General features: G+C 68.9%; 40 protein-coding genes. 20 read left to right on the top strand and 20 right to left on the bottom strand.

Translation table 11 applies throughout. From position 1 onward, the window contains the following. Window positions 1–230 precede the first annotated feature (230 nt). The 3 genes from ACYJSS_RS29885 (at window position 231) to ypfJ (ending at window position 2,520) form a co-directional block, all read left to right on the top strand. Window positions 231–668 carry a DUF411 domain-containing protein gene (locus tag ACYJSS_RS29885; protein ID WP_111259668.1) on the top strand — a complete coding sequence of 146 codons (438 nt, stop codon included), beginning with the start codon at window positions 231–233 and terminating at the stop codon, window positions 666–668. A gap of 59 nt (window positions 669–727) precedes the next feature. Further along, on the top strand, window positions 728–1,582 hold the full coding sequence (locus ACYJSS_RS29880; protein ID WP_111259667.1) for a PhzF family phenazine biosynthesis protein: 855 nt from the start codon (window positions 728–730) through the stop codon (window positions 1,580–1,582). Window positions 1,583–1,650: 68 nt separating this feature from the next. Beyond that, on the top strand, window positions 1,651–2,520 hold the full coding sequence (gene ypfJ / locus ACYJSS_RS29875; RefSeq protein ID WP_111259666.1) for a KPN_02809 family neutral zinc metallopeptidase: 870 nt from the start codon (window positions 1,651–1,653) through the stop codon (window positions 2,518–2,520). Window positions 2,521–2,572: 52 nt separating this feature from the next. On the opposite strand, the gene ACYJSS_RS29870 is transcribed toward ypfJ, so the two are convergent. The 7 genes from ACYJSS_RS29870 to ACYJSS_RS29840 form a co-directional block, all read right to left on the bottom strand. Beyond that, window positions 2,573–3,163, bottom strand: a complete 591-nt coding sequence (locus tag ACYJSS_RS29870; protein WP_043247160.1) for an HAD family hydrolase — start codon at window positions 3,161–3,163, stop codon at window positions 2,573–2,575. Between the two features lie 55 nt (window positions 3,164–3,218). Beyond that, a complete protein-coding gene (locus tag ACYJSS_RS29865) occupies window positions 3,219–4,190 on the bottom strand; it encodes a Csu type fimbrial protein (RefSeq protein WP_043247162.1) in 972 nt (323 codons plus the stop codon). 23 nt (window positions 4,191–4,213) lie between these two features. After that, window positions 4,214–6,625 (bottom strand): fimbria/pilus outer membrane usher protein, encoded by a 2,412-nt coding sequence (locus ACYJSS_RS29860; RefSeq protein ID WP_111259665.1) that lies wholly within the window; start codon window positions 6,623–6,625, stop codon window positions 4,214–4,216. Window positions 6,626–6,650: 25 nt separating this feature from the next. Next, window positions 6,651–7,430, bottom strand: coding sequence for a fimbrial biogenesis chaperone (locus ACYJSS_RS29855; RefSeq protein ID WP_373875165.1), 780 nt, complete (start codon window positions 7,428–7,430; stop codon window positions 6,651–6,653). 41 nt (window positions 7,431–7,471) lie between these two features. After that, window positions 7,472–8,020 carry a Csu type fimbrial protein gene (locus ACYJSS_RS29850; protein WP_043245051.1) on the bottom strand — a complete coding sequence of 183 codons (549 nt, stop codon included), beginning with the start codon at window positions 8,018–8,020 and terminating at the stop codon, window positions 7,472–7,474. After that, window positions 8,020–8,505: a Csu type fimbrial protein gene (locus tag ACYJSS_RS29845; RefSeq protein ID WP_043245056.1), complete on the bottom strand. Its 486-nt coding sequence runs from the start codon at window positions 8,503–8,505 to the stop codon at window positions 8,020–8,022. The genes ACYJSS_RS29850 and ACYJSS_RS29845 overlap by 1 nt, the downstream gene beginning before the upstream one ends. 118 nt (window positions 8,506–8,623) lie before the next feature. Continuing rightward, window positions 8,624–9,163, bottom strand: coding sequence for a Csu type fimbrial protein (locus tag ACYJSS_RS29840; protein ID WP_043245050.1), 540 nt, complete (start codon window positions 9,161–9,163; stop codon window positions 8,624–8,626). Between the two features lie 712 nt (window positions 9,164–9,875). Here ACYJSS_RS29840 and ACYJSS_RS29835 point away from each other — a divergent pair. Further along, complete coding sequence (locus ACYJSS_RS29835) at window positions 9,876–10,358, top strand: BRO-N domain-containing protein (protein WP_111259663.1); 483 nt, start codon at window positions 9,876–9,878, stop codon at window positions 10,356–10,358. Between the two features lie 338 nt (window positions 10,359–10,696). Here the strand turns inward: ACYJSS_RS29835 and tesB are convergent, their stop codons facing one another. Together tesB and ACYJSS_RS29825 are read right to left on the bottom strand one after the other, a co-directional pair. Then, window positions 10,697–11,566: an acyl-CoA thioesterase II gene (gene tesB / locus ACYJSS_RS29830; RefSeq protein ID WP_043245046.1), complete on the bottom strand. Its 870-nt coding sequence runs from the start codon at window positions 11,564–11,566 to the stop codon at window positions 10,697–10,699. Window positions 11,567–11,812: 246 nt separating this feature from the next. After that, the gene (locus ACYJSS_RS29825) at window positions 11,813–12,370 is read right to left on the bottom strand and encodes a GNAT family N-acetyltransferase (RefSeq protein WP_111259662.1); all 558 of its coding nucleotides are present in this window, start codon (window positions 12,368–12,370) and stop codon (window positions 11,813–11,815) included. A gap of 92 nt (window positions 12,371–12,462) precedes the next feature. On the opposite strand from ACYJSS_RS29825, the gene ACYJSS_RS29820 reads away from it, so the two are divergent. The 3 genes from ACYJSS_RS29820 to ACYJSS_RS29810 all read left to right on the top strand — a co-directional run bounded on the left by ACYJSS_RS29820 (window position 12,463) and on the right by ACYJSS_RS29810 (window position 15,451). Continuing rightward, the gene (locus ACYJSS_RS29820; protein ID WP_043245055.1) at window positions 12,463–13,383 is read left to right on the top strand and encodes a histone deacetylase family protein; all 921 of its coding nucleotides are present in this window, start codon (window positions 12,463–12,465) and stop codon (window positions 13,381–13,383) included. 233 nt (window positions 13,384–13,616) lie between these two features. Further along, window positions 13,617–14,129 (top strand): NINE protein, encoded by a 513-nt coding sequence (locus ACYJSS_RS29815; protein WP_111264533.1) that lies wholly within the window; start codon window positions 13,617–13,619, stop codon window positions 14,127–14,129. Between the two features lie 89 nt (window positions 14,130–14,218). Further along, the gene (locus ACYJSS_RS29810; RefSeq protein WP_111264532.1) at window positions 14,219–15,451 is read left to right on the top strand and encodes a TIGR03862 family flavoprotein; all 1,233 of its coding nucleotides are present in this window, start codon (window positions 14,219–14,221) and stop codon (window positions 15,449–15,451) included. Window position 15,452: 1 nt separating this feature from the next. On the opposite strand, the gene ACYJSS_RS29805 is transcribed toward ACYJSS_RS29810, so the two are convergent. Genes ACYJSS_RS29805 through ACYJSS_RS29795 form a run of 3 tightly spaced genes read right to left on the bottom strand, consistent with a single transcriptional unit; the run spans window position 15,453 to window position 19,071 of the window. Next, entirely contained in the window at window positions 15,453–16,364 is a 912-nt protein-coding gene (locus ACYJSS_RS29805; RefSeq protein WP_111264531.1) for a LysR substrate-binding domain-containing protein, read from the bottom strand. Window positions 16,365–16,396: 32 nt separating this feature from the next. Continuing rightward, window positions 16,397–18,607, bottom strand: coding sequence for a xanthine dehydrogenase family protein molybdopterin-binding subunit (locus ACYJSS_RS29800; protein ID WP_236206527.1), 2,211 nt, complete (start codon window positions 18,605–18,607; stop codon window positions 16,397–16,399). After that, the gene (locus ACYJSS_RS29795) at window positions 18,604–19,071 is read right to left on the bottom strand and encodes a (2Fe-2S)-binding protein (protein WP_111264529.1); all 468 of its coding nucleotides are present in this window, start codon (window positions 19,069–19,071) and stop codon (window positions 18,604–18,606) included. Before ACYJSS_RS29795 ends, ACYJSS_RS29800 begins: the two co-directional genes overlap by 4 nt. 122 nt (window positions 19,072–19,193) lie before the next feature. Here ACYJSS_RS29795 and ACYJSS_RS29790 point away from each other — a divergent pair, with 122 nt between their 5' ends. From ACYJSS_RS29790 to ACYJSS_RS29735, 12 genes are all read left to right on the top strand, one after another. Continuing rightward, entirely contained in the window at window positions 19,194–20,093 is a 900-nt protein-coding gene (locus tag ACYJSS_RS29790) for a LysR substrate-binding domain-containing protein (protein WP_111264528.1), read from the top strand. A 544-nt stretch (window positions 20,094–20,637) separates the two neighbouring features. Continuing rightward, on the top strand, window positions 20,638–21,567 hold the full coding sequence (locus ACYJSS_RS29785; RefSeq protein WP_111264527.1) for an amidohydrolase family protein: 930 nt from the start codon (window positions 20,638–20,640) through the stop codon (window positions 21,565–21,567). Between the two features lie 4 nt (window positions 21,568–21,571). Further along, on the top strand, window positions 21,572–22,477 hold the full coding sequence (locus ACYJSS_RS29780; protein WP_021217539.1) for an amidohydrolase family protein: 906 nt from the start codon (window positions 21,572–21,574) through the stop codon (window positions 22,475–22,477). A gap of 121 nt (window positions 22,478–22,598) precedes the next feature. After that, window positions 22,599–23,996, top strand: a complete 1,398-nt coding sequence (locus ACYJSS_RS29775) for a UbiD family decarboxylase (RefSeq protein ID WP_236206526.1) — start codon at window positions 22,599–22,601, stop codon at window positions 23,994–23,996. Continuing rightward, window positions 23,993–24,616: a UbiX family flavin prenyltransferase gene (locus tag ACYJSS_RS29770; RefSeq protein ID WP_236206525.1), complete on the top strand. Its 624-nt coding sequence runs from the start codon at window positions 23,993–23,995 to the stop codon at window positions 24,614–24,616. Before ACYJSS_RS29775 ends, ACYJSS_RS29770 begins: the two co-directional genes overlap by 4 nt. Further along, complete coding sequence (locus tag ACYJSS_RS29765) at window positions 24,613–25,659, top strand: CobW family GTP-binding protein (RefSeq protein ID WP_236206524.1); 1,047 nt, start codon at window positions 24,613–24,615, stop codon at window positions 25,657–25,659. The genes ACYJSS_RS29770 and ACYJSS_RS29765 overlap by 4 nt, the downstream gene beginning before the upstream one ends. Window positions 25,660–25,762: 103 nt before the next feature. Then, window positions 25,763–27,103: a nucleobase:cation symporter-2 family protein gene (locus ACYJSS_RS29760; protein ID WP_111264522.1), complete on the top strand. Its 1,341-nt coding sequence runs from the start codon at window positions 25,763–25,765 to the stop codon at window positions 27,101–27,103. A gap of 21 nt (window positions 27,104–27,124) precedes the next feature. Next, window positions 27,125–28,501, top strand: coding sequence for an amidohydrolase family protein (locus tag ACYJSS_RS29755; RefSeq protein ID WP_236206523.1), 1,377 nt, complete (start codon window positions 27,125–27,127; stop codon window positions 28,499–28,501). A gap of 120 nt (window positions 28,502–28,621) precedes the next feature. Continuing rightward, entirely contained in the window at window positions 28,622–29,224 is a 603-nt protein-coding gene (locus tag ACYJSS_RS29750; protein WP_236206522.1) for a GNAT family N-acetyltransferase, read from the top strand. Between the two features lie 285 nt (window positions 29,225–29,509). After that, entirely contained in the window at window positions 29,510–29,875 is a 366-nt protein-coding gene (locus tag ACYJSS_RS29745; RefSeq protein WP_111261459.1) for a VOC family protein, read from the top strand. A gap of 87 nt (window positions 29,876–29,962) precedes the next feature. Continuing rightward, the gene (locus ACYJSS_RS29740) at window positions 29,963–30,970 is read left to right on the top strand and encodes a response regulator (protein ID WP_111261460.1); all 1,008 of its coding nucleotides are present in this window, start codon (window positions 29,963–29,965) and stop codon (window positions 30,968–30,970) included. A 3-nt stretch (window positions 30,971–30,973) separates the two neighbouring features. After that, complete coding sequence (locus ACYJSS_RS29735) at window positions 30,974–31,441, top strand: PAS domain-containing protein (RefSeq protein WP_111261461.1); 468 nt, start codon at window positions 30,974–30,976, stop codon at window positions 31,439–31,441. Between the two features lie 280 nt (window positions 31,442–31,721). Here ACYJSS_RS29735 and ACYJSS_RS29730 read toward each other — a convergent pair whose 3' ends face one another. The 8 genes from ACYJSS_RS29730 to yedA form a co-directional block, all read right to left on the bottom strand. After that, window positions 31,722–33,191 carry an aldehyde dehydrogenase family protein gene (locus tag ACYJSS_RS29730; RefSeq protein WP_236206521.1) on the bottom strand — a complete coding sequence of 490 codons (1,470 nt, stop codon included), beginning with the start codon at window positions 33,189–33,191 and terminating at the stop codon, window positions 31,722–31,724. A gap of 18 nt (window positions 33,192–33,209) precedes the next feature. Beyond that, entirely contained in the window at window positions 33,210–34,022 is an 813-nt protein-coding gene (locus tag ACYJSS_RS29725; protein ID WP_236206520.1) for an ABC transporter permease, read from the bottom strand. A 1-nt stretch (window position 34,023) separates the two neighbouring features. After that, the gene (locus tag ACYJSS_RS29720; RefSeq protein WP_021217527.1) at window positions 34,024–34,935 is read right to left on the bottom strand and encodes an ABC transporter permease; all 912 of its coding nucleotides are present in this window, start codon (window positions 34,933–34,935) and stop codon (window positions 34,024–34,026) included. Window positions 34,936–35,040: 105 nt separating this feature from the next. Further along, window positions 35,041–36,180 carry an ABC transporter substrate-binding protein gene (locus ACYJSS_RS29715; protein ID WP_111261465.1) on the bottom strand — a complete coding sequence of 380 codons (1,140 nt, stop codon included), beginning with the start codon at window positions 36,178–36,180 and terminating at the stop codon, window positions 35,041–35,043. An 86-nt stretch (window positions 36,181–36,266) separates the two neighbouring features. Next, window positions 36,267–37,385 (bottom strand): ABC transporter ATP-binding protein, encoded by a 1,119-nt coding sequence (locus tag ACYJSS_RS29710; RefSeq protein WP_236206518.1) that lies wholly within the window; start codon window positions 37,383–37,385, stop codon window positions 36,267–36,269. Window positions 37,386–38,046: 661 nt separating this feature from the next. Further along, entirely contained in the window at window positions 38,047–38,877 is an 831-nt protein-coding gene (locus tag ACYJSS_RS29705) for a response regulator transcription factor (protein ID WP_236206530.1), read from the bottom strand. Between the two features lie 208 nt (window positions 38,878–39,085). Beyond that, a complete protein-coding gene (locus ACYJSS_RS29700) occupies window positions 39,086–40,411 on the bottom strand; it encodes a DEAD/DEAH box helicase (protein WP_111261467.1) in 1,326 nt (441 codons plus the stop codon). Window positions 40,412–40,500: 89 nt separating this feature from the next. Then, complete coding sequence (gene yedA, locus ACYJSS_RS29695; RefSeq protein WP_111261468.1) at window positions 40,501–41,406, bottom strand: drug/metabolite exporter YedA; 906 nt, start codon at window positions 41,404–41,406, stop codon at window positions 40,501–40,503. 159 nt (window positions 41,407–41,565) lie between these two features. On the opposite strand from yedA, the gene ACYJSS_RS29690 reads away from it, so the two are divergent. Further along, window positions 41,566–42,039, top strand: a complete 474-nt coding sequence (locus ACYJSS_RS29690; RefSeq protein ID WP_111261469.1) for an Lrp/AsnC family transcriptional regulator — start codon at window positions 41,566–41,568, stop codon at window positions 42,037–42,039. Window positions 42,040–42,421: the final 382 nt, after the last annotated feature.

The following is a 42,421-nucleotide window of genomic DNA, read 5'->3' as shown; positions in this document are numbered from 1 at the left end:
GGTCGCTTTTCACCTCCACCAGGCGGAGTCACGGGCGGCACGCCGGCATCCCTGGTACGCCCCATCGATGGGTTTCGCTCCGCTCTACCCATCCTACGAGGGCGACGCGCGCGCCGGCCTCGAAAAAAACCGCCCCCGGTCTACCGGCGTACATCCCGTAACAGCCGCAGCGCGCAGCGCAGCGGCGACAGGCATAAGCTGTCGCCCATTTCACGTTCAGGAGTTTTCCCATGCGCCGCGTTCTTCTCGCCTCCCTGTTCTTCGCCCCGCTGTTCGCCCAGGCGGCGGAGACCGTTTCCATGGACGTCTACCGCGACCCCAACTGCGGCTGCTGCAAGGCCTGGATCAGCCACCTGCGTGACAACGGCATCCAGGTCAACGACCACGTCGAGAACGACATGGCCTCGGTCAAGGCCCGCCTCGGCGTGCCCCACCGCCTGGGCTCGTGCCACACCGGCGTGATCGACGGCAAGTTCGTCGAGGGCCACGTGCCGGCCAGGGACGTGCTGGCACTGCGCGCGCGCCAGGACCTGGTCGGCGCCGCCGTGCCGGGCATGCCCATGGGCTCGCCGGGCATGGAGATGGACGGCATGCAGGACGCCTACCAGGTGATCGGCGTCTCGGCCCAGGGCGGCGAGAGCGTGCTGGCCGAATATCCGGCACACTGAGCGCCCCTTTCCCAGCGCGGTCGCCCCAGGGCGGCCGCGTGCATTTCACGGAGCCGAACATGGATTACTGGCAGGTCGATGTATTCGCCGAACGCGTACTGGCAGGCAATGGCCTGGCGGTCTTCCCCGATGCCCGCGGCCTTTCGGGCACGGCCATGCAGGGCCTGACCCGCGAGCTGCGCCAGTTCGAGTCGATCTTCCTGGAGCCGGGCACCGGGCCCGGCGAGTTCGCCGCGCGGGTGTTCACCGTGGAAGAGGAGCTGCCCTTCGCCGGCCACCCCATCCTCGGTGCCGCCGCCCTGCTGCACCACCTGCACGCCCCCGGCGAGCATGCCGAATGGGCGCTGCAACTGCCCGAGAAGCGCGTCACCCTGGCCACCCGCCGCCAGGGCGAGGGCTTCTACGCCGAGATGAACCAGGGCGTCGCCGCCTTCGGTGCCGAGCTCGACGCGCAGGCTGCCGAGGCCTTCGCCGCCGCCTTCGCCAGCGAGTGGGACCGACGCCATGCGCCCCGGGTCGTCAGCACCGGGCTGCCCTACCTGCTGCTGCCGGTGACCGCCGCCGGCCTGGCCCGCGCGCGCCAGCAGCGCGAGCTGGAAGCCGAACTCGCGGCCATCGGCGCCGCCTTCGTCTTCCTCCTCGACGTCGACGCCCGCGAAGGCCGCACCTGGGACCCCCTCGGCGTGGTCGAGGACATCGCCACCGGCAGCGCCGCCGGCCCGGTCGCCGCCTGGCTGGTGGACAAGGGCCTGGAGCCGCGCGGCCCGGGCTTCGCCCTCAACCAGGGCCGCTTCCTCGACCGCCCCAGCCGGCTCGACGTGCGCGTGGACGACAGCGGCCAGGTGCATGTCGGCGGGGCCGTGCAGCTGCTGGCCCAGGCCCGCCTGCTGGTGGCTCCCGCCCGGCTCGCCTGACGACCGGGCTGGCGCCTCCTGCCGCCAGCTACGACACTCAATGCCTCGACAAGAACAAGGATCGGCACATGCGCTGGCAACGGGCGAGACGCAGCGACAACGTGGTGGATGCACGCGGCAGTGGCGGCGGCATGCGCCTGGGCGGAGGCAAGAGCATCGGGCTCGGCGGCATCGCCCTGGTCGTGGTGATCGGCCTGCTGATGGGCGAGGACCCGCTGACCATCCTCGGCCAGCTCGCCGGCCAGGCCGGGCTGTCCACCGCGCCCCCGCACAGCGGTGCAGCGCCGGGCGACGACCAGGAAGTGGAGTTCGTCCGCGCCGTGCTCGGCGACACCGAGGACACCTGGCAGGCCCTCTTCCAGCAGGGCGGCCGCCAGTACCAGGAACCGAAGCTGGTGCTGTTCAACGGCGGCGTGCAGTCGGCCTGCGGCTTCGCCTCCTCGGCGGTCGGCCCCTTCTACTGCCCCGGCGACCGCCAGGTGTACCTGGACCTCGACTTCTTCCGCGAGATGTCCCAGCGCTTCTCCGCCGCCGGCGACTTCGCCCAGGCCTACGTGATCGCCCACGAGGTCGGCCACCACGTGCAGACCCTGCTCGGTGTCTCGGCCAAGGTGAACGCCGCGCGCCAGCGGGGCGAGAAGATGGAAGGCGCCGGCGGCCTGCTGGTGCGCCAGGAGCTCCAGGCCGACTGCCTGGCCGGCGTCTGGGCCTTCCACGCGCAGAAACGCCTGGACTGGCTGGAACCCGGCGACCTGGAAGAAGCCCTCAACGCCGCCAATGCCATCGGCGACGACCGCCTGCAGAAGCAGGCACGCGGCCAGGTGGTGCCCGACTCCTTCACCCACGGCACCTCGGCGCAGCGGATGCGCTGGTTCAAGACCGGCTTCGAGCGCGGCGACATCAACCGTTGCGACACCTTCACCGCACGGGACCTGTAGAACCGTGCAGGGCCCTTGATGGGTTTCGCACGGCACGAAGTCTCTCCCCCAACTACCGCGCCAACAGCAGCAGCTGCGCGCAATCCTCGGCGTACCAGTCGGTGAGCTCCGGCCAGGGGTTCTCCGGCAGGTTGACCAGCACCGTGGCGGTCCCGGCGGCGCGGCCGCAATCGAGGTCGAAGCGGTAGTCGCCCACCATCACCATCTCGCTCGCCGCCACGCGCCAGCGCGTGGCCAGGTGCTGCAGCCCGCCCGGGTGCGGCTTGGGTGGCGCCTCGTCGCGGCCGAGGATGTCGGCGGCGGCGAAGCAGTCGTCCAGGCCGATGGCGGCCAGCGTCAACAGCGCCAGCTCGCGGGCGTTGCGGGTGAGGATGCCGAGGCGCACACCGCGCTCGTGCAGCGTGCGCACCAGCTCGACGGCGCCGGCCGCCGGACGGGCGTTCACCGCCAGTTCGCGCTCGTGCTCCAGCAGCCAGGCGTGCTTGGCGCGTGCCTCCTCGGCGGGCAGCGCGGCGAGGTGATGGAGGATGTCGTCCTCCGGGGGGATCGCCAGCTCGCGGCGGATCGCGGCGAAATCGTGGACGGCGACGGTGAGGGTGCCGTCCATGTCGAACACCCAGTGGCGGAACTGCGCCAGGCCCATGTCTCTACTCCGTCGGGTTCGGGAACAGCGCGCAAGGTTACACCGTCCCCGCCCGTCAGTAGTTGATGATCAGGGTCACGTTGTCGATGTAGGTGCCCACCGGCACGTTGGCCTGCGTGGGGTCGACGGTCACCTGGAAGTTCACCGTCTGCTGCAGCCCCGTGCCCTTCTGCGACAGGTTCTGCGTGGTGTTCCACACGGTCGTGGTGTTGGGGAAGTAGATGTTGTAGCCCAGGCGGTTGGCTCCGCTGGCCATGCGTCGCCAGGGCGCCTGGTAGTTCTGGCCGTTGTCGAAGCTGACCAGGTAGCCCTCGTCGCTGGTGCAGGTCAGGGTGATGGCCCGGGTCACCGAGGTGAACTGGCTGACCAGCGCCTGGCTGCCGAGGTCGACGTTCTGGTAGCTGTTCAGGGCGCAGGCCTTGGTGACCACGATGGTCACGGTGCTGGTGGCGGTCACCCCCGTGCCCCAGTTGGTCGGCGCACCGCACAGGCCCGCCGGGCAGTTCTGGGTGACGCCCGGGCTGCGTTGCCAGTTGCACAGGCTGAGCACGCCGGACTCGCAGATCGCATAGCGCCAGGTGAACACCACCGAGGCGCTGTAGGTGCCGGCGGGCACGTTGGCGGCCTGGGCCTGGAAGTACAGGTTGATGCCGGTGGTGGCGTTGGTCAGCAGCGCCAGCACCGCCAGGCTGCTCAGCTGCACCGTCGAGCCCGGGGTGATCTCGGCGCCGCCGTTGCTGACGAACACCTTCAGCGGAATGCTGTTGCCATTGCCGTCGCTGAGCACCGGCGCGGCGGACTGCAGGGTGACCTGCACGTAGTTGGCCGCCAGCAGGGCGAGGAACGATGCGCAGGTCAGCCCCGCACCGCCCAGGTTGCCCTGCGCGGAAGCGTTCAGGGTGAAGGAGCTCACGCTGCCCAGGCTCACCGCCGGGTTGACCGTGGTGCACACCGCCCAGGCGCGGCCCGCCCCCAGCCAGAGCGCCAGCAGCAACAGCAGGGGGACGATCGTGCGCTTCGCATCCATGGTTCGGTCCTCGTTCGGACGGATCAGCGGCAGGTCAGCGGGCCGACCTGCGAGAGCTCCTCGTCCAGCGTCTTCAGTTCCACCGTCACCGCGCAGTGGCTGCCATCGGGCAACTCCACGCGCAGCGCGTTGCGTTGTTCCAGCCCCTCGAAATACACCAGCCCGTCCCAGCCCACGTAGGCCTCCAGGCCTCGCCCCTCGACCCGCGCCAGGCTGCCGCGCGGCAGCACCTGGCCGCGCACGTCGATGAGCAGGATGCTGGCCGCCACCACGCGCTCCATGGGGAACTCCAGCAGCGCGCCGCTGCCCTGGTGCACGGCGATCTCCTGGGAAACCTCGGCGATGCGCACGTTGCCCGGCAGCCCCAGCGGGTCGATCTCGTAGTTGGCGCGGTAATAGGACGGCACCCAGGGCACCAGCAGGTGGCCACGGCTGTCGGTGCGGCCCAGCAACTGGTGCTCGAAGTTCACCGGCACGTCGGCGTAGCCCGAGGTGCTGACCAGGACGAAGGCGTCGTTGATGCGGTTGCTGGGGAACACCCCGCCGTCCATCCACACCAGCGAGCCGCTGACATCGCCCCACTGGGTGCGCTCGCCGTCGTTGTCGTACAGGCCCACCTGCAGCTGGGTGTAGGGCGTGCGCCAGGTCAGGTCGGCCTGCTTGTAGCGGCCACCGCCGGCGGCGTAGCTGAGGTTGTAGCCGACGCCCCCCTGGCTGGGCGCGGTGCGCCCGTAGCGGACGCGCTCGCGGTACTGGCCGCCGGTGTCGCGCTCCACGCTGGCGCTGAAGGTGGAGAGCACGTCGAACGGCATGATCAGCTGCACCAGGGCCGAGTAGCCCGAGGTGCCCAGCTCGCGGTTCATCGACACGTACAGGCTGCTGTTGGCCCACAGGCTGCGCGACCAGGACAGGTTGACCACGCGGGTGCGCTCGCCGCTGCGGGCCTCGCTGGCGAAGTAGCCGATGCCCAGGCTGCCGACCGGCTCCGGGCTCACCGAGAAGGTCACCTGGTCGGTACGCCGCGCCAGGCCGAGCTCCTCGCGCCCCAGCTCCAGGGCGCTGACCTGGCTGACGTCGACGAAGCCCGAGCTGCGCTGCACGCGCTGGAAGGCGAAGCCGAACCACGGCGAGTAGTAGCTGTAGCCGAGGCTGGCCTGGCGGCCGCGCAGGCCGTCGTAGGCGCTCTCGGACACCGAGGTGCCGAGGGTGCCCCAGTTGCCCAGCCCGAAGGTGCCGCCGAGCCCGCCCAGGCGCAGCGCCTCGCCCAGCTCGGCGTGGGTCTCCAGGGTGAAGGCATCGCTGATGCCGTAGCGGAAGGTGCCGGTGCCCACGCTGCTGCCGTAGGAGAAGCTCTCCAGCCCGTAGTCCTCGCGCAGCTTGCCCGCCCCCAGGGAATAGTCGTAGAGGCCCTTCTGCAGCAGCGTGTTGGTAACGTAGAAGGGCACGTCGGTGGAGACCTGCCGGCCGAGGGCATCGGTGGTGACCACCGTGGCGGTGCCCGCACCGCTGATGTACGGCACGTTGCTGACGGTGAAGGGCCCGGGCTGCAGGTCGTCACTGCTGACCCGCGCATTGTTGATGAACAGGTCCACCGTGCTCGGCACCGCGGCGTCGCCGCTGAAGCGTGGCAGCGGGTAGGTGACCAGGTCCGGACGCAGGGCGAAGTTGCGCGAGACCTGCACGCCACCGACCCGCACCGCGCTGTTCCAGGTCAGCGCGCCGGTGACCAGGTCGCCCACCTGCACGCTGCGCAGGCTGTCCTGGTCGTTGAAGGTCCACAGCGTGTCGTAGCGCACGTAGCCGTCGCCCTCGCCTTCGCTGTCACCGAAGCTCTTGCGGTACACACCGGTGTTGCCCAGGGTGCCGAAGCCGCCGAACAGGCGCTGCTCCAGCCAGGTACTGGCGTAGCGCTCCCCGGCATCGCTGTCGGTGTAGTAGAGGTCGTAGTTGAACAGCGCCCCGAAGTCGGCACGGGCCGGCGTGCGCGCATACACGCTGGTGTCGCCCACCTCCTGGCGCGGCAGCCACTCGCTGGGCAGCGTCAGCTTCAGGCGTTGCAGCTCCTGGTCGTACTCGCTGCCCAGGCCCTCGATGGCATCCAGGGCCTGCGGCCCGCTGGCGCCCTCGGGCAGCCGCACGCCGACGCCGCGCAGGTCCTCGGCATCGACGAAATAGCGGCCATCGCGGACGCTCACCGGCACCACCTTGTCGGTGGCCATCTCGTTCACCAGCAGCTCCAGATAGAGGCTGTACTCACCGGGCATGGCGCCCGCTTCCGGCGCCGTGGCGTCGGCGCCCGGGACGGCCGCCGCGCCGCCGCCCGGCGACTCGGCCGCCCAGGGCGCGCTGCCGAGCAGCACGGCGAGGGCGAGCCCGCCCCACGGGTGCCAGGCCCGCGTGCCCCCGTTGCGCCCGAGCCCCCCGTTGCGCGCCATCCCCCGACGACCGGCCTGCTGCGGATCACTGCAACGGGATCGGCTGGGGCTCGGCCTGTTCGTTGATCCGCGCCTCCAGCACGAAATTGCCGCCGGGCACCCCGTCCGGCAGCTGCCAGCGCATCTGCGCGCCGGGCAGCACATAGCCCAGCAGGCCGTCGGCGATCAGCGTGCGGGCGCTCCCCTGGCGCACCGAGACCTTGGACAGCCGCGCATGGGCCGCCCCCTGGTTGCTCAGGAACAGGTAGTGCCGCCCGCCTTCCTGGCGCACCTGGTAGCTGAGCTTCGGCTGCAGCACCTGCACGCCCTCCCGGGGCTTGGCCCCCGGCACCGGCACCGGCACCGGCACCGGCGCCGGCGCCACGCCCGTGCCGAAGACGAACAGCGGCACCGAATAGCGCATCTGGAACTTGACCCCCAGCTGCGGATCGGCCACCGCGTCGGGCTGCAGCATCTCGTCCACCAGCACCCGGTAGGCCTGCTCGGTGCCGGCCGGCGCAGGCTGGGTGGCGATCAGGCGGATCATCTGCCGCTTGCCCGGCGCGATGGTCACCACCGGCGGGCTGCCGATCACACTGCGTTGCGCATCGAGCCGGTCGTCGAAATCGCCCTGGCGCCAGGCCATCACCCGCACCTGCAGGCCCACCGGCTGCTGGCCACGGTTCTCCAGCCACAGCGCGGCGGCCTTCTGCTCGGCCTCGATGGTCGGGTTGATCGGCCAGATCAGCACCGAGCTGGCCGCATGGGCATCGCCTGCCGCCGTCAGGGCGAGTCCCAGCAGGGCGGCGCGGGCGCCGGTGCGCAGGCCATGTCCACGGGCGGTTCGCTGCATGGGTGTTCCCCCCTTCAATAGCTGACGGTGACCGTCACCGTGTCGTTGTAGATGCCGGCGCTGGGCATGCTGCCCACGGCGAACAGCCGCGCGTAGATCGGGTAGGACTGGGTGCCGCTGGTGGCGCTGTAGCTCACGCTCAGGGCCGTGGCGCCGTTGCTGCCATCCCCCCACACCGCGCTGTAGCCGGCGTCCTTGTACAGCTGGTAGCGCAGGGTCTCGGCGCCCTTGATCATGTAGCGCCCGCCGCTGACGCTGGCGGTGTTGAGCCCGGCATTGATGGCAATGGTCAGTGCCGTGCCGGGCGTGCATTGCAGCTGGATCGAACCGTTGCCCACGGTGCTCACCCGGGTCACGTCGCTGGGCAGGGTGCTGACCTGGCCGAAGTTGATGCTGCCGTAGGTGGTCACGTCGCTGCTGCCACTGCCCAGCACGCAGCCGGCGGTGACCGCGGCCTTGATCTCGAACAGCTGGGTGATCTGCAACTCGTTGGTGCCCGTGTCCGCGAGGCACGGCAGGCCCGGCAGCAGCGCCAGGCAGGCGAACGCCGGCAGGCGCCCCATCACCAGCTCACCGTGACGGTGACCGTGTCGGTGTAGGTGCCCGACAGCGGCGTGGCCTGCACCGGCACGCGGCCGTACACCGGCAGCAGCTGGTCCTGCCCGTTGCCGGTGCCGGTGACGCCGATGCTGTTGTCCCAGACGGTCGCGTAGGTGGCGGAGGTGTAGAGGTTGTAGCTGACCTGGGCGGCGGCGGGCCCGGTCATGCGGCGGGCATTGACGTTGCCACTGCCGCCGGCGCTGATCAGCACGCGATAGGGCGTGCTGGCCAGGCAGTTGACCCGCAGCGCGCCGGCCCCAGCCGTGCCGACCACGGTGACCTGCGCGGCGAGGTCGAGGTGGGTGCCGAAATCCAGGGTGCCGAACTGGCCGAGGGTCGCGGGGACGGTGCTTCCGGCACTGCAGGCCGGCAACACTTCGGCGGTGATCCCTACGGTGGCGCTCTTGCTGGCGGCATGGATCGACGGGCTGGCCGCCGTCGAAACCATCAGCACCAGCCATATCCACTTGCTGTCGCGACGGCAGACCATGGCGGTTCCTGGGGGTGATTCGTACTTCCGTGTCGCAATGATCATCGGCGGCGGGGCAACGGCCCCGGCGCGCCCGCTACCAGGTGATGGTCACCTGGACGGTGTCGGTATAGGTGCCGGTGGCGGGTGTCGTCTGCGGCGGCACGCGGCCGTAGACGACCAGTTCCTGGTTGGCGCCGGTGCCGGTGCCGGCCAGGGCGGTGCCGCCGTTGCTGCCGTTGCCCCAGAGGGTCGTGCGCCCGGCCTCCTTGTAGAGGTTGTAGGCGATCACGTCGGTGGCACCGGCGCTCATGTTGCGCTGGTTGCCGGTGGCGTGCAGGCCCGAATCCAGGGCCACCGAATAGTTGGTGCCGATGTTGCAGGTCACCCCGAACGAACTGCCCGCCGAGGAGCCCACGGACTGCGCCTCGATGATGCTGTTCAAGCTGGGATAGGTGCCGAAGGCGATGCTGCCGAATGTGTTCGCGCTGCCGTTGTTGCTGCCGTTGTTCACGGTGCAGCCGGCGCCGATGACGAGTTGCACACCCAACTGCCCCTGGACCGTCCCCGCAGCCTCCAGAGACGACGACAGAGGCAGAAGCACCAGGGACGAAATCAAAAACTGAGCGCGATTCATTTATGAAAACTCCTACAACACCCAAGACTCCATGAGTACTTGTGTACCAATGAAAGGGACCGTAGTAGAAATTCTGCGGCGATCAAAAACCCGGAAATGCCAGCTGTCCGGCACACCCTGCCATCCTCCTGGCGCCAATCACGCAAGCCACTGAATTCAGTGGATTTTCTGCGTTTTGTAAGAAATACGCCCAATTGAATAATGGCGATTTTCTTACGAAATAAAGAGCAAATAGCCAGCATGCATCCTTATGCCCGGCGCGCCCTGAAGTCCCTCTGGAAATTTCAATTGGCGATAAGTCGCTTCACCGTTTCCTACAGCCTGTTTGCCAGGCCTCTGCGGATTGCCTATCGGGCTGAGGGAATTCCTACAAGGCAACTGCATTGCCGTCCTACAAAACCTCTGAGTAGCTTCTTGCCCCGTCGTGGCCTTGGTCATGACCGGGATTAGAGCCCCCGTGTTACAAAATACGCACAACACGCCATAGCAGAGATCAGCCCTCACGGGCCGGGTCTTCTGGCCGTCTATGGCGGACCGTGCGGGACGGGCATCAGCCCATCCGGTTTGCGTATTTGCCGGGGTCTCTAGCCTCGCACGGTCCGCCACCCTCATGCCGGTGGCGGCTCCTCTTCCAGAAAGGAGTCCTGGGATATGAGAGCCATCCAGTCGCAACACCCCGTCATCCACCGCACCGCCCGCCCGGAGGTGCGCCATGACTGACTACCGCACCGCCACCCGCTTCGTCCGCTTCCGCCGCCCCCTCCACGTCGTGCTGATCGACGGCCTGCCCTGGTTCTGCTGCCGCGACCTCGCCCGCCTCACCAACAGCCGCCTCGACATGCGCATCACCGCCAAGCTGGACGCCGACCAGTGGCGCCTGGAAACCCTGCGTCACGAGGCCGGGCAATTCACCGAAGAGCTGCTGGTGAACGAAAGCGGGCTGCACGCCCTGCTGCTGGTCAACTTCTACCACCCGGAAAACAGCAGCCTGCGCCAGTGGATAACCCAGGAAGTGCTCCCCGCCCTGCGCGACCAGCAACGCGCGCCCGACCACCAGCCCCGCCGCCGCCTGCTGAAATGGCAGGGCCACCACCAGATCAACCTCATGGAATGGCAGGGCCAGTGGTGGATTCGCTACGACGACATGCCCCGCGTGCTCGGCCAGGGCGATGCGTTGAAGCAGCAGTTGTCCTGAGGTCGGCCTTGGGGACGCCTGGGATACCGAGGTGATGGGTTTCGCACGGCTCTACCCATCCTACGAAGCACCTGCAAGGCACACGTAGGATGGGTAGAGCGCAGCGAAACCCATGCGGTGCAAAACTCGCCCAGGGTGCAGGCCGGGCACACCGGTTGGTGGATGAAAAGAGCGTCATCCACCCTACGCGAGCCCGCTCGTCGTGGGGCACCGGGGCATTCCGGGCGTAGGGTGGACATCGCTTTTCATGTCCACCAACGGAGTCGGGCCATACGCCGTGGCCCACTCGGCGGAGCGCTTCGCGAGCAGAGCTCGCTCCTACGGCGCGGCGCGGGGAGTTACTTCCAGTCTTCGCGCACGCGGGTCAGCCCTTCCTGGGCCACCGAGGCCACCAGCTGGCCGGCGCGGTTGAAGATGCTGCCGCGAGAGAAGCCGCGGGCGTTACCGGACCAGGGGCTGTCCATGGAGTACAGCAGCCAGTCGTCCGCGCGCAGGTCACGGTGGAACCACAGCGAATGGTCGAGGCTGGCCACCTGCATGAACTTCTGCCACACCGAAACCCCGTGGGGCAGCATCGAGGTGGTCAGCAGGCCGAAGTCCGAGGCATAGGCCAGCACGTACTTGTGGATGGCGCGGATGTCCGGGAGGTTGCCGTCGGCGCGGAACCAGACGTGCTTCACCGGCTCGCCCGGCTTCGGGTCGTAGGGGTTGTTGGCGGTGACCGGGCGGATCTCGATCGGCTTGTCGCAGAGGAACTTGTCGCGCATGCGCTCGGAGATCAGGTGGGCGTTCTGCCGGGTGATCTCCAGTTCCGAAGGCAGGTTCTCCGGGCCGGGCACCTCGGGCATGGCGATCTGGTGCTCGAAGCCCCCCTCGTCGGACTGAAACGACGCGCTGCAGGTGAAGATCGGCTGGCCCTTCTGGATCGCCGTCACCCGCCGGGTGCTGAAGCTGCCGCCATCGCGCACCCGGTCCACGGTGTAGACCACCGGCAGGGATGCATCGCCCGGGCGCAGGAAGTAGCCGTGCAGGGAGTGCACATGGCGCTCGTCCTCCACCGTCTGGCTGGCCGCCGACAGCGACTGGCCGAGCACCTGGCCACCGAACAGCTGGCGGAATCCCAGGTCCTGGCTGACGCCACGGAAGAGGTTCTCCTCGATGGATTCGAGGCTCAGCAAGGCGACCAGATCGTCCAGCACCTGGGTCATGGGGGTTATCTCCTCTGCAAGGCGGCTGCCCCGTTCAGGGTCGGGGTCGAGTTCATTCAGGATAGGCCGGTGCCGTCGTCAGGCGCTCGTCCCGACGGGCGCGGCCAGGGGTGGAATGGTAAAGATTTTGCCAGCGGCTGTCGGCAGCTCATGCACCGCTTCGTCGAAATGACAGCCGATGCGGGGCATCGCCCTCCCGCTCGCCGGGCGATGCCTGGCGTGCGTGGCCGGCGCGGAGCCCGTCGCTCATGGCCGCTGCAGCCAGTCCTGGCGGTGGATGCGGTAGAGAATGTGCTGGCGCAGCGGGTGGCCGACCGCGACCTTCGGGTGCTCGAAATCACCGGTCTCGTCACGGCTCATGCCGATGCGCTCCATCACCGCGCTGGAATTTTTGTTGGCGGGCACGGTGAAGGCCACGACCTGGGCCAGTTGCAGGGTGTCGAAGGCGCAGGCCAGGGCCGCGCGCGCCGCCTCGCTGGCGTAACCCTGGCCCCAGTGCGCGCGGGCCAGGCGCCAGCCGATCTCGGTGGCCGGGGTGAAGGGCGCCTCGAAGCCGACCTTGCCCAGCCCGGTGAAGCCGATGAACTCGCCGTTGTCCCGGCGCTCCAGGGCCCAGAGGCCGAAGCCGTGTTCGGCGGCATGGGCGCGGGCGCGCTGGATCAGCGCGGCGGCCTCCTCGCGGCTCTGGGTGCCGGGGAAGTAGCGCATCACTTCGGGGTCGGCGCAGAGCGCGGCCAAGGGGTCGAGGTCGTCGTCGCGCCAGGCGCGCAACAGCAGGCGCGGGGTCTGCAGTTCGAGGGGCATTGCCGGTTCCTCCCAAGAGTGGCGGTGCTTACGAGATGGACAGCCGCCGCGTTACTCTCTGCGACCCGGCCGACGAAAAACAACTCCGCATTATGCCTTTGCCGCTGGTCTACCACGACGACTACAGCCCGCCCTTCCCCGACGGGCACCGCTTCCCCATGGAGAAGTTCCGCCTGCTGCGCGACCACCTGGTGGCCAGCGGGCTGACCCGTGACGAGCAGCTGCGGCGCCCCGAGCTGTGCCCGCCGGAGGTGCTCGCCCTCGCCCATTGCCCCGACTACATCGCCCGCTACCAGCAGGGCGAGCTCTCCCGCGAGGACCAGCGCCGCCTCGGCCTGCCCTGGAGCGAGGCCCTGGCACGGCGCACCGTGCGTGCGGTGGGCGGCTCGCTGCTGGCCGCCGAGCTCGCCCTGGAACACGGCCTCGCCTGCCACCTGGCCGGCGGCACCCACCACGCCCACTACGACTTCCCGGCGGGCTTCTGCATCTTCAACGACCTGGCGGTGATCAGCCGCTACCTGCTGGCGGCCGGCCGGGTCGGGCGCGTGCTGATCTTCGACTGCGACGTGCACCAGGGCGACGGCACGGCGCGCATCCTCGCCGACACGCCCGAGGCCATCACCGTGTCGCTGCACTGCGAGAAGAACTTCCCCGCACGCAAGGCCGAGAGCGACTGGGACATCCCCCTGCCGATGGGCATGGGCGATGCCGACTACCTCAAGGTGGTGGACGACGCCCTGAACTACCTGCTGCCGCTCTACCAGCCCGACCTGGTGCTCTACGACGCCGGCGTGGACGTGCACCAGGACGACGCCCTGGGCTACCTGCAACTCACCGATGCCGGCGTCGCCGCCCGCGACGAAGCCGTGATGCGCCATTGCCTGGGCCGCGACATTCCCGTGGTCGGCCTGATCGGCGGCGGCTACAGCAAGGACCGCCAAGCCCTCGCCCGCCGCCACGGCATCCTCCACCACAGCGCCGCCCGCGTCTGGCACAGCCAGGGCCTCACCTGACCCGCCAAGGATCGGAGTGGATACGGCGCAGGGCGGGCCGGGCGGCGTTCCGCTTCAGCCCACCGAATACACCTAATCCCAACACCCTCTCGCAACGCCTCCCCCCCCTCACCATTCCCGCAAACACCCCACAACCCCCAATCCCCGCCGCCTCCACAGAAACATGGCCACCTGCTAGCAGTCGTTTCGAGGCACTGCTAGAGTCGCCGCTTTCCCCTCACAAGGATGTCTCCATGGAAGTCCATGCCTACCAGGCGCCCAACGCCAACCTCGAAGCGGAAAGCGTGTTCTGCCGCAACTGCGGTTCCTCCATCACCCCGACCGCACAGGCCTGCCCGCGCTGCGGCGCCGACCAGAACCTGAACCCCAAAAACAAGATCGTCGCGGGCTTTCTCGCGCTGTTCCTCGGCGGCCTCGGCTTCCACCGTTTCTACCTGGGCCAGTGGTGGGGGCTGTTCTACCTGCTGTTCATCGGCACCGGCATTCCCAGCCTGGTCTCGCTGATCGAGGCCATCGTGTTCTTCTGCACCAGTGACCAGAAGTGGAACGCCAAGTACGGCCGCACCAAGGGCAGCGCCTGGGTGGCCGGCCTCATCGGCGGCATCGCACTGATCTTCGTGATCGGCATGCTCGCCTCCATCGCCATCCCCGCCTACCAGGAATACGTGAAACGGGCCAAGGCCCGCGCCGAACTGCAGCACCAGCAACAGCCGCAAGCCGAGCCGCAACTGCGCCAGCAGCAGTGAGCCCGCCGGGCGCCGCCCCGCGCGGCGCCCATGCCCCCCGGCGAGGCCTGCGCTAGAATGCGCGCCAGCCCAACCTCGCCAAGCCCGCCATGACCCAGAATTCCCTCCCCGTCGCCATCATCGGTGGCGGCCCCGCCGGCCTGATGGCCGCCGAAACGCTGGCGCTCGCCGGCGTGCGGGTCGACCTCTACGACGCCATGCCCTCGGTGGGCCGCAAGTTCCTCCTGGCCGGTGTCGGCGGGATGAACATCACCCACTCCGAGCCCAGCGACGCCTTCCTCTCCCGCTATGCCGAACGCCGCGACGATGTCGCCGCGCTGCTGCACGGCTTCGGCGCCGAGGAGCTGCGCGCGTGGATCCACGGCCTGGGCATCGACACCTTCGTCGGCACCTCCGGCCGCGTGTTCCCCACCGACATGAAGGCCGCGCCGCTGCTGCGCGCCTGGCTCAAGCGCCTGCGCGAGGCGGGCGTGGCCCTCCACACCCGCCACCGCTGGCTGGGCTGGGACGCACAGGGCGACCTGCGCATCGCCACGGCGGAGGGCGAACGCAGCGTCGCAGCCCGCGCCACCCTGCTCGCCCTGGGCGGCGGCAGCTGGGCGCGCCTGGGTTCCGACGGCGCCTGGGTGCCGCTGCTGGAAGGCCGTGGCGTCGCCATCGCCCCGCTGCAACCGGCCAACTGCGGCTTCGAGGTGGAAGGCTGGAGCCAACTGCTCAAGGACAAGTTCGCCGGTGCGCCGCTGAAGACCGTGGCCCTGCGCCTGGGCGACGAGCCGGCCCGCCCGGGCGAGTTCGTGCTCACCGCCAGCGGCATCGAGGGCAGCCTGGTCTATGCGCTGTCCGCCCGCATCCGCCAGGGCATCGCCCGCGACGGCCGCGCCACGGTGCACCTGGACCTACTGCCCAACCACCCGCTGGAGAAGGTCATCAAGGCCCTGGCCAGGCCACGCGGCGCGCGCTCCATGGCCAAGCACCTGCACGGCCAGCTGGGCATCGACGGGGCCAAGGCCGGGCTGCTGCGCGAGCTGACCCCGGCCGAAGTGTTCACCGACCCGGCGCGTCTCGCCGCCGCCATCAAGGCACTGCCCATCACCCTGGTGCGCCCGCGCCCGCTGGACGAGGCCATCAGCTCCGCCGGCGGCGTGCCCTTCGAGGCGCTCGACGAAAACCTCATGCTCAAGGCCCTGCCCGGCCTGTTCTGCGCCGGCGAAATGCTCGACTGGGAAGCCCCTACCGGCGGCTACCTGCTCACCGCCTGCTTCGCCAGCGGCCGCCGCGCCGGGCTGGGCATGCTGGCGTGGCTGGCCGCCGCAGGCCGCTGATTCAGGCCGGCAACGGCGGGGCCATGCCGCGCTCGGCGGCGCTCTGCTCGCGCAGTGTTTCGAGAAAGCGCTGCAGCACCGCCGAGTCGTCGCCCGCGCGGTAGATGGCGTACAGCGGCACCTCCGGCAGCGCCGGCTGCAGGCGGCGGAACACCACACCGGCCGGCGCCAGCTGTTCCAGCGACGCCGGCAGCAGCGCCACGCCGAACCCCGCCTGGACCAGCCCGAGCAGCGTCTGCACCTCGATCACCTGCTGGCGGATCAGCGGGCTGAAACCCACCTGCACGCAGCACTGCACGAGGAAGTTGGCGAAGCTCGACTGGTTCAGCTCCAGGGTGACGAAGAATTCGCCGGCCAGATCGACCGGCGCCAGCGACGCCTGCTGGGCCAGCGGATGCTCCGCCGGCAGCACGGCGCGCAGGGGCTCGTAGAGCAGCAGTTCGTTGCGCAGGCCGGGGTCGTCATGGCCGACGCGGAACACGCAGACGTCGATGCGGTGCTCCTTCAGCGCCATCAGCTGCGCCGCCGGGGTCATCTCGTGCAGGCGCCAGCGCACGTCCGGGTAGTGGACGCGGAAGCGGTTCAGGGCCCGGGGCAGTACGCCGACCATCACCGAGCTGATCATGCCGATCTCCAGCTCGCCCAACTGGCCGCGCGCGGTCTGGCGGGTGAGGTCGAGCGCGCGGTTGAGTTGCTCGAACACCAGCGGCACCTGCTGCTTGAGGGTGCGGCCGGCCTCGGTGAGTTCCACCCGGTGGTGGCTGCGCTCGAACAGCCGCGTGCCCAGGGCCTCTTCCAGCAGGCGTATCTGCTGGCTCAGGGGCGGCTGCGACATGTGCAGCCGGGTGGCCGCACGACCGAAGTGCAGCTCATCGGCGAGCACCGAGAAATAACGCAGCAGTCGTAAGTCCATGCAGCCTCCGCAGCCCGTTCAGATCACCCCGTTCAGCCCAGCGCATCCAGCACCAGCGGCGTATCACGCAGGCGCTTGCCGGTGAGCCGGAACACCGCGTTGGCGATGGCCGGCGCCACCGCCGGGCTGGCCAGTTCGCCGACGCCGCCGGGCTTGTCCCGCGCGCCTTCGAGCACCTGGATGTCCAGCGCCGGCATGTCCGACATGCGCGCCACCCGGTAGTCATGGAAGTTGCTTTGCACCACCTGGCCCTGGCGGATGTCGAGGCGGTCGAACAGCGCATGGCCGAGCCCCCACATCAGCCCGCCCTGGAGCTGTTCCTCCACCCCGCCGGGGGACACCGCCAGCCCGCAATCCACCACGCAGGTGAGGCGCTCCACCTGCACCGTGCCGTTGCGCCGGGCCACCTGGGCGATCACCGCGATGAAGCTGCCGTAGCCCTGGTTGGTGGCAATGCCCAGGGCCGAGTCGGGCCCGGGCGCAGTGCCCCAGCCGGCGCGCCGGGCCGCGGTGCGCAGCACCTCCACGTGGCGCGGGCGCTCGTGCATGTGCGCCAGGCGGAAGTCCAGCGGGTCACGGCCGGCGGCCTGGGCCAGCTCGTCCATGAAGCTCTCCACCGCGAAGACGTTGGGGATGAAGCTCACCGAGCGGTACCAGCCGCTGGGCACGCCGCTTTCGTGGCGCAGCCAGGCCAGGTCCAGGTGCGGCGCGCGGTAGGCGAAGTCGAACGCGCTGATGGCCTCGGTGGTGCTGTAGTCCATGCGGTCCGGGCGCTCGAAGTAGCCCGGCTCCCACATCTCCGGCGAGGCCGGTGCCACCGCGCGCAGCCGCAGCGCCTGCAATCCGCCCTCGCCGTCCAGGGCCCCTTCCAGGCGGTGCAGGGTGGCCGGGTGGCCGTAGAGGGCGCGCATCTCGTCCTCGCGGCTGTTCATCAGCTTCACCGGCACCCTGGCCTGGGCGGCCAGGTAGGCCACCTCGAACAGCCAGTACTTGGCCTCCCGCGCGCCGAAGCTGCCGCCGGAGACCATTTCGTCGATATGCACCTTTTCCGGCGGCAGGCCGCAGACCACCTCGGCCGCCTCCATGGCGAAGGACGGCACCTGCACGCCGCCCTTGAAGGTGATCCCGCCCGCATCCAGCCAGGCGATGACGCACACCGGCTCCAGGGGGTTCTGCATCTTGGCGGGCATGCGGTAATCGGCCTTGATCACCCGCCCGGCGCCGCCCAGGGCCGCAGCGGCATCGCCGGCCTGCAGCGTCGGCACCGGCGCGGCGTCGACGGCTTCCAGCGCCTTGGCCTGGACCCCGGCCAGCTGCGCGCTGTCGAAATCCGCCAGGCCGCCCTGCCACTCCACCACCAGCGCGGCGCGCCCCAGCTTGGCGGCCCAGTAGTCGTCGGCGAGCACCGCCACGCCTTCCTGGTTGCCGCCGAGCACCTTGTCCTGCGCGGGGATGCGCATCACCCGGTGCACGCCGGGCACCTTCAGCGCCGCCGCATCGTCGATGCGCGCCACCCGGCCGTTGACCACCGGGCTGCGCTGCACCACCGCCACCCACATGCCCGGCACGCGGGCATCGATGCCGTACTCGAAGCGCCCGCTGACCTTATCCGCCGCATGCCGCTTGTGGCGCAGCTTGCCGATGTACCTGAACTGCTCCGGGTCCTTGAGCTTCACCGCCCTGGGCGCCGGCAGCTGCGCGGCGGCGTCGGCCAGCTCGCCATACCCCGCGCTGCGCCCGCTGGCGCCGTGCAGCACCTGCCCGCCGCCGGTGCTGCAATCACCCGGCGCCACACCCCAGCGCAGCGCCGCGGCCTCCACCAGCAGGGTGCGCGCGGTGGCGCCGGCCTCGCGCAGGCGCCCGTACTCCAGGGAGACGCTGGTGCTGCCGCCGGTGGAAAACACTTTCCACAGCGGGTGCCGGTAGGCCTCGAAGAAGGGGTTCTCGGGGGTGATGACCTGCACCTCCAGCGGGTCCAGGTCCAGTTCCTCGGCGACGCAGGCGGCCAGCGCGGTGTGGGTGCCGGTGCCGGAGTCGTGCTTGTGCACCACGATCCTCACCGTGCCGTCGGCCAGCACCCGCACCCAGGCGTTGGGCTCGAAGGGCGCCGTGGCCCCGGCGGCCGTGCCGAGTTCGCGCCCGGCCTGGGCGCCGCCCAGGTGGAAGCCGATGGCCAGGCCCGAGGCCAGGGTCGCCGAATGCTTGAGGAAGGTGCGCCGCGCCAGCGGCCGGGCCAGGCTCATGACGCCTCCCCGCGCTCGGCGGCGGCACGCTTGATGGCCTTGGCGATGCGCGGATAGGTGCCGCAGCGGCAAAGGTTGCCGGCCATGGCCGAGCGGATGGCGTCGTCGTCGATGGAGCTGCCGGAGGCCAGAAGCGCCGCCGCCGACATCAACTGGCCGGACTGGCAGTAGCCGCACTGCGGCACGTCCTCCTCGACCCAGGCACGTTGCAGCGGGTGGTCGCCCTCGGCGGACAGCCCTTCGATGGTGGTGATCGCATGCCCCGCCGCAGCCGCCAGGGGGAACTGGCAGGAGCGGATCGGCGTGCCGTCCAGGTGCACCGTGCAGGCGCCGCAGAAACCACCGCCGCAACCGAACTTGGTGCCGGTCAGGTACAGGCGGTCGCGCAGTACCCAGAGCAAAGGCGTGGACGCCAGCGTCCCTTCCAACTGATGGCGCGTGCCATTCACCACGATCTCGATCATGCCGGGCGCTCCTTGAACTGAGGCGAGAATTCGCGTGTAGTCGTGCCGCCCCATAGTGGGTGGGAGCTGTGGCGCCAGCCAGCGACGATTTCCGCCAACCCGTGTAAGCAGGACTAACAGCCATGTACAAGCGATACCCGTCGCTGCAGTCGATGAGCGCGTTCCTCCAGGCGGCCCGCACCGGCAGCTTCTCCCAGGCCGCCCGCGACCTGGACCTCAGCCACAGCGCCGTGAGCCAGCAGATCCGCACGCTGGAGGAATTCGTCGGGCAGCCGCTGTTTCTCCGCGAGAAGGGCCGCAGCAGCCTCACCGACGCCGGCCAGCTGTTCGCCGGGATGCTCGCCGACGGCCTGATGCAGATCGACAAGGCGCTGTCCTCGGTGAGCAACCGCGAGCTGCCCCGGCGCATGACCCTGGATGTCGACGCCGAGCTGGCGCAGAGCTGGCTGAACGCACGGTTGCCGACGCTGCTGGCGCTGTTCCCCGGCCGCGAGATCCTCTTCCTGTCCATGCCGCGCCTGGAGCGCCAGGCGTTCGAGCGCGTCGACCTCAGCCTGCGCTACGGCTACGGCGAGTGGCAGGACTGCGAGTTCGCCCCCCTCTGCGACGACCGCGTCACCCCGGTCGCCTCCCCCGCGCTGCTGCAACGCCACGGCCTGGTCGCGCCCATCGAGCCGGCCGAGGTGCTGAAACTCCCGCTGCTGGGCTACTCGCGCCGATCGTGGATTCCCTGGCTGGATGCCGCCGGGCTGGAACCGATGGAGCCCCAGGCGACCATGGTCTTCGACAACGTCGCCAACCTGCTGGCCGCCGCCGAGGCCGGCACCGGCGTGGGGCTGGTGCGCGGCCTGCTCTCCGCCGACGCCCTGCGCGAAGGCCGCCTGGTGCGCCTGACCCGCACCAGCATTCCCGCGCACTACAACCTCTACGCCCTCTGGCCCCACGGCGGCGCCGAGAAGGTCGCGCCCATGGTCGATGCGATCCGCGAGATGGCGGCGAAAACGTTCGAAGGGATCGGGTGAGCACCTGGAAGCCCGATCGCGACCCATCCTACGGCGGGCAATGCACTCGCAGGATGGGTAGAGCGAAGCGAAACCCATGCTGGCGGAGCGAGCACCGAGCCACGGGAAAAGCGGCGGCGCTGCACGGACATGACCGCTGTGTAGGGTGGAGGTCGCTTTTTTCATCCACCAGGCGGAGTCGGACCGGGCACGCCGTTATGCCTGAGGCGCCGCATTGATGGGTTTCGCGTAGCTCTACCCATCCTACGGAAGCCACTAGCGCGGTGAATTCGTGCCCAACGCGGGCATGGCGCTGTGGATAACCCCTTGCAAATCATCCTCTTGCGGGGCCGATATCCAGCGCATATCAACCCAGCGGCCAAATAGTATTGGTCGCGCTCCGAAGCCCCTCCCGATACTGCGGACCAAGCGACAGCTCAGGTCCTGTGCGCCCTGCAACGAGGCGCGGGAAGGTGCTGCGAGGCACCTAGCAATGGCCATTGCACAGGTCGATCTGTTGCGAACCGGAAGGTCTTCCTTCCCCGCACTATCAGGAGATCGAACTGTGATCATCGATATCAGTTGCTACCCCACCGATCGGGTGGACCTCGCCTGGAGGCACGACGGTGACCCCTTCACCGGCGAGCGCCTGCTGGAGATGATGGATGGCCCCTATCTGGTCAACGGCAAGCCGCGCCGCATCGACAAGGCCTTCATCCAGCCGCCCCAGGGCAACACCATCTACACCTGGACCGACGGCGAGCTGTCGGGCCGCGAATCCATCGACGCCTACATGGCCTACACCCTGAAGATGGTCCAGACCTACCCGGACCGCTTCATCGGCTGCTTCGTCTACAACCCCCGCTGCGGCGTGCAGAACGGCGTCGAGGCCATCGAACGCTACGTCACCGAGCACGGTTTCAAGATGGTCCAGATGCAGGCCAACATGCATGCCTACCGCCCGGACCGCGCCCTGGACTGGGTACGCCCGGCCTTCGAGAAATGCGCCGAGCTGGGCGTGCCGGTGAAGCTGCACACCGGTGACGGCCCCTACAGCATCCCCTCCGAGTGGGTGCCGATGATCAAGGAGTTCCCCAACGTCGACTTCATCATGGCGCACTTCGGCGTGCAGACCGGTGGCGTCTACGTGTTCGAGCCCATGCAGTGGGCCATGGAGCTGCCCAACGTCTATTGCGAATCCGGCTGGTGCCTGCAATCGCGCATCGTCGAGTTCGCCAAGGTCCTGCCGACCCACAAGATCCTCTTCGGCACCGACACCCCGCCCAACGAGCCGGGCATGTGGCTGCGCCTGCTGGAGGTGCTGTGCATGGAGCCGCCCCAGGGGCTGGACCTGGACGAGGACACCCTCGAGGACTACCTCGGCAACAACACCGCCCGGATGATCGGCCTGGAGCCGACCCCGCCGCCGCGCAGCCTCGCCGAGGCCGAGGCGCTGCTGAAGAGCCCCGTCACCACGCAACTGGCCAGGAGCTGATGCGATGATCATCGACACCCACCTGCACCCCACCAACCTGGTCGACGAGGCCTGGCGCCACACCGGCACGCCCTTCACCGGCGAGCGCATGCTCAAGCTGATGGACGGCCCCTACATGATCAACGGCAAGCCGCGCCGCATCGACATGGGCTTCATCCAGCCGCCGCCGGGCAACACCGGCTACCGCGACGGCAACCGCCGCGGCCGCGAGGGCGTGCGCGACTACATGTCCTACATCGCCGAGCTGTGCGTGAAGTACCCCGACCGCTTCATCGGCAACTTCACCTTCAACCCGCGCTGGGGCCCGGAGAACGGTGCGGCGGAGCTGGAATTCCACGTCAAGGAATACGGTTTCAAGATGCTCAAGCTGCACGCCAACATGCACGGCTACCGCCCCGACCGCGCCCTGGACTGGCTGCGCCCGGCGATGAAGGTCTGCGCCAAGTACAACATCGTGGTGCTGATCCACACCGGTGACGGGCCCTACACCATCCCGACCATGTTCTACCCGATCATCCGCGAGTTCCCGATGGTGAACTTCATCATCGGCCACTTCGGCATCCAGACCGGCGGCAACTACTCCTTCGAGGCCTTCTGGATGGCGATGGACACGCCCAACGTGTACTGCGAGTCGGGCTGGTGCTTCCAGTCGCGCATCGTCGAGTTCGCCAAGGAGCTGCCGCGCCACAAGATCGTCTTCGGCACCGATTCGCCGCCGAACGAGCCGGGCATGTGGCTGCGCGAGCTGGAGGTGCTCTGCTCCCCCGCGCCGCAAGGGCTGGGCATCGACGAGGACCACCTCGAGGACTACCTGGGCAACAACATCGCCCGCCTGGTGGGCATCGACCCGACGCCGCCGCCCAAGGACCTGGCGGAGGCGGAGATCCGCCTGACCACCACCTACCTCTAGGGTTTCCACTGCGGTACTTACAGGCGTCCCGGGGACCGCGCGCGGTCGGCCATCGGCCGGCCGCGTGCAGGGACTCGGACACCCCGCGCCCCGGGACCGCCTGCTTTTCGAGAGGTGCACCATGACCCTGCCGAGCTTTGCCACGACCCAGGATTTCCACGCGTTCATCGAGGCCTACCGCGAGCGCTTCGCCGACGACGTGCTGACCATCAAGGAACCCCTTTCCGCCGACCAGGACGTCACCGCCCTGGTCGACGCCCTGGCCGCCCGGGGCCAGCACCCGCTGCTGATCTGCGAGCGGGTGGGCAGCCTCGGCGTGCCGGTGGTGACCAACCTGTTCGCCTCGCGAACCCGCATCGCCCGGCTCTTCGGCACCACCCCGGCGAAGCTCCACGAGGCGTTCCAGGCCCGCGCCAACGCCCCCGTTCCGCCGGTCTACCTGGCCACCGGCCCGGTGCTCGACGAGGTGCTCGAAGGCGAGGCGCTGGACCTGGCGCTGCTGCCGATGCTCAAGCATTTCGACAGCGACCGCGGGCCCTACATCACCAACGCCATCATCGTCGCCCAGGACCCGGTCACGGGCGTGGCCAACATGAGCTACCACCGCTCCATGCGCCATGCCCGCCAGGCCCTGGCCACCAGCCTGCATTCGCGCGGCCACCTGTGGCGCATGCTGCAGGCCGCCCGCGAGCGCGGCGAGGAGCTGCCGGTGGCCATGGTGGTCGGCGCCCACCCGCTGTTCATGCTGGCCGCCGCCGCGCGCCTGCCCTATGGCGCCGACGAGCGCGCCGTGGCCGGCGGCCTGTTCGGCGCGCCCCTGGAGCTGGTGAAGACGCCGCGCTACGGCATCGGCGTGCCGGCCCACTCGGAGTTCGTGCTGGAGGGCGCCATCGACCCCACCGCCTATGCCGAGGAAGGCCCCTTCGGCGAGTTCAGCGGCTACTCCTCCGACCGCTCCACCAACAACGTGCTGCGCGTCGACACCCTGCTGCGCCGCCGCGATGCCTGGCTGGTGGACGTGGTGGGCGGCCGCTACGCCGAGCACCTGACCCTGGCGCGCCTGCCCCGCGAGGCGGAGATGAGCGAGAAGCTCAAGGCGCGTTTCCCGGCGGTGACCGCCGTGCACTACCCCAACTCCGGCACCCACTTCCATTGCTACGTGGCGCTGGACCAGAGCCGCGACGGCGAGGCGCGGCAGATCATGCTCGCCCTGCTCGGCTGGGACCCGTACCTGAAGACGGTGATCGCGGTGGACAGCGACATCGACATCAGCGACGACAGCCAGGTGCTTTGGGCGCTGGCCACGCACTTCCAGCCACACCAGGACCTGTTCACCATCGACGGCCTGCCGGGCAGCCCGCTGGACCCGTCCTCCTCGGCCAACGGCACTACCTCGCGCATGGGCCTGGACGCCACCCGCAGCAGCGGCTTCGACGGCATCCGCGCGCAGCTCGACCTGCGCATCCAGGGGCGCATGCGCCAACTGCTGAAGGGCTACCTGCCGGGGAGCGCGTCATGACGGCCCCCCGTCGCCTGGTGGTGGGCATCAGCGGCGCCTCGGGCTTCGTCTATGGCGTGCGCCTGCTGGAGCTGCTGGAACAGCTGGGGATCGAGAGCCACCTGGTGCTGAGCCGCGCGGCGCAGCTGACCATGGCCCACGAGACCGACTACAAGCTGGCCGACGTCATCGCCCGCGCCAGCCACCACCACCGCGCCGACGACGTCGCCGCCGGCATCGCCAGCGGCTCGTTCCGTTGCCTGGGCATGGTGGTGGCGCCCTGCTCCATGCGCACCCTGGCGGAGATCGCCAGCGGCGCGTCCTCGAGCCTGCTGACCCGCGCCGCCGACGTCACCCTCAAGGAACGCCGGCCGCTGGTGCTGATGGCGCGGGAAACGCCGCTGACCCTGGCGCACCTGCGCAACATGACGGCGGTCACCGAGATGGGCGGGATCATCGCCCCGCCGGTGCCGGCCTTCTACGCCCGCCCGCAATCGCTTTCACAGATGGTCGACCACAGCCTAGGCCGGGTGCTCGACCTGTTCGGCCTCGACGCCGGCACCGCGCTGCGCTGGGGCGAACCCGCCCCGGACGCCAACGCCGACGGCGGCCATTCCGCAACCCCGAAGGAGCTCGCATGAACACTGCATTCAACGCCCCGACGCCCAACCGCAAGATCCCGGTGACCATCCTCACCGGCTTCCTCGGGGCCGGCAAAACCACCCTGCTCAACTACATCCTCAAGGAGAACCACGGTCACAGGATCGCCGTGATCGAGAACGAGTTCGGCGAAGTCGGCATCGACGGCGACCTGGTGCTCAGTTCCGAGAGCGAGGAGATCTACGAGATGGTCAACGGCTGCGTGTGCTGCACCGCCGAGGTCCGCGAGGACCTGGTGCGCATCATCCGCGAGCTGGTGAAGCGCCCGGTGCGCCTGGACCGCATCCTCATCGAGACCAGCGGCCTGGCCGACCCCTACCCGGTGGCGCAGAGCTTCTTCATCGACGACCCGATCGCCGAGGAGGTGGAGCTGGACGCCATCGTCACCCTGGTGGACGCCAGGCACGTCGCCCAGCACCTGGAGGACCTGCAGCTGGACGGCGTGGACAACCAGGCGGTGGACCAGATCGTCTGCGCCGACCGCATCATCATCAACAAGGTGGACCTGGTGAACGGCGAGGAACTGGCCGACCTGCAAGGCAAGGTGCGCAGCCTCAACGCCACCGCCGAGATGGTGACCTCCAGCTACGCGCGCATCGACCTGGACGGCATCCTCGGCGTCGGCGCCTTCGAGGCCACCCGCAAGCTGATGGAGATCGGCGCCGAGCACCATGACCATGACCATGATCACCACGAGCCTGCTGCGGACACCGACCACGAGCACGACCCCAGCGTCAGCTCGGTGGGCATCGCCGTGACCCAGGCCATCGACCTGATGGCCTTCCACCGCTGGATCAGCGACCTGCGCCAGCGCCACGCCGACACCCTCTACCGCATGAAGGGCGTGCTCGCCGTCGAGGGCGAGGACCAGCGCTACGTGCTGCAGGGCGTGCACAGCCTGGTGGAGTTCCGCGCCTCCACGCCCTGGGGCAACGAGGTGCGCACCAGCAAGATCGTGTTCATCGGCCGCGACCTCGACCGCGCCGCCCTCAACCAGGGGTTCGCCGCCTGCCTCGCAGGCTGACCACGCTCCGGGCTGCCGCTACGCCCGTGAGCCGGGCGACGGCCCTGGGCACACTGAACGGGTTCCCTCAGCAACAAGAACAATTCGCCAGAGGACTTACACCATGAATTCAGCCGTGCACCCGGTAGACCAGGTTCTGCCGCTCCGTCAGATGCTCACCCTCGGCCTGCAACACATGGCCGTCTCGTACATCGGCGCCATCGCCGTCCCCCTGATCGTCGCCAGCGCCCTGAAGATGTCCCAGCCGGACACGGTGCTGCTGATCAGCACCACGCTGTTCTGCTGCGGCATCGCCACCCTGATGCAGACCCTGGGCTTCTGGAAGTTCGGCGTGCGCCTGCCGATCCTCCAGGGCGCGGCCTTCAGCAGCGTGGGGCCGGTGATCGCCATCGGCAGCAACCCCGATGTCGGCGTCGCCGGCATCTGCGGCGCGGTGATCGGCGCCGGGGTCTTCACCATGCTGGTGGCGCCCTGGGTGGGGCGCCTGCGACGGCTGTTCCCGCCGGTGGTCACCGGCTGCATCGTCACGGTGATCGGCCTGCAGCTGTTCCCCATCGCCTACGAATGGGCCGGCGGCGGGCGCAACCACAGCGACTTCGGCGCCCCCGGCTTCCTGCTGGTGACGCTGGTGGTGCTGGCGGTGATCCTGCTGGTGACCCGCTACGGCAGCCCGCTGCTGCGCAACATGTCGGTGCTGATCGGCATGCTGGTGGGCGGCGGCCTGGCCTACGCGCTGGGCATGGGCAACTTCCATGGCGTGGAGGAGGCGCCCTGGCTGACGGTGCCGGTGCCCTTCCACTTCGGCGTGCCCACCTTCGCGCTGATCCCCATCGCCACCCTGGTGGTGGTGATGATCGTGCAGATGGTCGAATCCATGGGCCTGTTCGTGGCCATCGGCGACATCGTCGAGCGCCCGGTGGAAGACCGCCAGGTGGTCGCCGGGCTGCGTGCCAACGGCCTGTCCAGCGCCATCGCCGGGATGTTCGCCGCCTTCCCCTTCATCGCCTTCATGGAGAACGTCGGCCTGGTGATCCTCACCGGCGTGCGCAGCCGCTGGGTGGTGGCCGTCAGCGGGCTGATGATGTGCACCGTGGCGCTGATCCCCAAGGCCGGCGCCATCATCGCCTCGATGCCCACGGCGGCCCTGGGCGGCGCTGCCGTGGCCATGTTCGGCGTGGTCGCCGCCGCCGGCATCCAGACCCTGGCCAAGGTCGACTACGAGCGCAACCGCTACAACGTGCTGATCGTCGGCTTCACCATCGCCGCCGCCCTGGTGCCGGTGCTCTCCCCGGCCCTGTTCCATCAACTGCCCGAGTGGAGCCAGCCCTTCCTGCACAGCAGCGTGGTGATCGCCTGCCTGGTGTCGGTGGGCCTCAACGCCGCCCTCAACGGCATCGGCGTGCCGGAAGCCGCCAGCGGCAAGACCCTCCACGACGTGCTCTGAACCCGACCACAGGAGCTCTTCATGAACGACATCCTGATCAAGAATCCCCAGGCGGTGATGACCGGCCTGCGCGGCGACCGCGCCCGCGCCGGTGACGTCGACATCCGCATCCGCGACGGGCGCATCGCCGAGATGGCCAAGGACCTGCAGCCCGGTGCCGGCGAGCGGGTGATCGACGCGCGCCACTGCCTGGTCTACCCGGGCTGGATCAACACCCACCACCACCTGGCGCAGAACCTGCTCAAGGCCGTGCCCGCCGGCCTCAACCAGGACCTGCAGGGCTGGCTGGCCAGCGTGCCCTACCCGCGCCTGTCGCGCTTCACCACCGAGCTGGTGCGCATCGCCGCGCGCCTGGGCATGGCCGAGCTGCTGCTGTCGGGCGTCACCACCTGCGCCGACCACCATTACCTCTACCACGCCCATGGCAGCACCGAGAGCGGCGACGCGCTGTTCGACATCGCCGAAGAATTCGGCATGCGCTTCGTGCTCTGCCGGGGCGGCGCGCTGGAGTCGGCCAACGCCCACCCGGGCTTCTCGAAGACCGCGCTGCAGCCGGAAAGCCTGGAACAGATGCTCGGCGACATCGAGCGGCTCAAGGCGCGCTACCACCAGGACACCCCGGACGCCCTGCGCCGGGTGGTGGTGGCGCCCACCACGCCGACCTTCTCGCTGCCGCCGACGCTGCTCCGCGAGCTGGCGCAGAGCGCCCGGCGCATGGGCCTGCGCCTGCACACGCACCTGTCGGAGACGCAGAACTACGTGAACTTCTGCCGCGAGAAGTACAACTGCCTGCCGGTGGAGTTCGTCGCCGAGCACGAGTGGCTGGGGCCGGACGTGTGGTTCGCCCATATGGTCCACGCCCAGCCCTCGGAGATCCGCCTGCTGGCGCAGACCGGCAGCGGCATCTCCCACTGCCCGGTGAGCAACGCGCGCCTGGGCAGCGGCATCGCCCCGGTGCCGCAGATGGCGGCGGCCGGCGTGCCCATCTCCCTGGGGGTGGACGGCGTCGCCTCCAACGAGTCCGGGAGCATGGTCGGCGAGGCCAATACCGCCTGGCTGATCCACCGCGCCAACCAGGGCGCCTCGGCCACCCTGGCCGAGGACGTCATCCACTGGGGCACGGCCGGCGGCGCCAGGGTGCTGGGCCTGGGCGCGGTGGGCACCCTGGAAGTGGGCCAGGCCGCCGACCTGGTGCTCTACGGCCTGGACCACCCGCGCTTCTTCGGCTTCCACGACCCGGCCCTCGCCCCGGTGCTGGCCGGCGAGCCGATGGCGGTGCGCTACAGCCTGGTGGGCGGGCGCCTGGTGGTGGATGACGGGGTGATCCCGGGGCTCGATGTCGAGCGCCTGCGCCGCGAGGCCCTCGACGGCGTGCAGCAGCTGCTGCAGGGCGACTGAAGCCGGAAAACCGCGCTGCCCGGGGCTCAGGGCGGCGCGGTGGGCGGCTCGGCGGGGCACTCGCGAAACGTGGCACGAAAGTGCTAATTTCGCCTTCCCCTGCCCTTCCGAGCCTCCGCCATGGCCCTGACCTTCCGCCCCGCGACCCCGGCCGACGCCCCGGCCATCGCCCCGCTGGTGTATCGCTCCGGCCCCGCCGCCTTCGACCATGCCTTCGCCCGCAACGGCCGCAGCGCGGTGGACTTCCTGCGCTGGACCCTGGCCCGGGAAGCCGGCGAGTTCGGCTATCGCCTGCACTGGGTGGGCGAGCAGGACGGCCGCATCGTCGCCACCGGCACCGCCTTCAGCGGCGAGGCCAACCTGCGCCACAGCCTCGCGGCGCTGGGGCAGATCATCGCCTTCTACGGCCTCGGCGCCGCGTCGGTGATCCGCCGAGGCCTGCAACTGGAGCGCATCATCCAGCCGCCACCGGCCGCCACCTGCTACCTCGCCCACCTGGGCGTGGCGGACGGCCTCACCGGCCAGGGCATCGGCCGGCAACTGATCGACCACCTCCTGCAACAGGGCCGCCACGCCGGCCTGCAGCGCGCCGCCCTCGACGTCTCCGCCGCCAATCCCCGTGCCCAGGCGCTCTACGAACGCCTGGGCTTCGTGGTCGAGCACGAGCGCCCCTCCACTATCCCCGGCATCGCCGCCCATCGGTTCATGACCCGGGGGATTTGAGGGGGGTCGCGGACCGTAGGATGGCGTAGAGCGAAGCGAAACCCATGCTGTGCCGTGCATGGCCTGATCATCCCATCGCGAATGAATTCGCTCCTACCAGGGCGGCGGCGCTGCGCGCCGCTTGGCGACTGAAGTCGCCCCTGCATCGATCATGCGGAGACGCGACCGTCGTGCTCCTGACGGGCTACCGGAGCGGGTATTCCTGGGTTTAGGATGCGGCTGCAGGCGCCCGCAGAGGCGCCGCCCCGACCGCGACGGCCTGTTCACCGACCACAGGGATAGCCCATGAGCACGCTGGAAACCGTTGAACTGAAGGCCTTCGTCCCCGCGAAGGACTACGAGCAGAGCAAATCCTTCTACCTGGACCTGGGCTTCAGGCCCGGCGGCGTCTCGGATGAGATCGCCTATTTCAGCCATGGCGACTGCGCCTTCCTGCTGCAGAACTTCTACGAGCCGGCCCTGGCCGGGAACCTGATGATGCACCTGCTGGTGAAGGACGTTGAGGCCTGGTGGCAGCACGTGCAGGCCAGCGGTGTGATCGAGCGCTACGGCGTGCGTGCCATTGCCCCCCAGGACCAGCCCTGGCGCATGCGCGACTTCGTGCTGTTCGACCCCAGTGGCGTGCTCTGGCGCATCGGCCAGAACATCTGAGCGCAACCCCGCCGGCACCGGGTGTCGGCGGCCACCGGGCCAGCGTCTATGCTTGCTCTGACCCTGAAGTGACGGCGGTGCCGCTAAGTGATCCCCCTCCTCGTCTGCGATGACTCGATGATGGCGCGCAAGCAATTGATCCGCGCCCTGCCCCAGGACTGGCCGGTGTCCATCACCCAGGCCACCCAGGGCGAAGAAGCCATGGTCGCCATCCGCCAGGGCCTGGGCCAGGTGGTGCTGCTGGACCTGACCATGCCGGTGATGGATGGCTACCAGGTGCTGGCCCAGCTGCGCGCCGAAGGCCTGGTGGCCCAGGTGGTGGTGGTCTCCGGCGACATCCAGGAGGAAGCCCAGCGCCGGGTGATGGAGCTGGGCGCCCTGGCCTTCATCAAGAAGCCCGCCGACCCGGCCGAGCTGCGCGCCGTGCTGGTGCGCCTGGGCCTGCTCAAGGTGCCGGCGCCGGGCGTGCCCGCCGAGCCGGTGCCCTCCCGCGAGGACCTGGTCCTCAAGGTCAACTTCCGCGACGCCCTGCGCGAGGTGAGCAACGTCGCCATGGGCCGCGCCGCCGCGCTGCTGGCCAAGGTGCTGGACGTCTTCGTGCAGTTGCCGGTGCCCCAGGTGAACATCTTCGAAGTCAGCGAATTGCACATGACCCTGGCCGACGCCCAGCGCGGCGAGCGGCTCAGCGCGCTGTGCCAGGGCTTCATCGGCGACGCCATCGCCGGCGAGGCGTTGCTGCTGTTCCACGACTCGGAGATCGCCGACATGGCCAACCTGCTGCGCTGGCAGCCGGCCGACGACAAGGAAACCTCGGAGATGCTGCTGGACCTGGCCAGCATCATCATCGGCGCCTGCCTGGCCGGCATCGCCGAGCAGATCGACGTGCGCTTCTCCCAGGGCCACCCGCAGCTGCTCGGGCAGCATGCGTCCATCGAGCGGCTGATCCACCTCAACCGTACCCGCTGGAAGAAGACCCTGGCGGTGGAGATCAGCTACAGCGTCGAGGCCCACGACGTGCACTTCGACCTGCTGCTGCTGTTCACCGAGGACTCGATCCCGCGCCTGACCCACAAGATCCGCTACCTGATGGACTGACCCATGCCGGCACAGATCGATATCAAAGAGGTTCACTGGCTGCTCGACATCGTGCAGTGCATCGACGTCGGCGTGGTGGTGCTCGACCGCCAGTACCGCGTGGAGGTGTGGAACAGCTTCATGGAGAACCACTCCGGCCTGGGCCCGGACGAAGTCCACGGCAAGGTGCTGTTCGAGCTGTTCGAGGAGATCGACGAGACCTGGCTGCGGCGCAAGGTGGACAGCGTGGTGCAGCTCGGCACCCGGGCCTTCAGCCTGTGGGAGCAGCGGCCTTACCTGGTGCGCTTCAAGAACTACCAGCCGATCACCGGGGAGGAGGAGTTCATGTACCAGAACGTCACCCTGCTGCCGCTGATGGGCGCCAGCGGCAGCGTGGAGCACCTGTGCGTGGTGATCTACGACGTCACCGAGGTGGCGCGCTACAAGAAGCAGGTCGCCGCCCTCCGCGCCGGCGACGGCGGCCCGGCGTAACGCCCACCGATCCGTTCGTGGTGCACACGGCGAACCCTGCGTGGAGGCCTCGCAGGATGGGTAGAGCTCCGCGAACCCCATCGGTGTGGAGCCTCAGGCATGACGCTGTACCAGGGCTCGACTCCGCCCGGTGGAGGTAAAAAGCGACCTCCACCCTACGCATGGGTCGAGTCCATCCGCCGCCCAGTGGGAGCGAATTCATTCGCGATGGGGCGATCCGGCCATGCACGCACAGCATGGGTTTCGCTTCGCTCAACCCATCCTACGGGGCGTCCTCGCATCACTTGAGGTACCAGCCCCAGGGTTCCTGGCTGCGGTACTCGGTGACCTGCTTGACCTCCAGGTAGTTGTCCAGCCCCCAGCGGCCCAGCTCGCGGCCGATGCCGCTCTGTTTCATCCCGCCCCAGGGCGCCTGGGTGAAGGTGGGTTGCGAGCAGTTGACCCAGACGATGCCGGCGCGCAGGCCGTTGGCCACCCGCGCGGCGCGGTCGAGGTCGGCGCTCATCACCGCGGCGGCGAGGCCGAAGCGGCTGTCGTTGGCCATGCGCAGGGCGTCGGCCTCGGTCTTGAAGCGCTTGACGCAGAGCACCGGGCCGAAGATCTCCTCGCGCCAGATGCTGGCATTGTCGCCCGGCTCGTCGAAGATCGTCGGCTCCAGGAAGTAGCCGTGGGACAGGTGCGCGGGGCGCTTGCCGCCGCTGATCAGGGTCGCCTCGCGGGTGCCCTGCTCGATCATCCCCATGACCTTCTGGTACTGCCCGGCGCTGACCAGCGGGCCCAGCAGCACGCCGCGCTCCAGCCCCGGGCCGATGGTGATGCGCCGCGCCTCGGCGACCAGGCGTTCGAGCAGGCGCGGGGCGATGCCTTCCTGCACCAGCAGCCGCGAGGTGGCGCTGCACACCTGGCCCTGGTTCCAGAAGATGCCGAACAGGATCCACTCCACCGCCGCTTCGATGTCCGCGTCGTCGAAGACGATGAAGGCCGACTTGCCGCCCAGCTCCAGGCTGATGTTCTTGATGTCGGCCGCCGCCGCCGACATGATTTTCGCCCCCGTGGGCACGCTGCCGGTGAAGGCCAGCTTGTCCACGCCCGGGTGCTGGCTGAGGGGCCCGCCGGCGTCGCCACCGAGGCCGGTGACCACGTTGAGCACGCCGGAGGGCAGGCCGATGCGGTCCGCCGCGCCGGCCAGTTCCAGGGCGGTGAGCGGGGTCAGCTCCGAGGGCTTGAGCACGCAGGTGGCGCCGGCGGCCAGGGCCGGGGCGACCTTCCAGGCGGCCATCAAGAGCGGGTAGTTCCAGGGGATGATCTGCCCCGCCACGCCCACCGGCTCGTGGCGGATACGGCAACGAAAGCGCGCGTCCGGCAGCTCCAGCGCCTCGTCCTGGCGGCCGTCCAGCTCGCGGGCCAGTTCGGCGTAGTAGCGGAAGCAGCCGATGGCGTCGGCGATGTCCCATTGCGCTTCGGGCAGCGGCTTGCCGTTGTCGCGCACCTCCAGCACCGCGAGGGCGTCCTGGCGGCCTTCCAGCTCGCTGGCCAGGGCCTCCAGCCAGCCGGCGCGCTCGGCGCCGGTGGTCTGCCCCCAGCCGCGGTTGAAGGCCTGGCGCGCGGCGCGCACGGCGTGGTCGATGTCTTCCTCGGTGGCCGCCGGCACGCGCTGGATGAGGTCGCCACTGCTCGGGTCGAGCACGTCGAAATGGCCGCCCAGGTCCGGGCGCACCCATTGGCCGTTGATATACAGCTGGTCACGCATGGTGGCTCTCCAGGGTCGTCAGGCGCCGGTGCGGCGGTTCTGCAGGTAGCGGGAGGTGAACAGCAGCGCCAGGGAGGCGCAGATGATCACGGTCGAGATGGCGTTGATCTCCGGGGTGATGCCCCGGCGGATGGACGAGAAGATGTAGATCGGCAGCGTGGTTTCCGAGCCGGCGACGAAGAAGGCGATGATGAAGTCGTCGAAGCTGAAGGTGAACGCCAGGAGGAAGCCGGCCATGATCGCCGGCGCGATCTGCGGCAGCACCACGCGGCGGAAGGTCTCCAGCGGCGGTGCATAGAGGTCGGCGGAGGCTTCCAGCAGGGCCTTGTCCAGGGCCTCGACGCGGGTGCGGACGATGACCATCACCAGCGCCATGGTGAACAGCGAATGGGCGGCCACCACGGTGACGAAGCCCATGCGCAGGCGCGGCAGACCGGAGCCAAGGAGCATGTCCAGCAGCGGGTTGAGCACCTCGAACAGGCTGATGAAGGCGATCAGCGTGGCGATGCCGATGACGATGCCGGGGATGATGATCGCGCAGTAGGTCAGGGCATCGAAGAACATCCGCACGCGCCGCCCCACCCGCTGCAGGCCGAACACCGCGAGGGTGCCGAACAGGGTGGCGATCAGCGCCGAGCACAGGGCGATCAGCGCGCTGTTGCCCAGGGCCTCCATGATGAAGGGGTTGCCGAAGGCGCGGCCGAACCACTGCACCGAGCAGCATTCGAAGGACAGCCCGCTGCGCCCGGCGTTGAAGCTGAAGAGGATGATCAGCGCGATGGGCGCGTAGAGGAACAGGTACAGCGAGGTGGAATAGCTGCGCAGCCACATGTCAGAGCATCCCGTCGGTGGAGCGCTTGCCGTAGCGCGCCACGAGCTTGAGGTAGAGGAAGATGATCACCAGCATCATCGCCACCAGGGTCATGGCCACCGCGCTGCCGAAGGGCCAGTTGCGCGATTGCAGGAACAGGTCGACCAGGGCGTTGCCGACGAAGAACACCTTGCCGCCGCCGAGGATGGCGGGGATGAGGAACTCGCCCATGAGCAGGATGAACACCAGCATGGCGCCGGTGATCACCCCCGGCGCGGACAGCGGCAGGGTCACCCGGCGGAAGGTCTCGAAGGCACTGGCGCCGAGGTCGGACGAGGCTTCCAGCAGGCGCTTGTCGAGCTTCTCCAGGCTGACGTAGATGGGGAACACCATCAGCGGCAGGTAGCCGTAGACGATGCCGATCAGCACCGCCGTGGGGGTGTTGATCAGGCGCACGTCCTCCAGGCCGACGCTGGCCAGCAGCGCGGGGATACCCTTGCCGCCGAGGATGAAGATCCAGGCGTAGGTGCGGATCAGGAAGCTGGTCCAGAACGGCACGATCACCAGGGTCAGCAGCAGCGAGCGGTTGCGCTGCACCTTCACCGCCAGGAAGTAGGCCAGCGGGTAGGCCGCCAGCAGGCACACCAGGGTGCCCAGCGGGGCGAGGAACAGGGTGTTGGCGAAGGCCTTGGCCCGCGAGCCGAGGTTGAGGTAGTTGTCCAGGGTCAGCGCGGCGGCGTAGCCCCCCACCGGGCTGCGCTCGCCGAGGCTGAAGACCAGGATGATCACCAGCGGCATCAGCAGCATCAGCAGGAACCACAGGGTGGACGGCAGCAGCAGGAGCAGCGTGACGCGGCGGCCGAGGCTGCGGCTTTCGACCGGCGCGGCCTGGCCCGCATCGACCGCTGCGGGAGCGCTGAGAGCGACGTTCATGGAAGAGTCCCTAGGATTCATGGGGGCGACCTGGGAGCGAGCCCGGCTCGCGAATGCGGCGTCGCGATTCACGGGTGGAGCTCGCCCCTGCGACGGCAGCGACGGTCAGGCAGCCTTGAAACGCGCCATCAGTTCGGCACGCTCCGGGCTGGTGAGGGTGGCGGCGGCGCCGAACTCCAGGGCGCTGAGCAGCTCGGCGGCCGGGTACATGATCGGGTCGTCGAGCATCGCCTTGGGCAGCAGTGCGTCCACGCGCTTGTCGCCGCTGGGGTAGCCGTGGGCCTCCACTTCCAGCTTGTTCACCTGCGGGTCGAGGAGGAAGTTGATCAGCGCGTAGGCGGCATCGGGGCGCTCGGCCCCCTTGGGGATGGCGAAGAAGTCGCTCCACAGCTCGCCGCCTTCCTTGCCCAGGGTGAACTGCATGTTCGGCAGGTCGCGGTGCAGCTGCGAGCCGTCGCCGGTCCAGCACATGGACATCCAGGCGTCGCCGTTGCGCATCGAGGGCTGGTAGTCGGAGTTGATGGCGAACAGGTGCGGCTTGACCTCCAGCAGCAGCTTCTCGGCGTCGGCCAGCTCCTTCGGGTCCAGCGAGTTGAAGCTGTAGCCGAAGGATTTGAGCGCATTGCCGATGGCGGTGAGCTGGTAGTCGTGGACCATCACCCGGCCGGAGGCCTCGCCCTTGGCCAGCTCCCAGAACTCCTTCCAGCTGCCGGGCTTGGACTTGATCCTGTCGCTGTCGTAGACGAAGCCGGTGGTGCCCCAGTTCTTCGGCACGGCGTAGAGCTTGCCGTCGACGATGCCCTGCTCCATGAAGCGCTTCTCGTAGCTGGCGGCATCGAAGTTGGGCAGGCGCGCGAGATCCAGCGGCTCGATCAGGCCCAGCTCGACGTAGGTGCTGATGGTGTAGTTGGTGGGCACGAAGAGGTCCCAGCCGCTGCCGCCGGCCTGGAGCTTGGCGAGCATCTCCTCGTTGGAGCCGAAGACGTTCATCTGCACGTGGGCGCCGGTCTTCTCGGCGAAGGCGGCGAAGTTCTCGGCGTTGTGGTAGTTCGGCCAGGTGGCCAGCACCACGCGATCACCGATGGCCTTGTCGGCGCCATAGGCCTTGCTGGTGAGCAGGCCGGGCATGTGGGTGGCGACCACCGCAGCGGCCAGGCCCAGGCCGGTGCGGCCGAGGAATTCGCGTCGGGTGATGGAGCCGTTCTGCCAGCTGCGCATCTGTTTGATGAAGTCTTTACGGTCCATTGCCTGCTACCCCGCCTGTTGAGTGTTGGTTTTCTTGTCTGCCCTGCACTGCAAAAGCCCCTGCGATGCCTTGCCGGGGGGATGAACTAGAGCGCCATGGCCGGGCCGGCGGCCTGGTCCCAGCCGATGCGCACCGGCGCGCCGTGCTCGAAGGCCGCCCTGTCGCGCCCGGCGTGGCCCGGCACGCGCACGCAGACGATGCCGAAGGGCTCGGTGCGCACGCGGTATTCGGTGAGGTTGCCCAGGTAGATGCGGTCCACCACCTCCCCGGCCAGGCTGATCTCCCGGGCCAGGGCGTCGGCGGCGTTGCCGATGGCGATCTGCTCCGGGCGCACGGCGATGCAGCCGGGCTCGCTGGCGGCCAGGCGCGGGCCGGTAGGGGTGGCCGGGCTGGCCAGTTGCAGGCCCTGGGGCATGTCCAGCAGCACGCGGTCGCCGTCCACCTGGCGCACGGTGCCGGTGAACAGGTTGGATTCGCCGATGAAGTCCGCCACGTAGCGGCTGGCGGGGGTTTCGTAGAGCTGCTCGGGGGTGGCGGTCTGGATGATGCCGCCGTCCTGCATGACGCTGATGCTGTCGCTCATCGACAGCGCCTCTTCCTGGTCGTGGGTGACCAGCACGAAGGTGATGCCGACCTCGCGCTGCAGGCGCAGCAGTTCGGACTGCATCTCCTTGCGCAGCTTGCGGTCCAGCGCCGCCAGGGGCTCGTCTAGCAGTAGCACGGTGGGCTTGTTGACCAGGGCGCGGGCCAGGGCCACGCGCTGCTGCTGGCCCCCGGAAAGCTCGTGGGGCTTGCGCTGGCCGAAGCCGGTGAGGCGCACCATCTCCAGGGCCTCGTCGGCGCGGCGGCGCTGCTCCTGGCGGTCGGGCCGGGGGGTCAGGTAGCGCAGGCCGTAGGCGATGTTTTCCGCCACCGTGAGGTGGGGGAACAGGGCGTAGCTCTGGAACACCATGTTCACCGGCCGCTGGTGCGCCGGAATGCCCGCTACGGGCCGGCCGCCGAGCCAGACTTCGCCGGCGCTGGGCTGCTCGAAGCCGGCGATCATGCGCAGGGTGGTGGTCTTGCCGCAGCCGGAGCTGCCGAGGAAGGAGTGGAAGGCGCCACGCCGGACCTTGAAGTTCAGCCCGCTGACCGCGCGCACCGAGCCGTAGCTCTTTTCCACGTTGCGGAATTCGATATCGAAGACAGCCTCTGCATCGCTCACGACCAGCCCCTTTTCCAGGTGTTCCTGCTTGTGGGGCCACGCTAACAACCGCTGTTTCGGACTGTATATATCCCTCCGGGGATAGGGCTGGCCGGCCGCAACCACCGCCCTGCCGGTTGCCGCAGCTATTCACAGAAGCTGTGGATAACTTTGTGGACAGCGAGTGGATGGGCGCGTGCGCACCGCTCCTGACAGGGGTCGCCGGAAACTGTTCATTTTTTGATCAATCACAAGGTGGCGAAGATCGCCCGGGGCTACCAGATCAGCCCCCCAGGGGCAAGCGCCCGTGTGCCCACAGAATCGGTGGATGAAGCTGTGGATAACTCGTCTATAACCGCCCGCAGGCCAACAACGACGGGAGCCTGGCGAAGATGTACAAAAAATAAACAGCAGTGCAAAAGTGCGATTTCACGTCGCACCGGCGACGAAATGCGCCTGCCACTGCCGCCCCGTCAAGGCAAGCATTATTTCTGCGTAAAAAGGCTTGCCGCAGAAGCCGAAATGTCGCAGGGGACGGGATTCATTGCCCACATTATCTGTGGAACGGACTGTGGATAACTCGTGGACAGGCGGCTCTGGACCTTGAGCCACGGGGGTTGCAGACCAAAGGTTGGTTATTGATCAGCGCCGCTAAATTCCCGTTGGCGATAAGAGCCGCCACTCAGATCGCAGTCCGCAATACCGGATCGATGGACGCCTCGCGCTGCCCGGCGAGGTCGCGCACCAGCAGGCCGAGCAACTCCGACTGGCTGCCGATACCGAGCTTGGCGTAGATGTTCTTGCGGTGGATCTTCACCGTGCCCGGGCTGATGGCCAGGTGCTCGGCCACCGAGGCGCTGGAGTGCCCGCGCAGGAGCATCTGCACCACCTCCTGCTCCCGGGCGGTGAGCAGGTGCGCGCCGAATTGCTCGAAGGCCTCGCGGATCTTGTAGTCCAGGTCCTGGGCCGGGCGCGGCTGGTGGGCGCGGCGCTGTTCCCAGGCCTCCCCCACCACCTGCTCGACCACCGCCTGGGCGCAGTCGAGCAGTTGCATCTCGTCGCGGCTGTAGGCCGGGCTGCAGGCACTGCGCATCAGCGAGAGCACGGCCTTGGCGCCGTCGGCCAGGTCGACGAAGAAGGCGATTTCCTCGGTGAGGCCGGTCTGCTGGTAGTAGGTGACGTAGTACTCGCCCAGGTAGAAGTGGTCCGGCGCGAACTGGCGCAGGCGCCACAGCCCGGGCGCCTGGTTGCGGGTGCAGGCGAGGTAGAAGGGGTCGAGCAGGTAGGGGCCGACCTGGTAGTCCTCGACATAGACGTGGCGCTTGTCCGCCGGGAAGGTGTCGAACAGCGCCAGCGGCCGGTGGTTGCCCTCGTAGACGAAGAGCACGAAGTGATCGACGTGACAGACCTGCTGCAGCCACTGGGCGAGGCCGAGCAGGCGCGCGCGGCCGGCGGGCAGCGACAGCAGGTGGGCGACACCGGTGGTCCAGTGCTTGAGTTCCTTGGGGCGCATCATGGAATCGCCTGAGGTTGGACTGCGCTTCGAACGCACTAGGCGTTCATCATTTCGCACAGAAATGCACGATCTGCGCCATTATTCCGAACTCTCGCCAATCCCGCGCCAGGCTGCGTGCCGCCGGCTCTGGCGACACGCGCGCCGCACCTCGATGGTTCGCCGCGCCCCGCGTTGCGTCACCCGATGCCACACCGGGCGGTAGCAGTCAGCCCTTCTTCGCCTTGCCGAACCCCGGGCCCTTGCGCACGGCCTTGGCCTTCGGCGCCTCGCTGTCGATCCAGTTGCCCAGGCGCGACGGCTTGCCGCCCTTGGCACCGGCCTGGGGCTCCTTGGGTTTCTTCGGCTTCTTGGGTTTTTTCAGGATGGCGCCGGTGGCGTCGGTCTGCGGCACCCGGTGATCGGGGACGAAGCCGGGCTCGTCGCGGCGCTGCAGGGTCTGCTTGATCAGCACCTCGATGGCCGAGAGCAGCTGCACCTCGTCGGCGCAGACCAGGGAGATGGCCTCGCCGGTGGCGCCGGCACGCCCGGTGCGGCCGATGCGGTGCACGTAGTCCTCGGCGACGATCGGCAGGTCGAAGTTGACCACCAGGGGCAGGTCGTCGATGTCCAGGCCACGGGCGGCGACATCGGTGGCGACGAGGATCTGCACCTCGCCGGCCTTGAAGCGCTCCAGGGCGCGCAGGCGCGAGGGCTGCGGCTTGTCGCCGTGGATGGCGTCGGCGGAGACGCCCACGCGTTGCAGCTCGCCCACCAGTTCGTCGACGCCCTTGCGCGTCTTGACGAACACCAGCACCTGGCCCCAGCGGCGCTCCTGCAGCAGGTGCAGGAACAGCTCGGACTTGCGCTTCTTGTCCACGGTGATCAGCCACTGCCTGACGCTGCGGGCGGCGGCGTTGCGCGGGCTGACCTCGATGGACAGCGGGTCGCGCAGCAGCTCGCGGGCCATCTGGCGGATGGCGTCGGAGAAGGTGGCGGAGAACAGCAGGGTCTGGCGGCGGCGCGGCAGCGCGGAGAAGACATCGTCCAGCTCGCGGGAGAAGCCGAGGTCGAGCATGCGGTCGGCCTCGTCCAGCACCAGCGCCTGCAGCTGGTTGAACTTGACCGCGTTCTGCCGGTACAGGTCGAGCAGGCGCCCGGGGGTGGCTACAAGCACGTCGATGCCCTTGCGCAGCTTCATCATCTGCGGGTTGATGCTGACCCCGCCGTACACCGCGTAGGTGCGCAGCGGCAGGTTCTGCCCGTAGACGCGGAAGCTCTCGTGGACCTGCTCGGCCAGCTCGCGGGTGGGCACCAGCACCAGGGCGCGCACCGAGTTGGCGGCCACCTGCGGGCCTTCCAGGGTCAGGCGCTGCAAGAGCGGCAGGGCGAAGCCGGCGGTCTTGCCGGTGCCGGTCTGCGCCGCGGCCATCAGGTCGCGGCCCTTGAGCACGGCGGGAATCGCCTCGGCCTGCACCGGCGATGGGGTCTTGTAGCCGAGCGTGTCGAGCGCGCGCAGCAGGGGGTCGATCAGGCCAAGGGAAGCGAAGGTCATGGGGGCGGAACCGGAGGTGGAAAAGGCGCAATTCTATCAGGCCGCCGCAAAACTACCTGCGTCGCCGTCGCCCGGGTTCCGGCCTCCCGTCAGCTCGTCTGCTGCAGCACCGGCGCCTTGGGTTTGCGCCACTGCGGCAGGCCGATCAGCACCACGGCGCTGATGATCACCAGCATCGCCAGGCCTTCCTCGCCACCGATGTGCTCGCCGGCGAAGAGCACGCCGAGCAGCACCGCCACCACCGGGTTGACGTAGGCGTAGCTGGTGGCTGCCGCCGGGCGCACGTTCTTCAACAGGTAGAGGTAGGAGCTGAAGGCGATGATCGAGCCGAACACCACCAGGTAGGCCAGGGCCGCCCAGCCGGCGGGGGTGGGCAGGCTCTCCATGCGCTCGCCGCTCAGGGCGCTGCCCAGCAGCAGCGCGACGCCACCGGCGAGCATTTCCACTGCGCTGGCCATGGGACCGGCGGGCAGCGGCAGGTGCTTGCTCCACATGGAGCCGAAGGACCAGCTGGCGGCAGCGAAGATGATCAGGGCGGCCCCCAGCGGGCTGGCCTGGAGGTTGGAGCCGAGGTTGAGCAGGCCGATGCCGATCAGCCCGAGGACGATGCCGGCCCATTCCAGGCGCGTGGTGCGCTGGCCCCAGATGAGGCCGAACAGCAGGGCGAACAGCGGCACCGTGGCCACCGCCAGGGCGGCGACGCCGGAGGCCACGCCCAGGTGCTCGGCCAGGGTCACGCCGCCATTGCCGCAGCTGAGCAGCAGCACGCCGACCATCGCGCCGGCCTTCCACTCGCGCAGTGTGGGCATGGGCGCGCCACGCCAGCGCAGCCAGGCGAACATCAGGCTGCCGGCGATGACGAAGCGCACGCCGGCCATGAGCAGCGGCGGCCAGGATTCGACGCCGATGCGGATCGCCAGGTAAGTGGACCCCCAGATGACGTAGAGGGCGAAGAAGGCGCCGATCAGCAGGAGGGGAAAACGTTGCGCAGGCATGGGGGGCTCGACGATCCGGTTGGCAGGGTGTTTATTCTATGCAAGGCATGACAGGGAAAATAAGCGATTAACCCTGCTTAAACGGCCTACCAACTTTCGAAACAACGCCAATTATCGTTGTTTGCCTTTTTTCCCAAACACCTCGCCTGGAGACCACCGATGGACAAGTACGACCGCCTGCTGCTCTCGGCACTGATGGAGAACGGCCGCGCCTCGTTCGCCGAACTGGCGCGCCGGGTCAACCTCTCGCCCCCGGCCGTGGCCGACCGCGTGGCCAAGCTGGAGGCCAGCGGGGTGATCACCGGTTACCACGCTGCCGTCGACCCGGCGAAGATCGGCCTGCCGATCGAGTGCGTGATCGAACTGCGCCTCGCCGACCACGATTCCAAGCGCGCCCTGGAGGCCCTGGAGAAGATCCCGCAGATCTCCCTCTGCCACCGCATCACCGGCGACGCCTGCGTGCTGATGAAAGCCGCCGTGGCCACCATGCCGGAGCTGCAGGACCTGATCGACCGCCTCAGCCAGTACGGCGCCAGCAAGACCTCGCTGATCCTCTCCACCCCCTTCGAACGGCGCATCCCGGCGGAACTGCAGGTGCACGGTGGGAAGGTCGAGGCGTTGCGCAAGGTGTGAAGATGTTCCGCCCGCCGCAAACGTCGGGCTGCACCCGACCTACAGGCTGCGCGATCCCTGTAGGGGCGAATTCGTTGGCTCTGTCTGCGTTAGCTGTTGTGGACTCAACGAAAAGGCTCAAGCACAGCGCTTTCAGGACGACTCTGGATTCCTGGCACACCCACCGCATGGGTTTCGCTTCGCTCTACTCCATCCTACGAAAGCCGCCAGCCGCGGCGTTCACCCGGTGGTGATGCGCACATCAATGTGAAGCTGGATTGGGGTCTGCTGCGTTGGGCTTCGTACCTCGGCCCAACCTACATCGCACCTGCAACCGCTTCAGCCCATCGCGGATGAATTCGCTCCACCAGGCGGGGGTAACGGCGTGGGGCTCGACATCGCC

It is taken from the genome of Pseudomonas sp. No.21, assembly GCF_054558415.1.
Note: the sequence above shows the minus strand (reverse complement) of the source record. Positions and strands in the feature narration are given on the sequence as shown.

Coding starts and splice junctions, on each gene's coding strand:
- ACYJSS_RS29850 (WP_043245051.1), bottom strand. CDS start 8,020: ATGGGGCGCCTGCCGGCGTTCGCCTGCCTGGCGCTGCTGCCGGGCCTG.
- ACYJSS_RS29825 (WP_111259662.1), bottom strand. CDS start 12,370: ATGCCCCTCGAACTGCAGACCCCGCGCCTGCTGTTGCGCGCCTGGCGC.
- ACYJSS_RS29780 (WP_021217539.1), top strand. CDS start 21,572: ATGATCATCGACACCCACCTGCACCCCACCAACCTGGTCGACGAGGCC.
- ACYJSS_RS29755 (WP_236206523.1), top strand. CDS start 27,125: ATGAACGACATCCTGATCAAGAATCCCCAGGCGGTGATGACCGGCCTG.
- ACYJSS_RS29845 (WP_043245056.1), bottom strand. CDS start 8,505: ATGGTTTCGACGGCGGCCAGCCCGTCGATCCATGCCGCCAGCAAGAGC.
- ACYJSS_RS29815 (WP_111264533.1), top strand. CDS start 13,617: ATGGAAGTCCATGCCTACCAGGCGCCCAACGCCAACCTCGAAGCGGAA.
- ACYJSS_RS29880 (WP_111259667.1), top strand. CDS start 728: ATGGATTACTGGCAGGTCGATGTATTCGCCGAACGCGTACTGGCAGGC.
- ACYJSS_RS29870 (WP_043247160.1), bottom strand. CDS start 3,163: ATGGGCCTGGCGCAGTTCCGCCACTGGGTGTTCGACATGGACGGCACC.
- ACYJSS_RS29760 (WP_111264522.1), top strand. CDS start 25,763: ATGAATTCAGCCGTGCACCCGGTAGACCAGGTTCTGCCGCTCCGTCAG.
- ACYJSS_RS29865 (WP_043247162.1), bottom strand. CDS start 4,190: ATGGATGCGAAGCGCACGATCGTCCCCCTGCTGTTGCTGCTGGCGCTC.
- ACYJSS_RS29810 (WP_111264532.1), top strand. CDS start 14,219: ATGACCCAGAATTCCCTCCCCGTCGCCATCATCGGTGGCGGCCCCGCC.
- ACYJSS_RS29790 (WP_111264528.1), top strand. CDS start 19,194: ATGTACAAGCGATACCCGTCGCTGCAGTCGATGAGCGCGTTCCTCCAG.
- ACYJSS_RS29805 (WP_111264531.1), bottom strand. CDS start 16,364: ATGGACTTACGACTGCTGCGTTATTTCTCGGTGCTCGCCGATGAGCTG.
- ACYJSS_RS29715 (WP_111261465.1), bottom strand. CDS start 36,180: ATGGACCGTAAAGACTTCATCAAACAGATGCGCAGCTGGCAGAACGGC.
- ACYJSS_RS29795 (WP_111264529.1), bottom strand. CDS start 19,071: ATGATCGAGATCGTGGTGAATGGCACGCGCCATCAGTTGGAAGGGACG.
- ACYJSS_RS29820 (WP_043245055.1), top strand. CDS start 12,463: ATGCCTTTGCCGCTGGTCTACCACGACGACTACAGCCCGCCCTTCCCC.
- ACYJSS_RS29735 (WP_111261461.1), top strand. CDS start 30,974: ATGCCGGCACAGATCGATATCAAAGAGGTTCACTGGCTGCTCGACATC.
- ypfJ (WP_111259666.1), top strand. CDS start 1,651: ATGCGCTGGCAACGGGCGAGACGCAGCGACAACGTGGTGGATGCACGC.
- ACYJSS_RS29860 (WP_111259665.1), bottom strand. CDS start 6,625: ATGGCGCGCAACGGGGGGCTCGGGCGCAACGGGGGCACGCGGGCCTGG.
- ACYJSS_RS29700 (WP_111261467.1), bottom strand. CDS start 40,411: ATGACCTTCGCTTCCCTTGGCCTGATCGACCCCCTGCTGCGCGCGCTC.
- ACYJSS_RS29725 (WP_236206520.1), bottom strand. CDS start 34,022: ATGTGGCTGCGCAGCTATTCCACCTCGCTGTACCTGTTCCTCTACGCG.
- ACYJSS_RS29730 (WP_236206521.1), bottom strand. CDS start 33,191: ATGCGTGACCAGCTGTATATCAACGGCCAATGGGTGCGCCCGGACCTG.
- ACYJSS_RS29720 (WP_021217527.1), bottom strand. CDS start 34,935: ATGAACGTCGCTCTCAGCGCTCCCGCAGCGGTCGATGCGGGCCAGGCC.
- ACYJSS_RS29885 (WP_111259668.1), top strand. CDS start 231: ATGCGCCGCGTTCTTCTCGCCTCCCTGTTCTTCGCCCCGCTGTTCGCC.
- ACYJSS_RS29765 (WP_236206524.1), top strand. CDS start 24,613: ATGAACACTGCATTCAACGCCCCGACGCCCAACCGCAAGATCCCGGTG.
- ACYJSS_RS29840 (WP_043245050.1), bottom strand. CDS start 9,163: ATGAATCGCGCTCAGTTTTTGATTTCGTCCCTGGTGCTTCTGCCTCTG.
- ACYJSS_RS29690 (WP_111261469.1), top strand. CDS start 41,566: ATGGACAAGTACGACCGCCTGCTGCTCTCGGCACTGATGGAGAACGGC.
- ACYJSS_RS29745 (WP_111261459.1), top strand. CDS start 29,510: ATGAGCACGCTGGAAACCGTTGAACTGAAGGCCTTCGTCCCCGCGAAG.
- ACYJSS_RS29750 (WP_236206522.1), top strand. CDS start 28,622: ATGGCCCTGACCTTCCGCCCCGCGACCCCGGCCGACGCCCCGGCCATC.
- ACYJSS_RS29705 (WP_236206530.1), bottom strand. CDS start 38,877: ATGCGCCCCAAGGAACTCAAGCACTGGACCACCGGTGTCGCCCACCTG.
- ACYJSS_RS29800 (WP_236206527.1), bottom strand. CDS start 18,607: ATGAGCCTGGCCCGGCCGCTGGCGCGGCGCACCTTCCTCAAGCATTCG.
- ACYJSS_RS29835 (WP_111259663.1), top strand. CDS start 9,876: ATGACTGACTACCGCACCGCCACCCGCTTCGTCCGCTTCCGCCGCCCC.
- yedA (WP_111261468.1), bottom strand. CDS start 41,406: ATGCCTGCGCAACGTTTTCCCCTCCTGCTGATCGGCGCCTTCTTCGCC.
- tesB (WP_043245046.1), bottom strand. CDS start 11,566: ATGACCCAGGTGCTGGACGATCTGGTCGCCTTGCTGAGCCTCGAATCC.
- ACYJSS_RS29770 (WP_236206525.1), top strand. CDS start 23,993: ATGACGGCCCCCCGTCGCCTGGTGGTGGGCATCAGCGGCGCCTCGGGC.
- ACYJSS_RS29775 (WP_236206526.1), top strand. CDS start 22,599: ATGACCCTGCCGAGCTTTGCCACGACCCAGGATTTCCACGCGTTCATC.